We start from the raw sequence: 57,671 nt of genomic DNA, 5'->3' as shown, positions 1-57,671 counted from the left end.
TTGTCTACCTATTCCGAGTGGGCGCCCTTGACTGGGCTCCGGAAGCTCGTCGTAAGCGGCAAGCGAAGCTGAAACAATGAGGCTTTGGCAATGCAATACAATCTCACCAGGATCGACCCCGATGCTCCTAACGAGCAGTATCCGATTGGCCAGCGGGAAACCGTTTCCGATCCGTTAGAAGATCAAGTCCACAAAAACATTTTCATGGGCAAGCTCGAAGACGTGCTTAACGGCACGATCAACTGGGGGCGCAAGAACTCCCTGTGGCCGTATAACTTCGGTCTTTCGTGCTGCTACGTGGAAATGACCACCGCCTTCACGGCGCCCCACGACATCGCGCGCTTTGGCGCCGAGGTTATCCGGGCATCGCCGCGCCAGGCGGATTTCATGGTTATCGCCGGTACCTGCTTCATCAAGATGGCGCCGATCATTCAGCGTCTCTACGAGCAAATGCTCGAGCCTAAATGGGTCATCTCCATGGGTTCGTGCGCCAACTCCGGTGGCATGTACGACATCTACTCCGTCGTTCAAGGGGTGGACAAGTTCCTGCCCGTGGACGTCTACGTGCCTGGCTGCCCGCCCCGCCCTGAAGCTTTCCTGCAAGGCTTGATGCTGTTGCAGGAGTCGATTGGCCAGGAGCGTCGCCCACTTTCCTGGGTCGTTGGCGATCAAGGCGTGTATCGCGCCGAGATGCCTTCCGAGAAGGAAAAGCGCCGCGAACAGCGTATTCAGGTAACCAACCTGCGCAGCCCCGACGAAGTCTGATCCAGATCTGCTTCTTTCCATAGAACGAGAACCTGGCTTCATTCTTTACGTTGACCGAAAGCGATAAATAACCATGACTACAGGCAGTGCTCTGTACATCCCGCCTTACAAGGCAGACGACCAGGATGTGGTCGTCGAACTGAACAACCGTTTTGGCCCGGAGGCGTTCACCGCCCAGCCTACCCGCACCGGCATGCCGGTGCTTTGGGTTGCCCGTGCCAAACTCGTCGAAGTCCTGACCTTCCTGCGTAACCTGCCCAAGCCGTACGTCATGCTCTATGACCTGCACGGCGTGGACGAGCGTCTGCGTACCAAGCGTCAAGGGCTGCCGAACGGCGTCGACTTCTCCGTGTTCTATCACTTGATGTCGATCGAACGTAATAGTGACGTAATGATCAAGGTCGCCTTGTCCGAGAGCGACCTCAGCCTGCCGACCGTCACCAGTATCTGGCCGAACGCCAACTGGTACGAGCGTGAAGTCTGGGACATGTTCGGCATCGACTTCAAAGGCCACCCGCACCTGTCGCGCATCATGATGCCGCCGACCTGGGAAGGTCACCCGCTGCGCAAGGACTTCCCGGCCCGCGCCACCGAGTTCGATCCGTTCACCCTGAACCTGGCCAAGCAACAGCTCGAAGAAGAATCCGCGCGTTTCAAGCCTGAAGACTGGGGCATGAAGCGTTCCGGCCCGAACGAGGACTACATGTTCCTCAACCTCGGCCCGAACCATCCGTCCGCGCACGGTGCGTTCCGCATCATCCTGCAACTGGACGGCGAAGAGATCGTTGACTGCGTACCGGACGTCGGCTACCACCACCGTGGTGCCGAGAAGATGGCCGAGCGTCAGTCGTGGCACAGCTTCATCCCGTACACCGACCGTATCGATTACCTCGGCGGCGTGATGAACAACCTGCCGTACGTGCTCTCGGTCGAGAAGCTGGCCGGCATCAAGGTGCCCGAGAAGGTCGACGTCATCCGCATCATGATGGCCGAGTTCTTCCGGATCACCAGCCACCTGCTGTTCCTGGGTACCTACATCCAGGACGTCGGCGCCATGACCCCGGTGTTCTTCACCTTCACCGACCGCCAGCGCGCGTACACGGTGATCGAGGCGATTACCGGTTTCCGCCTGCACCCGGCCTGGTACCGCATCGGTGGCGTCGCCCACGACCTGCCGCGCGGCTGGGAAAAACTGGTCAAGGACTTCGTCGAGTGGATGCCCAAGCGCCTGGACGAATACCAGAAAGCTGCACTGGACAACAGCATCCTGCGTGGCCGGACCATCGGCGTCGCCGACTACAACACCAAAGAGGCCCTGGAATGGGGTGTCACCGGTGCCGGCCTGCGTTCGACCGGTTGCGATTTCGACCTGCGTAAAGCGCGCCCGTACTCGGGCTACGAGAACTTCGAATTCGAAGTGCCGCTGGCCGCCAATGGCGATGCCTACGACCGCTGCATCGTGCGCGTCGAGGAGATGCGCCAGAGCATCAAGATCATCGACCAGTGCCTGCGCAACATGCCGGAAGGCCCGTACAAGGCGGATCACCCGCTGACCACGCCGCCGCCGAAAGAGCGCACCCTGCAGCACATCGAAACCTTGATCACGCACTTCCTGCAAGTTTCGTGGGGCCCGGTCATGCCGGCCAACGAATCCTTCCAGATGATCGAAGCGACCAAGGGCATCAACAGTTATTACCTGACGAGCGATGGCGGCACCATGAGCTACCGCACCCGGATTCGTACCCCAAGCTTCCCGCACCTGCAGCAGATCCCTTCGGTGATCAAAGGCAGTATGGTCGCGGACTTGATTGCGTACCTGGGTAGTATCGATTTCGTTATGGCCGACGTGGACCGCTAAGCATGAACAGCACGCTTATCCAGACAGACCGTTTCGCCCTGAGCGAAACCGAGCGCTCGGCCATCGAGCACGAGTTGCATCACTACGAAGATCCGCGCGCGGCGTCGATCGAAGCCCTGAAGATCGTCCAGAAGGAACGTGGCTGGGTGCCGGACGGCGCCCTGTACGCCATCGGCGAGATCCTCGGTATCCCGGCCAGCGACGTTGAAGGCGTGGCGACGTTCTATAGCCAGATTTTCCGTCAGCCAGTGGGCCGTCACATCATTCGCGTCTGCGACAGCATGGTCTGCTACATCGGCGGCCACGAGTCCGTGGTCAGCGAAATCCAGAGCAAGCTGGGCATCGGCCTGGGTCAGACCACCGCCGACGGTCGTTTCACCCTGCTGCCGGTCTGCTGCCTCGGCAACTGCGACAAGGCGCCTGCGCTGATGATCGACGACGACACTTTCGGTGATGTGCAGCCTGCCGGCGTTGCCAAATTGCTCGAGGGCTACGTATGACCCTGACTTCCTTCGGTCCAGCCAACCGCATCAAGCGTTCGGCCGAGACTCACCCGCTCACCTGGCGTCTGCGTGACGACGGCGAAGCCGTCTGGCTCGACGAGTACCAGGCGAAGAACGGTTACGCCGCTGCGCGCAAGGCCTTCGCCGACATGGCTCAGGACGACATCGTCCAGACCGTGAAAGACTCCGGCCTCAAGGGTCGCGGCGGTGCAGGCTTCCCCACTGGCGTGAAGTGGGGCCTGATGCCAAAGGACGAATCCATCAACATCCGCTACCTGCTGTGCAACGCGGATGAAATGGAGCCGAACACCTGGAAAGACCGCATGCTGATGGAGCAACTGCCCCATCTGCTGATCGAAGGCATGCTGATCAGTGCCCGCGCACTGAAAACCTACCGTGGCTACATCTTCCTGCGTGGCGAGTACACCACCGCCGCCAAGCACTTGAACCGTGCCGTGGAAGAAGCCAAGGCAGCGGGCCTTTTGGGCAAGAACATCCTGGGCAGCGGTTTCGATTTCGAGCTGTTCGTCCACACCGGTGCCGGGCGTTACATCTGCGGTGAAGAAACCGCACTGATCAACTCCCTCGAAGGCCGCCGCGCCAACCCGCGCTCCAAGCCGCCCTTCCCTGCCGCCGTTGGCGTGTGGGGCAAGCCGACCTGCGTGAACAACGTTGAAACCCTGTGCAACGTGCCGGCGATCATTGCCGACGGCGTGGACTGGTACAAATCGTTGGCTCGCGAAGGTAGCGAAGACATGGGCACCAAGCTCATGGGCTTCTCCGGCAAGGTGAAGAACCCGGGCCTGTGGGAATTGCCGTTCGGCGTCACCGGTCGCGAGCTGTTCGAAGACTACGCCGGTGGCATGCGCGACGGTTACAAGCTCAAGTGCTGGCAGCCTGGCGGCGCCGGTACCGGCTTCCTGTTGCCGGAACACCTGGACGCACAAATGTACGCCGGCGGCATCGCCAAAGTGGGCACCCGTATGGGTACCGGCCTGGCCATGGCGGTGGACGACAGCGTCAACATGGTGTCCCTGCTGCGCAACATGGAGCAGTTCTTCGCCCGCGAATCCTGCGGCTTCTGCACCCCGTGCCGCGATGGCTTGCCATGGAGCGTCAAGCTCTTGATGGCTATCGAGAACGGTGAAGGCCAGCCAGGCGACATCGAGACCCTGCTGGGTCTGGTCGGTTTCCTCGGCCCAGGCAAGACGTTCTGTGCTCACGCACCGGGCGCCGTGGAGCCGTTGGGCAGCGCAATCAAATACTTCCGCCATGAGTTCGAAGCCGGTATCGCGCCTGTCAGCGCCACCGTCCCGCCTCTGGCAAGGCCGATCGTAGTCGGCGCGTAAATGCTTAAAAAGGCGAAGGGTCCGTGCCCTTCGCTTTTCGTGTGATGACGCCGTAAGCGGCTGTGTTGATTCACGCGGATAACAAGATTCCATTAGCCACGCCCGCTGACACCGGGCCAACGAAGAACTTTGAACCATGGCCACTATCCACGTAGACGGCAAAGAGCTCGAAGTCGATGGGGCAGACAACCTGTTACAGGCATGTCTGTCGCTAGGCCTCGATATCCCTTATTTCTGCTGGCACCCTGCCCTTGGCAGCGTTGGCGCTTGCCGCCAGTGCGCGGTCAAGCAGTACACCGACGAAAACGACACCCGTGGTCGCATCGTCATGTCCTGCATGACCCCTGCCACCGACAACACCTGGATCTCCATCGAAGATGAAGAGTCCAAGGCCTTCCGCGCCAGTGTTGTCGAATGGCTGATGACCAACCACCCTCACGACTGCCCGGTCTGTGAAGAAGGCGGTCACTGCCACCTGCAAGACATGACGGTAATGACCGGCCACAACGAGCGCCGTTACCGCTTCACCAAGCGTACCCACCAGAACCAGCAACTGGGCCCGTTCATTTCCCACGAAATGAACCGCTGCATCGCTTGCTACCGCTGCGTACGCTTCTACAAGGACTACGCCGGCGGCACCGACCTTGGTGTGTTCGGCGCCCACGACAACGTGTACTTCGGTCGCGTTGAAGACGGCGTGCTGGAAAGCGAGTTCTCCGGCAACCTCACCGAGGTCTGCCCGACCGGTGTGTTCACCGACAAGACTCACTCCGAGCGCTACAACCGCAAGTGGGACATGCAGTTCTCGCCGAGCATCTGCCATGGCTGCTCCAGTGGTTGCAACATTTCCCCGGGCGAGCGTTACGGCGAACTGCGTCGCATCGAAAACCGTTTCAACGGTTCGGTGAACCAGTACTTCCTGTGCGACCGTGGCCGTTTCGGCTATGGCTACGTCAACCGCGAAGACCGCCCGCGTCAGCCACTGCTGGCCAATGGCACCAAGCTGAGCCTCGACGAAGCGCTGGATAAAGCCGCCGACCTGCTGCGTGGTCGCAACATCGTCGGTATCGGCTCGCCTCGCGCCAGCCTCGAAAGCAACTACGCGTTGCGCGAACTGGTCGGTGCCGAGCACTTCTACTCGGGTATCGAAGCCTCCGAACTGGAGCGTATCCGCCTGGTCCTGCAAGTGCTGAAAGACAGCCCACTGCCAGTGCCGAACATGCGCGACATCGAAGACCACGATGCCGTGTTCGTCCTCGGTGAAGACCTGACCCAGACCGCTGCACGCATGGCCCTGGCCCTGCGCCAATCGGTCAAGGGCAAGGCCGAGGACATGGCCGATGCCATGCGCGTCCAGCCTTGGCTCGACGCCGCCGTGAAGAACATCGGCCAGCACGCGCTGAACCCGCTGTTCATCGCCAGCCTGGCTGAAACCAAGCTCGACGACGTGGCTGAAGAATGCGTTCACGCAGCACCGGATGACCTGGCCCGCATCGGTTTCGCCGTGGCTCACGCCCTCGATGCCAGCTCTCCAGCCGTAGAAGGCCTGGACGCTGAAGCCCTTGAGCTGGCCAAGCGCATTGCCGACGCCCTGCTCGCGGCCAAGCGTCCACTGATCATCGCCGGTACTTCCCTGGGTTCAAAAGCCCTGATCGAAGCCGCCGCGAACATTGCCAAGGCCCTGAAGCTGCGCGAGAAGAACGGTTCCATCAGCCTGATCGTGCCAGAGGCCAACAGCCTCGGCCTGGCCATGCTCGGTGGCGAATCGGTCGACGCAGCCCTGCAAGCCGTGATCGACGGTAAGGCCGACGCCATCGTCGTGCTGGAAAACGATCTGTACACCCGTACCGACAAAGCCAAGGTTGATGCCGCCCTGACCGCCGCGAAAGTGCTGATCGTCGCGGACCACCAGAAGACCGCCACCAGCGATCGCGCACACCTGGTTCTGCCAGCCGCCAGCTTCGCTGAAGGCGACGGTACCCTGGTCAGCCAGGAAGGTCGCGCCCAGCGCTTCTTCCAGGTCTTCGATCCGAAGTACATGGACGCGAGCATCCTGGTTCACGAAGGCTGGCGCTGGCTGCATGCCCTGCGCGCAACCCTGCTGAACCAGCCGATCGACTGGACCCAACTGGACCACGCCACCGCCGCTGTCGCTTCCAGCACACCGATTCTGAACCGCATTGTCGACGCCGCACCGTCCGCCGCGTTCCGCATCAAGGGCATGAAACTGGCCCGTGAACCGCTGCGCTACTCCGGTCGTACCGCTATGCGCGCCGACATCAACGTGCACGAACCGCGTACCCCGCAAGACAAGGACACCGCGTTCGCCTTCTCGATGGAAGGTTACTCGGGCTCTGCCGAACCGCGTCAGCAAGTGCCATTCGCCTGGTCTCCGGGCTGGAACTCGCCGCAAGCCTGGAACAAGTTCCAGGATGAAGTCGGTGGTCACATCCGCGCTGGCGACCCGGGCACCCGCCTGATCGAAACCAGCGGTGACTCGCTGAACTGGTTCGCCAGCGTTCCGCGTGCGTTCAACCCGGCCCAGGGCACCTGGCAGGTTGTGCCGTTCTTCCACCTGTTCGGCAGCGAAGAGAACTCTTCGAAAGCCGCTCCGGTTCAGGAACGCATTCCGGCTGCTTATGTCGCTCTGGCCAAGTCCGAAGCCGACCGCCTGGGTGTCAACGACGGCGCCATGCTGAGCCTGAACGTGGCCGGCCAGACCCTGCGTCTGCCGCTGCGTATCAACGAAGAACTGGGCGCCGGTCTGGTGGCCTTGCCTGCGGGCATCGCCGGCATCCCGCCAGCGATCTTTGGCAAATCCGTTGACGGTCTGCAGGAGGCAGCGCAATGACCTTGTTCACTCCTGAAGTGATCGACATCATCATCGCGGTCCTCAAGGCCGTGGTGATTCTGCTTGCCGTGGTGGTCTGCGGCGCCCTGCTGAGCTGGGTCGAGCGTCGTTTGCTCGCCCTCTGGCAAGACCGTTACGGTCCGAACCGCGTCGGTCCGTTCGGCGCGTTCCAGATCGCCGCCGACATGATCAAGATGTTCTTCAAGGAAGACTGGACGCCGCCGTTCGCCGACAAAGTGATCTTCACTTTGGCGCCGGTCGTGGCCATGAGCGCCTTGCTGATTGCCTTTGCGATCATCCCGATCACCCCGACCTGGGGTGTCGCGGACATCAACATCGGCATCCTGTTCTTCTTCGCCATGGCCGGTCTGTCGGTCTACGCGGTGCTGTTCGCCGGCTGGTCGAGCAACAACAAGTTCGCCCTGCTGGGCAGCTTGCGGGCCTCGGCGCAAACCGTGTCGTACGAAGTGTTCATGGGCCTGTCGCTGATGGGCATCGTGATCCAGGTTGGCTCGTTCAACATGCGCGACATCGTCGAATACCAGGCGCAGAACATGTGGTTCGTCATTCCGCAGATCTTCGGTTTCCTGACCTTCTTCATCGCTGGCGTGGCCGTGACTCACCGTCACCCGTTCGACCAGCCGGAAGCGGAACAGGAACTGGCCGACGGTTACCACATTGAATACGCCGGCATGAAATGGGGCATGTTCTTCGTCGGCGAGTACATCGGTATCGTGCTGATCTCAGCGCTGCTGGTGACCTTGTTCTTCGGTGGCTGGCACGGTCCGTTCGGCATCCTGCCGCAGATCCCGTTCATCTGGTTCGCGTTGAAAACCGCGTTCTTCATCATGTTCTTCATCCTGCTGCGCGCCTCGATTCCGCGCCCACGGTATGACCAAGTGATGGATTTCAGCTGGAAGTTCTGCCTGCCGCTGACCCTCGTCAACATGCTGGTGACCGCTGCGATCGTGTTGCTCAACACGCCCGCCGTCGCGGCTCAGTGAGGATAGAGAATCATGAAGTACATTTTTGACATCGTGCATGGCTTCTTCACCCAGCTTCGCAGCCTGGTGATGATCTTCGGCCACGCCTTCCGCAAGCGCGACACGCTGCAGTACCCGGAAGAGCCGGTCTACCTGCCGCCGCGCTACCGTGGGCGTATCGTCCTGACCCGCGACCCCGACGGTGAAGAGCGCTGCGTAGCGTGCAACCTGTGCGCCGTGGCTTGCCCGGTCGGTTGCATCTCGCTGCAGAAAGCTGAAACCGAAGACGGTCGCTGGTACCCGGACTTCTTCCGCATCAACTTCTCGCGCTGCATTTTCTGCGGCCTCTGCGAGGAAGCCTGCCCGACCACCGCGATCCAGCTGACACCGGATTTCGAAATGGCCGAGTTCAAACGTCAGGACCTGGTTTACGAGAAAGAAGATCTGCTGATCTCCGGCCCCGGCAAAAACCCTGATTACAACTTCTATCGTGTTGCAGGTATGGCGATTGCCGGTAAGCCGAAAGGCTCCGCGCAGAATGAAGCCGAACCGATCAACGTGAAGAGCTTGCTGCCTTAAGGAAGAAAGATGGAATTCGCTTTCTATTTCGCATCGGGTATCGCTGTGGTGTCCACGCTTCGCGTGATCACCAACACCAACCCCGTGCACGCCCTGCTCTACCTGATCATTTCGCTGATTGCCGTGGCGATGACGTTCTTCGCCCTCGGCGCGCCGTTTGCCGGTGTACTGGAAGTGATCGCCTACGCTGGCGCCATCATGGTGCTGTTCGTGTTCGTGGTGATGATGTTGAACCTGGGCCCCGCCTCGGTTCAGCAAGAGCGCGCCTGGCTCAAGCCCGGTATCTGGGGCGGCCCGGTCCTCCTCGCCGCGCTGCTGCTGGTGGAACTGCTGTATGTGCTGTTCTCCCACCATAGCGGCCAGGCCGTCGGCCACACCACCGTAGACGCCAAGGCCGTGGGCATCAGCCTGTTCGGTCCTTACCTGCTGGTGGTCGAACTCGCCTCGATGCTGCTGCTCGCCGCAGCCGTCACGGCGTTCCACTTGGGCCGCAACGAAGCCAAGGAGCAATGACGATGCCTGCTATCCCTATGGAGCATGGTCTGGCGGTTGCCGGCATCCTGTTCTGCCTCGGTCTGGTCGGCCTGATGGTCCGCCGCAACATTCTCTTCGTGCTGATGAGCCTGGAGGTCATGATGAATGCCTCCGCCCTGGCGTTCATCGTTGCCGGTAGCCGCTGGGCGCAGCCGGATGGACAGATCATGTTCATCCTGGTGATCAGCCTGGCAGCTGCCGAGGCCAGTATTGGCCTGGCGATCCTGCTGCAACTGTATCGCCGCTTCCACACGCTCGATATCGACGCTGCCAGTGAGATGCGCGGATGAACCTTCTCTATCTGACTTTCCTGTTCCCTCTGATCGGTTTTGTGCTACTGGCGTTCTCCCGGGGACGCCTCTCGGAAAACCTCTCGGCGCTGATCGGCGTCGGCTCCATTGGCCTGTCGGCGATCGTCGCGGCTTATGTGATCTGGCAATTCAACGTGGCTCCGCCGGAAGGCGGCCACTACACCCAGGTGCTGTGGCAATGGATGGCGGTGGAAGGCTTCACGCCGAACTTCGCCCTGTACCTGGACGGCCTGTCGGTAACCATGCTTGGCGTGGTCGTCGGCGTCGGCTTCCTGATCCACCTGTTCGCCTCCTGGTACATGCGCGGTGAAGCCGGTTACTCGCGCTTCTTCGCCTACACCAACCTGTTTATCGCCAGCATGCTGTTCCTGGTGCTGGGCGATAACCTGTTGTTCCTGTACTTCGGCTGGGAAGGTGTGGGCCTGTGCTCGTACCTGTTGATCGGTTTCTACTACAGCAATCGCAACAACGGTAACGCCGCACTCAAAGCCTTCATCGTGACCCGTATCGGTGACGTGTTCATGGCCATCGGCCTGTTCATTCTGTTCGCCCAACTGGGCACGCTGAACGTTCAGGAACTGCTGGTGCTGGCTCCGCAGAAATTCCAGTCCGGCGACTTCTGGATGGTCATGGCCACCCTGATGTTGCTGGGCGGCGCTGTCGGTAAATCCGCGCAACTGCCACTGCAAACCTGGCTGGCGGACGCGATGGCCGGTCCTACTCCGGTTTCGGCACTGATCCACGCCGCGACCATGGTGACCGCCGGTGTCTACCTGATCGCCCGTACCCACGGCCTGTTCACCCTGGCGCCGGAAATCCTGCATCTAGTAGGAATCGTCGGTGGCGTGACCCTGGTATTGGCAGGTTTTGCAGCCCTGGTTCAGACCGACATCAAGCGTATCCTCGCCTACTCGACCATGAGCCAGATCGGCTACATGTTCCTGGCCCTGGGCGTTGGTGCCTGGGACGGCGCGATCTTCCACCTGATGACCCACGCCTTCTTCAAGGCGCTGCTGTTCCTTGCTTCCGGTTCGGTAATCGTTGCCTGCCACCACGAGCAGAACATCTTCAAGATGGGCGGTCTGTGGAAGAAACTGCCACTGGCCTACGCCAGTTTCATCGTCGGCGGCGCGGCCCTGGCGGCCCTGCCTCTGGTGACCGCAGGCTTCTACTCCAAGGACGAAATCCTCTGGGAAGCGTTCGCCAGCGGCAACCACGGTCTGCTCTATGCGGGTCTGGTCGGCGCGTTCATGACCTCGCTGTACACCTTCCGCCTGATCTTCATCGCGTTCCATGGTGAAGCGAAGACCGAAGCCCACGCCGGTCACGGCATCGCCCACTGGCTGCCACTGTCGGTGCTGATCGTATTGTCCACCGCCATCGGCGCGATGATCGTTCCACCGCTGCACGGCGTGCTGCCGGAAAGCGTCGGTCATGCCGGCGGCGAAGCCAAGCACAGTCTGGAAATCGCCTCGGGCGCCATCGCTCTGGCCGGTATCCTGCTGTCCGCGCTGCTGTTCCTCGGCAAGCGTCGCTTCGTCACCGCCATCGCCAACAGCGGCATCGGCCGTATCCTCTCGGCCTGGTGGTTCGCTGCCTGGGGCTTCGACTGGATCTACGACAAACTGTTCGTCAAGCCATACCTGGCGATCAGCCACATCCTGCGCAAAGACCCGCTGGACCAGACCATCGGTCTGATCCCGCGTATGGCCAAAGGCGGTCACACCGCCCTGAGCCGTACCGAGACTGGTCAACTGCGTTGGTACGCCGCCTCGATGGCTGCTGGTGCCGTGCTGGTAATCGGCGCCGTCGTGCTGGTAGCGGTCTGATATGAACCTTGCGAACTTGCGAAAGGAATTGAGCCCGTCATGATTCTGCCTTGGCTAATCCTGATCCCCTTCATCGGCGGCCTGCTGTGCTGGATGGGTGAGCGCTTCGGCGCCACCCTCCCCCGCTGGATTGCGCTGATCACCATGTCCCTGCTGCTGTCCCTCGGCCTCTGGCTGTGGGCCAACGGTGACTATTCATTTGCGCCGGCACCGGGTGCCGATCCGACCTGGGCGCTTGAGTTCAAGCACGTCTGGATCCAGCGCTTCGGCATCAATGTGCACCTGGCCCTCGACGGCCTGTCGCTGTTGATGATCATGCTGACCGGTCTGCTGGGTGTCCTCTCGGTACTCTGCTCGTGGAAAGAGATCCAGCGTCACGTTGGCTTCTTCCACCTGAACCTGATGTGGATCCTGGGCGGTGTCGTCGGCGTGTTCCTGGCCCTCGACCTGTTCATGTTCTTCTTCTTCTGGGAAATGATGCTGGTGCCGATGTACTTCCTCATCGCGCTCTGGGGTCACAGTTCTTCGGACGGCAAGAAAACCCGGATCTACGCGGCGACCAAGTTCTTCATCTTCACTCAGGCTTCCGGCCTGATCATGCTGGTGGCGATCCTGGGCCTGGTACTGGTCAACTTCAACGACACCGGCGTGATTACCTTCAACTACGCCGACCTGTTGAAGACCAAGATGTCGACGACCACCGAGTACATCCTGATGCTCGGCTTCTTCATCGCCTTCGCGGTCAAGCTGCCGGTCGTACCGTTCCACTCCTGGCTGCCTGACGCTCACGCCCAGGCGCCGACCGCAGGTTCCGTCGACCTCGCCGGTATCTTGCTGAAGACCGCAGCCTACGGCTTGCTGCGTTTCGCCCTGCCGCTGTTCCCGAATGCGTCGGCCGAGTTCGCGCCGTTCGCCATGACCCTGGGTCTGATCGGGATTTTCTACGGTGCATTCCTGGCGTTCGCGCAAACCGACATCAAGCGTCTGATTGCCTTCTCGTCCGTTTCCCACATGGGCTTCGTACTGATCGGCATCTACTCCGGCAGCCAACTGGCGCTGCAGGGCGCGGTGATGCAGATGCTGGCGCACGGTCTGTCGGCGGCGGCACTCTTTATCCTGAGCGGCCAGCTGTACGAACGCACTCACACCCGCGACATGCGTGAAATGGGTGGCCTGTGGTCGAAGATCGCTTACCTGCCGGCCCTCAGCCTGTTCTTCGCAGCCGCGTCCCTGGGCTTGCCGGCTACCGGTAACTTCGTCGGTGAATTCCTGATTCTGATCGGCACCTTCCCGATCGCCCCATGGGTCACCATCATCGCGACGTCCGGCCTGGTGTTCGGTTCGGTCTACTCGCTGATCATGATCCACCGTGCCTACTTCGGCCCGTCCAGGTCGGACGCGGTGATGCATGGCATGGATGGTCGCGAACTGATCATGGTGGTCGGTCTGGCAGCGCTGCTGATTTACATCGGCGTCTACCCGCAACCGTTCCTCGATACCTCTGCCGCTACGATGCATGGCGTGCAGCAATGGCTCGGCACCGCCTTCACTCAACTCGCTTCGGCCCGGTAAGAGCGCTATGGAATTCACGACTCAACACTTTATCGCGCTTGCGCCGTTGTTGATCACCAGCGCCACGATCATCGTGGTGATGCTGGCGATCGCCTGGCGCCGCAACCACTCCCAGACCTTCCTGCTGTCGGTGGCGGGTCTGAACCTGGCTTTGCTGTCGATCCTGCCAGCCTTGAAGGTCGCGCCATTGGCTGTGACCCCGCTGCTGCAAATCGATAGCTTCGCTTGCTTGTATATGGCGCTGATCCTGGTCGCCACCCTCGCTTGTGTCACCCTCGCCCACGCCTACCTCGGCGACGGCGGCACGGGTTACCCGGGCAACCGTGAAGAACTGTACCTGCTGATCCTGATGGCCGCTGCCGGTGGCCTGGTTCTGGTCAGCGCGCAACACCTGGCCGGATTGTTCGTCGGTCTGGAACTGCTGTCGGTGCCGGTCTACGGTCTGGTGGCTTATGCCTTCTTCAACAAGCGTTCGCTGGAAGCCGGTATCAAGTACATGGTGCTGTCGGCCGCCGGCTCCGCGTTCCTGTTGTTCGGTATGGCCCTGCTCTACGCTGACGCCGGTTCCCTGAGCTTCAACGGCATCGGCCAGGCTCTGGCGGCCACCGGCCTGCCAAGCTCGCTGGCGCAACTGGGCCTGGGCATGATGCTGATCGGCCTGGCATTCAAGCTGTCGCTGGTACCGTTCCATCTCTGGACTCCAGACGTTTACGAAGGTGCTCCGGCGCCGGTGGCAGCGTTCCTGGCCACCGCTTCCAAGGTTGCCGTGTTCGCGGTGATGGTGCGCCTGTTCCAGATCTCGCCAGCGGCGAGCAGCGGCGTACTGAGCAACGTACTGACCATCATCGCCATCGCGTCGATCCTGTTCGGTAACCTGCTGGCCCTGACCCAGAGCAACCTCAAGCGTCTGCTGGGTTACTCGTCCATCGCCCACTTCGGCTACCTGCTGATCGCCCTGGTGGCGAGCAAGGGTCTGGCCGTGGAAGCCATCGGCGTGTACCTGGTCACCTACGTGATCACCAGCCTCGGCGCCTTCGGCGTGATCACCCTGATGTCCTCGCCGTACAAAGGTCGTGACGCAGACGCCCTGTACGAATACCGCGGCCTGTTCTGGCGCCGTCCGTACCTGACCGCTGTGCTGACCGTGATGATGCTGTCGCTGGCCGGTATCCCGCTGACCGCGGGCTTCATCGGCAAGTTCTACATCATCGCCACCGGTGTCGAGTCGCATCAGTGGTGGCTGGTCGCTTCCCTGGTACTGGGCAGCGCCATCGGCGTGTTCTACTACCTGCGTGTGATGGTCACCCTGTACCTGATCGAGCCAAACTTGCGTCGCGTCGATGCTCAACTGCACTGGGAACAACGTGCAGGCGGCGTGATGCTGCTGGCCATTGCGGTACTGGCTTTCTTCCTCGGCCTGTATCCACAACCGCTGCTGAACCTGGTTCAACAGTCGGGCCTGGCGGGTTGATCGCTTAAGCGCCATTCGGTAGTAAACAGAAACGGCACCTTCGGGTGCCGTTTTTGTTTTTGAATCACGCGATAGAGGCAGAACAGTCACATAACCAATGAACAGGAACAATGAAAGCCAAACTGGTGATCCCCGAAGACTTTGATGCCCCGTTGCCTGATGACAGGCTTGATGATTTCGAAGCTAGTCAAATTTGAGGCTTCTGATTTTCGCCAAATGACTCAACACGTAGATGTTCGTTCGGCTGATGAAATTTGCTGACTGAGACGGCCTCTTCGCGAGCAAGCCCGCTCCCACAGGGATTTCCTGTGAATACACCATTTGTGAACACCTGCGATTACCTGTGGGAGCGGGCTTGCTCGCGAAGGCGTCCGGACAGGCACAAAAGAAAACGGCACCTCTCGGTGCCGTTCGCGTTTTACAGGTCAGCCTTTACTTACGCGCATCCGCCCACGATTTCAGCAGTTCGTTGTAGCTCACGGTTTCGCCTTTCGGCTTCTCGTTTTCCAGTTTCGGTTTCGGTGCGCCCGGTTGGTCGAACCAGTATTGCGCGTCACGCTCAGGGTTCATTTTCGGTGCGCAGGTGGCTTGTGCCTTCGAACGCTCCAGACGGGACATGATCGCGTCCTGATCCTTGGCCAGACCGTCGAGTGCCTGTTGCGGGGTTTTGTCGCCGCTTGCCGCTTCGGCAATGTGGCTCCACCACAACTGCGCGAGGCGAGGATAATCAGGCACGTTGGTCCCGGTCGGGGTCCATTGCACGCGGGCCGGGCTGCGGTAGAACTCCACCAGGCCACCGAGCTTCGGCGCCAGGTCGGTCATCGCTTGCGAGTTGATGTCCGACTCGCGGATCGGAGTCAGGCCGACGATGGTTTTCTTCAGCGATACGGTTTTCGAGGTCACGAACTGCGCGTAGAGCCAGGCCGCCAGTTTTTGCTTTTCAGGCGTGGACTTCATGAAGGTCCAGGAACCCACGTCCTGATACCCCAGTTTCATCCCCTCCTCCCAGTACGGCCCTCGCGGCGACGGCGCCATCCGCCATTTCGGCGTGCCGTCGGCATTCATCACTGCCAGACCTGGTTTGGTCATGTCGGCGGTGAACGCGGTGTACCAGAAGATCTGCTGGGCGATGCTGCCCTGGGACGGCACCGGGCCAGATTCGGAGAAGGTCATGCCTGCCGCTTCCGGTGGCGCGTACTTCTTCAGCCAGTCGACGTATTTGGTGGTGGCAAACACCGCCGCCGGGCCGTTGGTGTCGCCGCCACGCGTCACGCTGGAGCCCACCGGATGGCAATCCTCGACACGAATGCCCCACTCGTCCACCGGCAAGCCATTGGGGATGCCCTTGTCGCCGCCACCGGCCATGGAGAACCAGGCATCGGTGAAGCGCCAGCCCAGGGACGGGTCTTTCTTGCCGTAGTCCATGTGCCCGTAGACGCGCTTGCCGTCAATTTCCTTGACGTCTTCGCTGAAGAATTTGGCGATGTCTTCATAGGCCGACCAGTTCACCGGCACGCCCAGCTCGTAGCCGTACTTTTCCTTGAACTTGGCTTTCAGGTCCGCGCGTTCGAACCAGTCGGCGCGGAACCAGTACAGGTTGGCGAACTGCTGGTCGGGCAATTGATAGATCTTGCCGTCCGGTGCAGTGGTGAACGAGATGCCGATGAAGTCCTTGATGTCCAGGGTCGGCGAGGTGAAGTCCTTGCCTTCGTTAGCCATCAGGTCGGTGATCGATTCAGTCTTGCCGTAGCGAAAGTGCGTACCGATCAGGTCCGAATCGTTCACCCAGCCGTCATAGATGCTCTTGTCCGATTGCATCACCGTCTGCAGTTTTTCCACCACATCGCCTTCTTGCAGCAGGTCGTGGGTGACTTTGATTCCGGTGATCTCGGTAAAGGCCTTGGCCAGTACCTTGGACTCGTACTCGTGGGTGGCGATGGTTTCCGAGACGACTTTGATGTCCATCCCGCGAAACGGCTCGGCGGCCTTGATGAACCACTTCAGTTCCGCCAACTGCTGATCGGCCGTCAGGGTGGACGGCTTGAACTCGCTGCCAATCCATTTCTTCGCAGCGTCTTCATAGGCATCGGCCCAGGCAGACGCGCTCAAACCGCTGAGTGCCAGCATGGCTGCCAATGAAATGCTATGTCGCAGCTTATTGTTTTTGTCGAACATAGAGACCTCCTTTTAGGGTTTCGGAGCAACATTGCCGAGCGATTCGACTAGCCCCAACGCATCACAGCCAACAGCCACACCAGGGACAACGCGAAGGCCACCCAGATGCTCCAGTCGGTGACGCCGATTACCAGCAAATGCAGGTAGGCGCTGCCGAGAAGACCGATAAACAACCGATCGCCACGGGTGGTGGCAATCGGTAGAACACCTCGCCGAAGCACGCTCGGCGAACGCAATTCCCAGGTGGTCATGCCCACCAGAATCAAGGCAATGACGCCGAAGAACGCCGCCGTGGGGACCGTCCAACTCATCCATTCCATCATCAGCTCCTCATACCCGGCCCAGGGCAAAGCCCTTGGCCACGTGGTTGCGAACAAACCAGATCACCAGCATGCCCGGCAGGATGGTCAACACCCCGGCCGCCGCCAGTACCCCCCAGTCGATACCGGATGCCGAGACGGTGCGGGTCATCACCGCCGCGATCGGTTTGGCGTTCACCGAAGTGAGGGTTCGCGCCAGCAGCAGTTCGACCCAGGAAAACATGAAGCAGAAGAACGCCGTCACGCCGATACCGGAGCCGATCAGCGGGATGAAGATCTTCACGAAGAACTTGGGAAAACTGTAGCCATCAATGTAGGCGGTTTCGTCGATTTCCTTGGGTACGCCGGACATGAAGCCTTCGAGAATCCACACCGCCAACGGCACGTTGAACAGGCAGTGAGCCAGGGCCACGGCGATGTGGGTGTCGAACAACCCGATCGACGAATACAGCTGGAAAAAAGGCAACAGGAACACCGCTGGCGGCGCCATGCGGTTGGTCAGCAGCCAGAAGAACAGGTGCTTGTCGCCGAGGAAGCGATAACGCGAAAACGCATAGGCCGCCGGCAGCGCCACGCTCAGGGAAATCACCGTGTTCAGGCTCACGTAGTACAGCGAGTTGAGGTAACCGGTGTACCAGCTCGGGTCGGTGAAGATCACCTTGTAGTTGTGGAAGGTGAAATCCTGGGGAAACAGCGTCAGGCCGCCGAGGATTTCGCTGTTGCTCTTGAAGGACATGTTCAGCAGCCAGTAGATCGGTACCAGCAGGAACAGGATGTAGAGCAGCAGTGGAACAAGCTTTCTCTTGCTCATGGCGGGCCTCAGCGGTTGGCGTCGGAGTGAGTCATGGCGGTGTAGAACAGCCAGGACACCAACAGGATGATCAGGAAGTACACCAGCGAAAATGCCGCTGCCGGCCCCAGGTCGAATTGCCCTACGGCCATCTGGGTCAGGGTCTGACTGAGGAACGTCGTGGCATTGCCCGGACCGCCGCCCGTGAGCACGAAGGGCTCGGTGTAGATCATGAAACTGTCCATGAAGCGCAGCATCACCGCGATCAGCAGCACACTCTTGAGCTTGGGCAACTGAATATGCCGGAACACCGCCCAGGCCGAAGCACGGTCGATCCGCGCCGCCTGGTAATACACATCAGGAATCGCCCGCAATCCGGAGAAGCACAACAGCGCCACCAGCGACGTCCAGTGCCAGACGTCCATCACCAGCACGGTGACCCAGGCATCCATGGTGTTCGCCGCATAGTTGTAGCTGATGCCCATGGCATTGAGGCTCGAACCGAGCAGACCGATATCGGCGCGGCCGAAGATCTGCCAGATGGTGCCGACCACGTTCCACGGAATCAGCAAAGGAATCGCCAGCACGATCAGCACCACCGAAGACCAGCGGCCCTTGGTCGGCATGGTCAGGGCGATGGCGATGCCCAAGGGAATTTCGATCAGCAACACACAGGCCGAGTAGATGAACTGGCGCAACAACGAGTCATGCAGGCGCGGGTCGAGCAGCACCTGCTTGTACCAGTCGGCACCGACGAAGTAGCGGCTGGACTGGTCGAAGATGTCCTGCACCGAATAGTTGACCACGGTCATCATCGGGATCACCGCACTGAACGCCACCAGCAGGAACACCGGCAGCACCAGCCACCAGGCCTTGTTGTTCTGCACCTTGTTCATGGCTGCGCCCCTTTGTTGGCCATGGCTTCGTTGACGGCTTGCGCTTCCAGCAGGAATTCATCGGCGTAAACCATCAGCCACTGCGCCGGAAAACTGATGTAGGCCGTGCCTTGTGGCACGACTTTGTCTTCGGCCAGGCGCACTTTCAGGGTGGCGCCATCGAGATTGAGGGTCACGATCTTGTAGGTACCCAGGTCTTCGACGTGTACGACTTGTGCCCGCAGTGCGTCATCAAAGGCTTCGTCCCACACATGGACGAACTCCGGGCGAATGCCGACCTTGAGGGTTTTCCACCCGGATTCGGCAATACGCTGCTGCATCGCTTCGGACAGCGGCAGGTGGGTCGAGGCGAAACCAACGCCACCCGGTTGCGGCTGCACGTCGATCAGGTTCATCCCCGGGCTGCCAATGAAGTAGCCGACAAAGGTGTGGCTGGGGCGCTCGAACAACTCCCTGGGCGTGCCGAATTGCACGATCTGCCCGCCGTACATCACCGCAATTTTGTCGGCGAAGGTCGAAGCCTCCAGTTGATCGTGGGTGACGTAGACCATGGTGATGTTGAACTGCTCGTGGATCTGCTTGAGCTTGCGCCGCAGCTTCCACTTCAGGTGCGGATCGATCACCGTCAGCGGCTCATCGAACAGGATCGCCGACACGTCATCGCGCACCAGCCCACGGCCCATGGAAACTTTCTGTTTTTCGTCGGCGGTGAGGTTTCGCGCCTTCTTGTACAGCAGCGGCTGAAGATCGAGGACTTCGGCGATTTCCTGCACCTTGCTATGCACCTTCGCCTCGGTCAGGCCTTGATTGCGCAGCGGGAAGGCCAGGTTGTCGAACACCGTCATGGTGTCGTAGACCACCGGAAACTGGAAAACCTGGGCGATGTTGCGCTTCTCCGGAGTCAGGTCGTTGACCGCTTTGCCGTCAAACAGTACATGGCCCTGGGATGGGCTGAGCAACCCGGAAATGATGTTGAGCAAGGTCGACTTGCCGCAGCCCGATGGCCCGAGCAAGGCGTAGGCACCGCCCTGTTCCCAGATGTGGTCCATCTCGCGGATCGCGTAGTCCTCGGGGCCGGCCGGAGTCCTGGTGTAGCTGTGGGCGAGATTCTGCAAACGGATTTCGGCCATCAGGCAACCCTCGCGATACGCCGGCCCGGCGCCTGGACCAGCCGCCCCTGCGTATCGAACACAAACAGTTTATGGGTCGGGATATAGATACGGATCGGCGCGTCGACGTCGTATTCGTGAACACCCGGCAAGTGCAGCACCAGCAGGAAATGCTCGTTGCGTACGTGAAGAAAGGTTTCCGAGCCGCTGATTTCCGCGACTTCGACGGTCACCGCCAGTTCGAGATCATCATCGTTGCTCGGCACCAGCGAGATATGGCTGGGGCGCACGCCGAAACGGAACTCGCCCTCACCCACCGGGCGCAAATCGATGTTCAGCGGGAAGTGCACGAAGTTGGCGAAACTCACTTCGTTGCCGGCAATGCGCCCCGGCATCAGGTTGATCGGCGGCTCGGAGAACAGCTCGGCCGCCAGCACGGTTTGTGGCTGGTGATAGACCGAGGACGACTGGCCGCTCTGGATCACCCGGCCTTCGTGAAGAATGGTCGTGGTGCCGCCCAGGGCCAGGGCCTCGTTGGGTTCGGTGGTGGCGTAGATCGCGATGGTGTGGCGCGCCTTGAACAGCTCGCGCATTTCCTGGCGCAGCTCTTCGCGCAACTTGTAGTCGAGGTTGACCAACGGCTCGTCGAACAGGATCAGCTCGGCATCCTTGACCAGCGCCCGAGCCATGGCCGTGCGTTGTTGCTGACCGCCGGAAAGCTCCAGCGGATAGCGCTTGAGAAACTTTTCGATGCGCAGCATCTTCGCGGTTTCCAGCACCTTGCTCTGGATCAGCTCGCTGGATACACCGGACTGACGCAGCGGCGAGGCGATGTTGTCGAACACCGTCATGGTCGGGTAATTGATGAACTGCTGATAAACCATCGACACGTTGCGCAGGCGCACCGGGCGCTGGGTGACATCGACGCCATTCATCAGGATGCGGCCATTGTCAGGCTTGTCCAGACCGGCCATCAGGCGCATCAGGCTGGTTTTGCCGGACAAGGTGCGACCCAGCAAAACGTTGAAGGAGCCGGGTTCAAAACTCAGGTTGGCATCGTCGATCCAGGTCTGGCCCTCGACGGTGCGGCTGACGTGTTCCAGGGTGAGTGACATGGCTCGGCCTTTTTTATTTTTGGAGTCAAGCGACCGGAGCTGTAAAGCGACATTTGTGCCAGAAATTGCAAACGATTGATTCAATTTGAAATTCCTGAGAATGACTACGAAGTCACGTTCGTTGCTGAACACAAATGAACAACCGGAAATGAACAACTGAACAGTTCACCCATTGACAGTGAACAATAGTGAACAACACTCTACGGATGCTTTTTGCCTTTCCCGGTACCTGAAATAGATGCAAAACCTGTGGGAGCGGGCTTGCTCGCGAAAGCGCTCTGACAGTCACATTGATGTTGAATGTGTCGCCGCCTTCGCGAGCAAGCCCGCTCCCACATGAAGTTCGTCGTGCTGCAGAACTACCCATAACAACAATAAAGTCTTGTTCAGAGATCGACTGCCATGGCCGCCCCCGTATCGCCGCTGTCCCACGACGCCATCATCCAGGACTCCTGGTCCCGTTGCCGCGCGTTCGGCCTCAGTCATCAGAGCGCGCCGGCATTCGATCAATTGCCGGCCGCGGGCATCGCGCAATTGCTGGAGAGCCAGCATTCGCTGGTGCAAACCACCCATCAGGAAGTGCTGCCCTACTACGAGAACATCCTGAGCAATTCCAATTGCCTGATCATGCTCGCCGACCATCAGGGCCAGGTGCTCACGTCATGGGGCACCCAGCGCTTTATCGAACCCAAACTGGCCCGGGGGTTCAGTGCCGGCGCCAGCTGGATGGAACGTTGCACCGGCACCAACGCCATCGGCACCGCCCTGGCCTGTGAGCAAGCGGTGCACATCGAGCACGACGAACATTTCCTCAAGGCCAACCGCTTCATGACCGGTTCCGCCGCACCGATTTTCGATGCCGAGCGCAAGGTAATCGCGGTGCTGGACGTTTCCAGTGACAGTTACCTCCCGCCATCCCACACCCTGGGCATGGTCAAGATGATGAGCCAGACCGTGGAAAACCGGCTGATCCTCAACCTGTTCCATGGCCAGCATTTCCAGCTGACGTTCAATACCGGACTGAACAACCTCGACAGCCAATGGGCCGGCTTGCTGATATTCGATGAGACCGGCCAGGTGCTGTCGGCCAATCGGCGGGCCGACAACCTGCTGGGCATCAGCCTGTCGCGGGTCAATGTCGAGAACCTGTTCAAGGTCTCGCTGCTGGAGTTGCTCAATCAGCCCGAAGGCCTGCCCTTCGCCCTGCAAACCTCTGGGCGCAACCGCTTCCAGTGCCTGTTGAAACGGCCGAAACAGGCGCCGATTCAGGCGCGGCTGCTTTCTGAAATAAAGAGTACTGAAACAAAGAGTGCTGAATCCAAGAGCGCCGAGCACGCCGTGACGGCACCGGCATCCATCAGCCTCAGCTCCCTGCATTTCGGCGACAGTCGCGTGGAAAAAGCCGTGCGCCAGGCCGAGCGATTGCTGGAAAAAGACATTCCACTGCTGATCCACGGTGAAACCGGGGTCGGCAAGGAAGTGTTCGTCAAAGCCCTGCATCAGGCCAGTTCTCGCAGCAAACAAGCGCTCATTGCCGTCAACTGTGCAGCGATTCCCGCCGAACTGGTGGAGTCCGAGTTATTCGGTTATGAGAAAGGCGCATTCACCGGCGCCAACCAGAAAGGCAGCATCGGGCTGATCCGCAAGGCTGACAAAGGCACGCTGTTTCTCGATGAAATCGGTGATATGCCGCTGCCGACCCAGGCGCGCCTGTTGCGGGTGTTGCAGGAACGTTGCGTTCAGCCTGTGGGCAGCAGCGAGTTGTTCCCTGTGGACCTGCGCATCATTTCAGCGACCAATCGCTCACTACGGGAACAAGTACAACTGGGGCGTTTTCGTGAAGACCTGTATTACCGCATCGGCGGCCTGACCCTGGAGTTGCCGCCCCTGCGCGAACGCAGCGATAAAGATGCACTGTTCAAACGCCTGTGGGAGCAGCACCGCGAACCATCGCAATGGGCCGGCTTGAGCCAGGAAGTGATGGCGTTGTTCGGCCGCCACCCGTGGCCGGGCAACTTGCGCCAGGTCAGCAGCGTGATTCAGGTGGCTCTGGCCATGGCCGAGGAACAACCGGTGCGACCAGAGCATTTGCCGGATGATTTTTTTGTCGATCTGGAGATGGAGCCGGTGGAGACGCCGGAACCATTGGCCGTTGACCTCAACGATGTCGAGGACTTGAACCGGCAGTTGCAGGCCGTCGGGGGGAATATTTCGTATCTGGCCCGGCGGTTGGGGGTTAGTCGCAATACCCTGTACAAGCGGTTGCGCCAGGCTGAATGACAAGTTGGCCGAATGGGCCTCTTCGCGAGCAAGCCCGCTCCCACATTGGATTTGCGTCGTACACAAAACTCAAACACACCAAAGATCAACTGTGGGAGCGGGCTTGCCCGCGAAGGCGTCAGTCCTGTCGCCAAAAAACGAATAGCCAACCCCGAAAAACAAAAACCCGCACAAGGCGGGTTTTGTTTTACAGCGGATCAGGCAATCAGTCAGCCAGTCGCCAGGTCGTGCCGCCCTTGCCGTCTTCCAGCACCACGCCCATGGCGGTGAGCTGGTCGCGGATGCGGTCGGATTCGGCCCAGTCCTTGCCGGCACGTGCCGCCAGGCGCGCTGCAATCAGCGCCTCGACTTCGGCTGCATCCACGCGCCCTTCGGCACCGGCCTGCAGGAAGTCATCGGCCTCGAGCTGCAACACACCCAACACGCTGGCCAGTTCTTTCAAACGGGCTGCCAGACCGGCCGCTGCATCTAGATCGCTCTCGCGCAGGCGGTTGATCTCGCGGACCATCTCGAACAGCACCGCACAGGCTTCCGGCGTACCGAAGTCGTCGTTCATCACCTGGGTGAAACGCTCGACGAAGGTTTCGCCACCCGCCGGCGCCACGCTCGGCAAGCCTTTCAACGCGTGGTAGAAACGCTCCAGTGCGCCTTTGGCGTCCTTGAGGTTGTCTTCCGAATAGTTGATCGCGCTGCGGTAGTGGCTCGACACCAGCAGGTAACGCACGACTTCCGGGTGGTACTTGTCGAGCACGTCGCGGATGGTGAAGAAGTTGTTCAAGGACTTGGACATCTTCTCGCCATTGATGCGGATCATGCCGCAATGCATCCACGCGTTGGCGTAGGTCTTGCCGGTGGCCGCTTCGCTCTGGGCGATTTCGTTTTCGTGGTGCGGAAACTCCAGATCGCTGCCACCGCCATGAATGTCGAACGTTTCGCCGAGGCAGCAAGTGGACATCACCGAGCACTCAATGTGCCAGCCCGGACGCCCGGCGCCCCACGGCGATTCCCAGCTCGGCTCGCCCGGTTTCGCGGCTTTCCACAGCACGAAGTCCAGCGGGTCCTGCTTGGACTCGTCGACTTCGATGCGTGCGCCGATGCGCAGATCTTCGATCTTCTTGCGCGACAGCTTGCCGTAGCCCATGAACTTGCCGACGCGGTAGTACACGTCGCCGTTGCCCGGGGCGTAGGCATAACCCTTGTCGATCAGGGTCTGGATCATCGCGTGCATGCCCGGGATGTGATCGGTGGCACGCGGCTCCATGTCCGGTTTCTTGATGTTCAGGCGCGCTTCATCTTCGTGCATCGCCGCGATCATGCGCTCGGTCAGCGCTTCGAACGACTCGCCGTTCTCGTTGGCCCGATTGATGATCTTGTCGTCGATGTCAGTGATGTTGCGCACATAAGTCAGGTCGTAACCGCTGAAGCGCAACCAGCGCGTCACCAGGTCGAACGCGACCATGCTGCGGCCGTGGCCCAGGTGGCAATAGTCGTACACGGTCATGCCGCACACGTACATGCGCACCTTGTTGCCATCGAGCGGCTTGAAAACTTCTTTGCTCTTGGTGAGCGTGTTGTAAATCGTTAGCACGTTAACTTCCTTGAATCACTGGCCCCACGAATCACGCAGGGTCACGGTACGGTTGAATACCGGCTGACCTGGTTTCGAGTCCTTGAGATCGGCGACGAAGTAACCTTCGCGCTCGAACTGGAAACGGTCTTCCGGCTGTGCATTGCCCAGCGAAGGCTCAGCACGACAACCGGTGAGTACCTGCAGCGAGTCAGGGTTGATGTTGTCCAGGAAACTGGCGCTGTCTTCGGCCTTCTCCGGGTTCGGAGAACGGAACAGGCGATCGTACAGGCGCACTTCGCACTCGACGCTGGCAGCGGCCGGCACCCAGTGAATCACGCCTTTGACCTTGCGGCCTTCCGGGTTCTTGCCCAGGGTGTCCGGATCGTACGAGCAGCGCAGTTCGACGATGTTGCCATCGGCGTCCTTGATCGCTTCGTCGGCACGAATCACGTAGCTGCCGCGCAGACGCACTTCACCGGCCGGTTCCAGGCGCTTGTAGCCCTTCGGCGGCTCTTCCATGAAGTCTTCACGGTCGATATAGATTTCACGGGCGAATGGCAACGCACGCACGCCCATGTCTTCTTTCGGGTGGCACGGCAGTTCGAGGTTCTCGACCTGGCCTTCCGGGTAGTTGGTGATCACGACTTTCAACGGACGCAGTACGCACATGGCACGCGGGGCGCTGTGGTCGAGGTCGTCACGGATGCTGAACTCGAGCATGCCGAAGTCGACCACGCCGTCGGAACGGTTGGTGCCGATCATTTCGCAGAAGTTGCGGATCGATTTCGGCGTGTAGCCACGGCGGCGGAAACCCGACAGCGTGGACATGCGCGGGTCGTCCCAGCCGTTGACGTGCTTTTCATCGACCAGTTGCTTGAGCTTGCGCTTGCTGGTGATGGTGTAGTTCAGGTTCAGGCGGCTGAACTCGTACTGGCGCGGGTTGGCCGGCACCGGCAAGTGCTCGAGGAACCACTCGTACAGCGGACGGTGGCTTTCGAACTCCAGGGTGCAGATCGAGTGGGTGATGCCTTCGATGGCGTCCGACTGACCGTGGGTGAAGTCGTAGTTCGGGTAGATGCACCACTTGTCACCGGTCTGGTGGTGGTGAGCGTGACGGATGCGATACATGATCGGGTCACGCAGGTTCATATTGGGCGAAGCCATGTCGATCTTGGCTCGCAGCACGCGTGCGCCGTCCTTGAACTCGCCTGCTTTCATGCGGGCGAACAGGTCCAGGTTCTCTTCGACGCTGCGGTCGCGGAACGGGCTGTTTTTGCCCGGTTCGGTCAGGCTGCCACGGTATTCCTTGGCTTGCTCCGGAGTCAGGTCATCGACGTAGGCATTGCCGGATTTGATCAACTCCACCGCCCAGTCATGCAACTGGTCGAAATACTGCGAGGCATAGCGCACTTCACCGGACCACTCGAAGCCCAGCCATTTGACGTCGCTTTCGATTGCGTCGATGTATTCCTGGTCTTCCTTGGCCGGGTTGGTGTCGTCGAAACGCAGGTGGGTAACACCGCCGAACTCCTGGGCCAGGCCGAAGTTCACACAGATCGACTTGGCGTGACCGATGTGCAGGTAGCCGTTGGGCTCAGGCGGGAAACGGGTGACGATCTGCGTGTGCTTACCCGAGTCCAGGTCCGCCTGGATGATCGGGCGCAGGAAATTGACCGGCACAGCGGGGCCGGTCTTGGAATTCGAGGTAGGGTCGACAGTGGGCTTGCTCATAGGATCCTTGAACGTACAAGTGCGCGGCCGGGAAGACGGGCCTGACAAAACAAAGCCGCTATCATAGCCGATGCTGTCAAGGGCCTGACAGAGCGCACTCTGTAAACCGTCGTATTTAATAGGCCGTAAATGAAAAAACAGCCTCGAAATTCGCGTCTGGCACGCTAAACTGCGCACCTTGGCCAAAAAGGCTGAACCGGTGGCGGGACATGAGGTTCCAACACCACGAATTCCTTATAAAGAGTAACGATCATGACCCAAGTCAAACTGACTACCAACTTCGGCGACATCGTCCTCGAACTGAACGCCGAAAAAGCCCCGATCACCGTGGCCAACTTCGTCGAATACGTCAAAGCCGGCCACTACACCAACACTGTGTTCCACCGCGTCATCGGTAACTTCATGATCCAGGGCGGCGGTTTCGAGCCAGGCATGAAAGAAAAGAAAGACAAGCGTCCAAGCATCCAGAACGAAGCTGACAACGGTCTTCCCAACGACAAGTACACCATTGCCATGGCCCGCACCATGGAGCCGCATTCGGCTTCCGCACAGTTCTTCATCAACGTGGCGGACAACAGCTTCCTGAACCACAGCGGCAAGAACGTACAAGGCTGGGGCTACGCGGTATTCGGTAAAGTGACCGCTGGCACCGACGTCGTCGACAAGATCAAAGGCGTGGCCACCACTTCCAAGTCCGGCCACCAGGACGTACCGGCAGACGACGTGATCATCGAGAAAGCCGAGATCATTGAGTGATATTGCTGATTTCAGACTTGCATCTGGAAGAGGAGCGCCCGGACATCACCCGGGCGTTTCTGGATTTGCTCGCCGGACGCGCCCGCTCGGCGAGTGCGTTGTACATTCTGGGCGACTTTTTCGAGGTGTGGATTGGCGATGACACCATGACACCGTTCCAGCGCGCCATCTGCCAGGCCCTGCGCGATCTCAGCGACAGCGGCACGGCCATTTTTCTGATGCACGGCAATCGCGATTTCATGCTCGGCAAGGCCTTCTGCAAGCAGGCCGGCTGCACCCTGCTGAAAGACCCGAGTGTCGTGCAATTCAACGGCGAGCCGGTGCTGCTGATGCACGGCGACAGCCTGTGTACCCGCGACGAAGCCTATATGAAGCTGCGTCGTTACCTGCGCAATCCCGTCACGCTGTTCATCCTGCGGCATCTGCCGCTGCGTACGCGGCACAAGCTGGCGCGCAAGCTGCGCAGTGAAAGCCGTGCGCAAACGCGGATGAAGGCCAACGACATCGTCGATGTCACGCCCGAAGAGATTCCGCGGATCATGCAGGAGTACGGCGTGAAGACCCTGATCCACGGCCACACCCATCGCCCCGCGATACACAAGTTGCAGCTTGGCGAGCAAGCGGCCAGGCGCATTGTGCTGGGGGATTGGGATCGCCAAGGGTGGGCATTGCAGGTTGATGAACAAGGGTTTGCACTGGCGCCGTTCGACTTCGCCCCACCGCCGCAATTGGCAGCCCCCGCCAACTGACAGCCAAACACAAAAACCTGTGGGAGCGGGCTTGCTCGCGAAGAGGACGTGTCAGTCGACATCTGTATTGACTGACCCACCGCTTTCGCGAGCAAGCCCGCTCCCACATTGGTGCTGCGGTGCTTAGTGGCCTGCAGACGCCGCCGGCCCGGCCTTCGCCGTAAACGGCGGCTTGGCCAGCCACACAATCAGGATCAGCCCCAGGAACATCCAGCCCAACAAGGTGAAGTAATCCACCGTGGACATGATGTACGCCTGACTGATCACCATCTGATCCAGTTGCGTGTAGGCCTTGGCCCCCGCCCCGCCCAGGTTGCTCAGTGCTTCGCGGGTCGCCGGGTCGAACGGGGTGATGCTTTCGGTCAGGTAGGCATGGTGCTGGTCGGCACGACGAATCCAGATCCAGGTGGTCAGCGACGCCGCGAAACTACCGCCCAGGGTCCGCAGGAACGTCGCCAACCCCGAGCCGTCGGCAATCTGGCTCGGCGGCAGGTCCGAGAGCAGGATGGTCAGGGTCGGCATGAAGAACAACGCCACGCCGATCCCCATGAACAGCTGCACCATGGCGATGTGCTGGAAATCCACTTCATTGGTAAACCCGGCGCGCATGAAGCAACTGAGGCCGATGGCCAGGAACGCCCCGCCCGCCAGTAACCGCATGTCGAATTTCGGTGCGTATTTACCAACAAACGGCGCCAACAGCACCGGCAGGATCCCCAGCGGCGCCACGGCAAAACCGGCCCAGGTCGCGGTGTAGCCCAGTCGCGTTTGTAGCCACTGCGGCAGGATCAGGTTGATCCCGAAGAACCCGGCATAGCCCAGGATCAGCACGATGGTGCCGTAGCGGAAGTTGCGATGGGCAAACAGGCGCAGGTTGACCACCGGGTGTTCGTCGGTCATTTCCCAGATGATGAAAAAGGCCAGGGCTACCACCGAAATCACGCTGCCGATCACGATGAAGCTGGATTCGAACCAGTCGGCATCGTTGCCCTTGTCGAGCACGATCTGCAGCGCCCCGACACCGATGATCAGCGCGATCAGGCCGACGTAATCCATCGGCTGGCGGCTGGTGACCACCGGGCGTTTTTTCATCTGCTGGGTCACCACCCATGCCGCGAACAAGCCGATCGGCACGTTGATGAAGAAAATCCACGGCCAGCTGTAACTGTCAGTGATCCAGCCGCCAAGGATCGGCCCGGCAATCGGCGCGACCACCGTGACCATTGCCAGCAATGCTAGCGCCAGTCCCCGTTTCGCTGGGGGGTAAACCGCAATCAGCAGAGTCTGGGTCATCGGATAAAGCGGCCCCGCCACCACCCCTTGCAGCACCCGAAAGCCCACCAGCTCGGGCATCGAGGTGGATATCCCGCACAGGAACGAGGCCAGCACGAACAGCAGCGTCGCCCAGACAAACAGCTTCACCTCGCCAAAACGCCGACTGAGCCAACCGGTCAGCGGCAAGGCGATGGCATTGCTCACCGCAAACGAGGTGATCACCCAGGTGCCCTGCTCCGAACTCACGCCCAGGTTGCCGGAGATCGTCGGCAGCGCCACGTTGGCGATGGTGGTGTCGAGCACCTGCATGAAGGTCGCCAGCGACAGGCCGATGGTGCTCAGTAACAGGCTTGGCGGTGTGAAAGACGCGTTATTGCTCATCGCGAATCCTTGGAAACCTGATTGGTGCTGCGTCCGTTACGGACGCAGCCAACCCTGTGGGAGCGGGCTTGCCCGCGAAGAGGTCGGTACATTCAACATGGATGTCGCCTGACACTCCGCCTTCGCGAGCAAGCCCGCTCCCACAGGGTCGAGGTAATGGCATTTCAGCGTTGCGCGGTTTTGCTGACCGCGGCGCTGTTGTCGTGGATCAACTGAGTGATCATCGCGTCGGCCTCGGCCAACTGACGGTCGTAGACGTTGGTGCTGAACGAGGCCTTTTGCGGCGGCTGTTGTGCCAGCACCGGGCCGCTCTGGTCGCGCAGGTTCACATCGACCACGGTCGACAGGCCGACCCGCAGCGGATGTTTGGCCAGTTCCTCGGCGTTGACATGGACTCGCACCGGCACGCGCTGCACGATCTTGATCCAGTTGCCGGTGGCGTTCTGTGCTGGCAACAAGGCAAAGGCGCTGCCGGTCCCGGCGCCGAGGCTGTCGATGGTGCCGCTGTATTTCACGCTGCTGCCGTAGAGGTCGGTTTCGATCTCGACCGGTTGACCAATGCGCATGTCACGCAATTGGGTTTCCTTGAAGTTGGCGTCGATCCACAGTTGATCCAGCGGAATCACCGCCATCAGCGCAGTACCCGGCTGCACACGCTGACCAAGCTGCACAGAACGCTTGGCCACGTAACCGGTGACCGGTGCAATCAGCACGCTGCGCGAGTTGTTCAAGTACGCCTGACGCAGTTGTGCGGCGGCGGCCATCACGTCCGGGTGCGATGAAACCACGGTGTCATCGACCAGCGCGCTGGTGGTTTTGAGCTTTTGTTCGGCGTTGGCCAAGGCGTTTTGCGCCGAGGTCAGGTCGTCGCGGGCGTGGGACAGCTCTTCCTGGGAAATCGCCCCGCCAGCGGCGAGATTCTTCCGGCGGCTGAAGTTGTCCTGGGCCTTTTGCACTTCGGCTTTCTGTGCGTTGACCTGGGCTTTCATGCCGTCCACATCGCTGTACAAGCCACGCACCTGACGCACGGTACGCGCCAGATTGGCCTGGGCATTTTGCAGACCGATTTCGGCGTCGTTCGGGTCGAAGTTCACCAGCACCTGGCCTTCATGGACCAGATCGCCATCGTCGGCGCCGATACTGACCACGGTACCCGTGACCAGCGGCGTGATTTCCACCACGTTGCCGTTCACATAGGCGTCGTCGGTGCTTTCGCTCCAGCGCCCGTAAAACTCGTGGTAGGCCCAGACGCCCGCGCCACTCAGCACGACGGCGGCAGCCAGGATCAGCAACATGAACTTGCGCTTGCCCGAATTGGGGTTGCCTGGAGTGTTTTCAGGAGGTTGAGTGGTATCGGCAGTGGCCATGACAAGTACCTTGAATTAGTGGGTCAGCGTGGCTGGCGTGGCGTTGGCCGAGGCAATGGCCTCAGGCTGGAAACCGCCGCCCAGCGCCTGCATCAGTTGGATCGACAGGTCGATCTGCTCGGCATTCAGGTTGGCCAGCTGACGCTGGGCCTGGAGCAATTGCTGCTCGATGCTGAGCACGTCCAGGTAGTTGCCGATGCCGGAACCGTAACGCTGGACCACGGTGTTGTAGGAATCCTGGGCGATGTCGGTGGCGTGCTGCTGGGCAGCAATCTGCCGGCCGACATCACGCAACTGGTTGATGCTGTCACTGACATCCCCCAGCGCCTTCACCAGGCTTTTGTTGTACTGCGCCACGGCGAGGTCGTAATCGGCGTCACGCGAATCGAGGTCGGCGCGCAAGCGGCCACCGTCGAAAATCGGCACAGAGATCGTCGGTGCAATGTTGAAGAAGCGGCTGGCCGAACCAAACATCGCATCGCCCAACAAGGATTCGGCACCGGCAGCGGCGCTGAGGTTCAAGTTGGGATAGAACCGGGTCTTGCCGGCGTCGATACTTTTGCTCGCCGCCTCGACCCGCCAGCGCGCAGCCACCAGGTCCGGGCGACGCCCGAGCAGTTCGGCCGGCAACACCGAAGGTAGCGCTACCGCGCTCGGTTGAAGAATGTTCGGGCGGGCAATTTCATTGCCGCGGTCCGGGCCTTTGCCGAGCAGCACCGCAAGGGCGATCTTTGCGCTGTTCAGGCGCTTTTCAGCGTCGATCAAATTGGCTTGGGAGGTGGCTTCCAGGCTTTCGGTCTGCTGGAACTGGTACTGGCTGTCGATCCCGGCAGTCAGGCGCCGCTGGCTCAGGTCGAGCATTTGCCGGGTGCGCTTGAGGTCTTCGTTGGACAGGTCATAGACGATATGCGCCTGCCCCAGATCGCTGTAGGCACGGGCGACGTCGGCGGCCAGTGTCAGCTGCGCGGCCTGCTGGTCGACTTCGGCAGCACGGGCCTGGCCCAGGGCGGCTTCCCAGGCATCGCGCTGACCGCCCCACAGGTCGAAGTTGTAGTTGAAACTGGTGCTGATGTTGCGAATGGTGGCGTAAGCATCGCCCTGCCCGCGCGGGTCCTGGTCCCGGGCCAGGCGCGAGCGGCTGACACCGGCGCTGGCATCCAGGGTCGGCATCCGCTCGGCGTCGGCGGCGTAGGCCGCAGCGCTGGCCTGATGGGCACGGGCGTCGGCGATTTGCATGTCCGGGCTGTCGCGCAGGGCCTCGCGGATCAGACCGTCGAGTTGCGGGTCGCCAAGGCTTTTCCACCAGTCGCTTTTCGGCCAGGCAGCCGGCGACAACGTCACGCCGCCGAGGGATTGCCCGGCCTTGAGGTTTTTCGCGTCGAGGCTGACACCTTCGGTTTTCAGGCCGCTGTAGCTGGCGCAACCGGCCAGGCTCATGGCCAACAGCACCAGGCTCAGGCCGGTACGCAAGGGTTTACTGCTCATTTGTCACCTACCCGCAGCAGCGTGATCGAGTCACCGGCTGCTACCAAAATCTTCTTCAGAATCATCTCCAGGGTTTTCAGCTCTTCCGGAGTGATGGCACCGGCCAGTTCATTCATGGCTTCGGCGCCGATGTGCGGCAACAGCCCGGCGAGCTTTTGCCCTTCTTCCGTGAGTACAAGCTGCACCTGGCGGCGATCCGCCTCGGAGCGTTGGCGGGCGAGGAAACCTTTCTGTTCCAGACGATCGAGCATGCGAGTCATCGAGCCGCTGTCCAGGGACAGGTGACGGCACAACTCGCCCGGCGAGTCGACGCCGTACTGGGCCATGATGATCAACACCTTGAACTGCGCGGCGGTGATGCCGTGGGGTTCCATGTGGGTATCGATGATCCGGTCCTTGAGCAGCGCAGCGCGCCCGAGCAGCAGGCCGAGATGGCAATTGTGGAAATCGTCTGGAGAGAAATGTTTCATCTGACCACCAATTAACTGCCTAGGCAGGGAATGTATGTCGAGATGTTACTGCCTAGGCAGCGAATGTCAACGCAATAGTTAGCACGCTTGGTAAATAGTTGATAAATGGTGTCGGGGTTTGTGCTGCCCACACGGGCGCTTTCGCTGGCAAGCCAGCTCCTACAGGTGCATGTGATCCCTGTAGGAGCTGGCTTGCCAGCGAAGAATGCGGCTCGGTTTAAAGAGGAAGCGGGGGGGGTTAGAAATCCCGCTTGTAGAAGATGTCCAGCGAACTGGCGACGCCGCCAGCGGCTTCGAGGTAAACCTTTTTGCTCAGCTTGTAGCGCAAGGCAATGGTGTTGGCCGGCTCGAACACGCCAACGCCATAGCGCAGGCTGAGCTTCTCGGACAGGTTGCCGCTGGCCACCACGCTGGTGGTGTTGCCGCTGCCCTGGGTGTCGAGCTGGAAGTCCTGGATCCCCAGGTTCTTGGCCAGACCGCTGGTGACCCCGGAGCTGCCCATCAAGCCCAGACCGAGGGCTGCTTGGGCGAGCATGTTGTTGTCTTCGCCATTGCTGCTCAGCGGACGCCCGAGCACCAGATAGGACAGGGCTTGCTCCTGGCTCATGGCCGGTTCGGAGAAGATCTGCGTGGTCGGCTGCTCGGCGCTGCCGCTCAGGCGGATGCCGGCGATGATGTCATCCGTCTTGCGAATGGCTTCGATGTCCAGGTACGGCTGATCGATGGGACCGGCAAACAGCAAGCGCGCCCGGCGCACCGAAAGCCGCTGGCCGTAGGCGCGATATCGCCCGTCGTTGAGCCACAGCTCGCCGCGGGTGTCCATGTTGTCGCCGACGTGCACATGCCCCTGCACATTCGCGGTCAGGCCAAACCCGGCGAAGCTCAGCTTGTCCTCGCCGACCACCACTTCGATGTCCATCTTCATCGCCAGCGGTGGCTTGCCCTCCTCGGTCTGCTGACCGACGATCACCGTGTCATCGGAGACCTTGACTGTCGACGGAGGCAACTCACGAATGGTGATTTCGCCCTTGGGCACCAGCACTTTACCGGCGATGGCCAACTCGTCGCCCTTCATCGAGATTTTCAGGTCCGGTGCGACTTCCAGCTTGGCGTAAGGCTCAACGGTGACCGGCAACTGCGAACCCTTGAGTGCCAGGTCCACCACCAGCGCCTGTCCCCAGGCGATGTTGCCGTTCAAGCGGCCCTGCCCGGCCTTGCCGCTGTTCCAGCCGCCGTTCAGTTGTACGCTTTCACCGGCGATGAGCGCTTGAAGGTGCAGGTTTTGCAGCTCCATCGGCAGTTCCGGTCCAGAGATCACGCCATCGCTGAGTTGCAGGCTGCCATTGACCTGCGGTGCCAATAGACCGCCAGCGATCGTACCGCTGCCATTCAAGCGACCGCTCAGCTTCTCGACCATCGGCACGAATGGCCGCGCCACCGACAGGTCCAGCCCGCTCAAGCGGAATGAGCCGCTCAACGGTTTGTTCTTCGGCAACGGATTGAGCTGCGCCTGGACCATCAGTTCGCCGAGTTTGCCACCGACGAAGTTGAGCTCGGTGTCGATGCGTTTGGGCGTGAGCTTGCTGGTGAGTTTCAGGGTCTGGTACGGGAAGTCCAGCCACTGGTCTTTTTCCTTGATGCGCAACGTGCCGCCGCCGGCATCGACGCTGATCTGGCCGTTCGGGCCACTGGCCGGCAGGTCCAGTTGCAGGTCGGCATTAAGGCGGCCCTGCCAGGCAAAATCCTTCGGCAACCATTGGGCGAGGCTGTCGATCGGGAATTGCTTGAGGTGATAACGCAGCTTCGGCTCGGGCATCAGGCGCGAATCTTCGCCGCACAGGCTGGCCTGGCCGGATGCCCAGCAATGGGCGCCAAAGTTGATTTTGCCGTCCGCCAGGCGTTCGAGTTTCGCCGGCCCTTGCAGCTTCCAGTCCTGGCCACCGGCCTGGATATCACCGCTGGCCAGGCGTCCGCGCCAGTTGCCTTGGTCCAGCGCACCGTCCAGCCCAAGCGCGAGTTTCAGCTGCGGTCCTTGCAGGTCGAGGTTCAGCTTCTGGTTTTTTATGTCGCCCTGGCCGCTGGCGGTCAGCGCTCCCAGTGAAGTGTCGCCCGCCCGGATGCCGCTGCCCTTGAGGTCGATTTTTGCTCGTTGTGCGCTGTCCAGGGTGGCGTCCAGGTTCAGGCTTTGCAGGCGATTGTCCTGGAAGGCCAGTTGCGAACCTTGCAGGTCAAGCTTGCCTTGCGGCGCCTTGAGCGTGCCGGCGACATCCACGCGGCCATTGAGCTGGCCGCGCAGTTGTGGCCAGAGCTGGGCCAGGCGCGGCAGCTTGAGATCGATCTGCCCAACGAGTTTTTGTTGCAGGCTACCTTTGCCGCTGATGCTGTTGTCGCCGAGGCGAACTTGCAGGGCATTGAGGTTCCATCGCTCGCCGCTGCCATCGGCCTTGGCCTGGATCACTGCCGGTTGACCGCGCAGTTTGCCTTTGAGGTCCAGGTCGGCATTGAGGCTGAGCGTTTCGTTCTTCATCTCGCCCTGGCTGCGCAGCGGGCCGGCCAGCGTACCCGGCAGCTCCGCGACCCAGTACGCCGGGTTGATTGCCGACAAGTCCAGCGCAGTGTCCCAGGCAATGCCGTCGGCGAATTGCAGGTTCAGGTGCCCTTCGGCCTTGCCCTGCCCGGCCTGGAGTTGAATCTGTTGCAGGTAGATTTTCGTCAGGTCGCCAGCGAAAGGGCTGGCCAGGGTGAAGGCGCCGGCCGGACCATCCATGGCCGCATCGAAGTGACCGAGATATTTACCGTCGGTGTAGGAGACTTCGCCGGTGAAGGTGCGAAGCGCTACTTGCGGTTCGTCGATGAGCGGATAGAGCCTGTGCCACGGGAAATCCAGCCAGTCGATTTTCGCCTCGGCGCTCAGGCCTTTGCTCCAGTCCACCAGCCCGGTGAGCTTGAGGCTTTGCTTGTCGTTGGCGATCAGGTCCAGCGCGGCGATCTGCGCGCCCTTGGCATCGACCTTGCCTTGCAGTGCCAAGGCGACGGGCCCTTGCTCGGCGGGCAACGTGGCCTGGCCGAACAGCGCGTAGCCGTTCTTCAAGTCGCCAGCGCCGGTGAGCTCCAGTTGATTGAGTTGCAGGGTGTCCGGCAGATCGGCACTGGGCTTGAAGCCATCAGCGGTGATCCGCACTTTGGCTGGCAGGTTTTCCACCAGCGGTTGCAGTTCGCCGGTCAGTTGCCCGTTGAGGTAACCGCTGCTGTCGGCCTTCAGGTTCAGGGTTTTCAGCAGGTCGCCGTCGATCTTCAACGCCAGCGCCAAGGGTTCAGGCGTCGACAACAGGGTCAGCTTACCTTCGGCGCTGAGCGGCCAGTTGCCGCTCGGTTGCAACAGGCCGGACAGATTCAGGCTCAGGTCATCGCGCTGTAACGATACCGCGTCGATCTTCAAACCGACCGCCGTCCAGTGCGCCGCCAGTTGCAGCCCCTTGAGTTCTTCGCTGCCGTTGAACAGCAGGCGACCGACCTTGATCTGCCCCAGCTCGATGGCCAACGGTAACTTGAGCTCCGGGAGCGTTATCGGACCGCTGTCTGGCTCATCGGTACCCGGCGGGAACGTCAGGCTGACCTGATCGGCCTGCAATTGCTCGATGCACAAGGTCATGCGGGTCAGGCACAACGGCGACCAGGCGAAAATCACCTTGTTCAGTTCAACCCGGCTGGTGTCCTGCTGCCACAACACCCGGTCGGCACTCCACTGCCCGCCCAGCCGGCCCTGGAAGTTTTCCAGGTTCAAACCCGGCACAAACCCCAACGCCCAGCGGCTGCCCGTCGCCGTACCCAGCACCGTGGCCAGCGTCAGGACCACCAGCATCAACAGCGCCAGAATCGCCAACAGCGTTACTTTCAAACCACGCTTCACAGCTCGGGCCCCATGGAAAAGTGCAGTCGAATGCCGCCATCGTCGTCCAGCGCATGGGCCAGGTCGAGGCGGATCGGCCCCACCGGCGATACCCAGCGCAGGCCGATACCAACGCCGGTCTTGAGGTTCGGCAGTTCGAGTGTATTGAAGGAGTTGCCCTGGTCGACAAAGGTCGCGATCCGCCATTTTTCGGCGATGGAATACTGATACTCCGCGCTGGCGGCGACCATGTAGCGGCCACCGATGCGGTCACCGTCGGAGTTTTCCGGGGACAGGCTCTGATAGTCGTAACCGCGCACGCTCTGATCGCCACCGGCGAAGAAGCGCAACGATGGCGGCACCGATTTGAAGCCGTTGGTGGCGCTGCCGCCGACCTGCACGCGCCCGAGGAAACGGTGGTTGTCGAACACCGTGGTCAGGCCTTTGACCAATGCCGTGCCGTAGACCAGATTGCTGTCGGAACCCAAACCTTCCTTGGCCACTTTGGATTCGAATTGCAGCCGATAGCCGTTATGCGGGTCGATGCGGTTGTCGCTTTTGAGGTACGAGTAGTTCACACCGGGCATCAGCAGATTACTGAGTCCCGAGTCGTCGCCGAGCTGATAATCCTCGCGCTGCCACTTGAGCGACACCACCCGCTGCCAGCCGCTGGGCAACTTGCTGTGCCATTCGGGGCCTAGGGTCAGCAACTTGCTGTGGGTGTCGGTGCCGGCGATGTCTTCATTCTGATAGCCGCCGGCAAAACGCAGTTTGTCGGTCAGCGGCGGATCCAGCGGAATGTCGTAGAACAGCCCGACGTTTTGCCGAGGCGCCGAGACTTCGGTCTCCCAGCCGTAACTGTGCCCTTGCGCGTTGACCCAGTGGCGGGTCCAGTTGGCCTTGGCCCGTGGGCCGACGTCGGTGGAGAAACCCAGACCCAGGCCCATGGTCCGGGGCTTGCGGGTGTCGAGTTTGACGTCCACCGGGATCGCATTCTCTTTGGACGCCGCGGGCGCCGCGTCCACCCGCACGCCTTCGAAGTAACCACTGGATTGCAGGTTCTGATTGAGTTCGGCGATCAATTCCGAGTCGTACGGCGTACCGGCCTTGAATGGCACCATGCGTTGCAGCAACTCGTCATCGAACGGCGTATCGCCCTCGAAACTGACCTTGCCCAAGGTATAACGCGGACCACTTTCATAGATCAGCTCGATATCGGCGACGCCGGCACGCGGGTCGACCGACAATTTTGAACGGGTGAAATGGCCGCTGAAAAAGCCATATCGCGAGGCCTGATTCTGGATCAGGCGCTTGGCGTCCTCGTAATGACCATGATTGAGCACGGCGCCGGACTTGAGCGCATCGCTTTTGGGGACTCGAAAGGATTTGAGGGAGGCGGCCGGGCCGTCGACCCGCACCGTGACATTGCGCAAATGCACCGGCTCACCGGGGTCGACCGTCAGCACCAGGCGCGGGTCCTTGCCGCCCTTCACCTCGCTATCGATGTGCGGCTGGTAATAACCCAAGGCCTGGGCGGCCTTGCGCGCCTGTTCTTCGGCGCCACGGCTGAAGCGCAGCAAGGCTTCTTCGTCACGATCGCCGAGGCTGCCGATATAGCCCTCTATATTGGCCTTCAGCTCATCATTGGACGGTTTGATCCGTACATCCAATTCACTTTGTGCCAGCGCTGTGCAGCTGGTCATCAGCATCAGCACACCGCTGGTAATTCTTCCTGGAAACTTCATAGGCGCGGATGCTATCACGAGCTTGAGAGCGTGATAGAGCCTGGCACGCAAGGAAAGTTCGCCATTCAGGCCGTTGCGGTGTGCAACACCTGGGGATTGGGGTGAAAAAACACGTGCTCGCGAATCGGTCCTACGGCGACCTCACCAATTTCCTCGTAGCCCTGACGCTTGTAGAACTCCAGATAACGCGGATTCCCGGTGTCGAGGATCACACCCTGTGAGTTTTCATCCACGGCGCACCAGTTGTGCACGGCCTGCAACAATTGCTCGCCGAAGTGTTTGCCCTGGAACTGCGGATGAACCCCCAGCAACGGCAGGACGTGCACCGAGTCGTTCGGCACGCAGCCCTCCACGGCAGCATGATATTCAAGGTAGCGACGGGTGCAGCGAAACCCCGTACTGAGCACCATGCGCAGGCGCCAGGCCCAACTTTCGGTAACGCCAAGACGACGTTGCGGCGGTGCGATCAGGGCGATGCCGATCAGACGGTCGTTGACCAGCAGGCCGATGGCCGGCAAGTCCTGGAGAAAATGCTGGGTCACCAGTTCACGCACGGTGGCGCGAACCCGCTGTTCGTAACCGGGGCGTTCGGCTTCGAACAAATAGCCGAAGGTCGGCTCGTGTCGATAAGCCTGGTACAACAACGAACGCGCTTCGCGGGCGTAGCCGCTGTCGAGCATGTGAATATCGGCGATGGCGGTCGAGGTTTCGGGCATGACGGTTGATCTCCCCGGCACAGCTCGGGTGGCTGCGCTCTTGTTGTTACGAGCTGATCGGCACTGACACAATTCCTTACAGATCCGAAATGAGTGTAGGCAATGAAATCGCCTTCGCGAGCAAGCCCACTCCCACAAAAGCAAAGGCAGGCTCATAACCTGTGGGAGCGGGCTTGCTCGCGAAGAGGCCATCACTGCCCACACAAGGCTGACTGGCAAAATCGAATCCTCTCACCCCACACTGGCCCGATTCCCACATGTCAGCTAGCATCGCCCTTTTGCCAGGACTGCCGACCATGAAGATCGTCTCCTTCAACATCAACGGGCTGCGCGCTCGTCCCCATCAGCTGGCGGCGCTGATCGAAAAGCACCAGCCCGATGTGATCGGCTTGCAGGAAACCAAGGTCCACGATGAGCAATTCCCGTTGGCCGAGGTTCAGGCCCTGGGTTATCACGTGTATTTCCATGGGCAAAAGGGTCATTACGGCGTCGCCCTGCTGTCGCGCAAGGAGCCGTTGGCCCTGCACAAGGGTTTCGCCACCGACGAAGAAGATGCCCAGCGGCGTTTCATCTGGGGCACCTTCGCCGACGCCAACGGCGTGCCGGTGACCATCATGAACGGCTATTTTCCACAAGGCGAAAGCCGCGACCACCCGACCAAATTCCCGGCCAAGGAACGCTTCTACAGCGATTTGCAGCAACTGCTGGAAAGCCAATTCAAGAACGATCAGCCGCTGGTGGTGATGGGCGATGTGAACATTTCCCCCGAAGACTGCGACATCGGTATCGGCCCGGACAACATGAAGCGCTGGCTGAAGACCGGTAAATGCAGCTTCCTGCCGGAGGAACGCGAGTGGATGGCGCGCCTGAAGAACTGGGGCCTGGTGGACAGTTTCCGCCACCTGAACCCGGACGTCACCGACACCTTCAGCTGGTTCGACTACCGCAGCCGTGGTTTCGAAGACGAACCCAAGCGTGGCCTGCGCATCGACCTGATCCTCGCCTCCAACGGCTTGCTGCCGCGGGTGAAGGCCGCCGGTGTGGACTACGAACTGCGCGGCATGGAAAAACCTTCGGACCATGCGCCGATCTGGCTTGAGTTGAGCTGATCCCGAGACGTACGCAACACCAATGTGGGAGCGGGCTTGCTCGCGAAAGCGGTGTTTCAGTCAATACATGTGTCGACTGATCCGACGCTTTCGCGAGCAAGCCCGCTCCCGCATCAGAAAGTGTCATTTTTCGGAAACCTTACTGACTTAATCTCCCGACACCTCCTTTGGCTATGTAAGGTGCCGGCATGATGCTGCGCGTGCTGTTCCTGTTGATGCTGTGCTTGGGCTTGCCGCAGATGGCTTCGGCCGGTGGATTACCGACACCCGAACACGGCCCGGTGCTGCGCATTCAGGGCTCCAACACCATCGGCGCGGCATTGGGACCGGCGCTGGTCGAGGGCCTGCTGAGCGAACAGGGTCTGCGCAGGATTCACCGCGAAACACTGGATACCGCCAACGAACTGCGCATTGTCGGTGAAACCGTTCAGGGTCGTCGGGTCGTGGTGGAGGTGGCAGCCCATGGTTCCAGCACCGGTTTCACTGCGCTCAAAGCCGCCAGCGCCGATCTTGTCGCCTCGTCGCGCCCGATCAAGGACAGCGAACTGGCCAGCCTGCAATCCCTCGGAGACCTGAAAAGCCCAGGCGCCGAACAGGTCATCGCCATCGATGGCCTGGCGATCATCCTTCACCCGGACAATCCGCTGAACCAACTCGACACCGTGCAACTGGCGCGCATTTTCAGTGGCGAAGTAAAAACCTGGGAAGACATCGGTGGCCGTGGAGGACCGATTCATCTGTATGCGCGGGATGATCAGTCCGGGACCTACGACACCTTCAAGGAACTGGTCCTCAGTGGTCGTGGGAAAACCCTCGGCAGCACGGCGAAACGCTTCGAGTCCAGCGAACAACTGTCCGATGCGGTCAGCGCAGACCCGCAAGGCATCGGTTTCATCGGTTTGCCCTACGTGCGCCAGGCCAAGGCCGTGGCCATTGTCGACGGTCAATCGCAAGCCATGCTGCCGCTCAACAGCCTGATTGCCACGGAAGACTATCCGCTGTCCCGTCGATTGTTCTTCTACCTGCCGCCCAACGGGAAAAATCCCTGGGCCGATGCCCTGGTGGCCTTTGCCCAAAGCGCTAACGGCCAGGCCATTGTGGCTGCCAACGGCTTTATTGCCCAAACCGTCCAGGCCATGGCCGTTGCCCCCAATGCGTTGATGCCCGAGGGTTATCAGGCGCTGAGTCGACATGCTCAACGGCTGTCGGTGAACTTCCGCTTCGAGGAAGGCAGCGCCAGCCTGGACAACAAGGCCCGACAAGACCTGTGGCGGGTGCTCGACTATATAAAGCAGCACGGCAAAACCGAAGGACAGGTCTCGCTGGTGGGGTTTGGCGATGCCAAGAGTGACCCGGCGCGCGCCGACCTGTTGTCGAAATTGCGAGCCATGGCAGTGCGGCGGGAGTTGGTGAAGAGCGGCGTGGTGTTTCGCGAGATTCACGGGTTTGGCGCCGAAATGCCGGTGGCAGCCAATAGCGCCGATGAGGGGCGGATCAAAAATCGGCGGGTTGAGGTTTGGGTGTATTGAAGCTGATGTTGCTGCACTGGATGGAATGACGCCTTCGCGAGCAAGCCCGCTCCCACAGGGATCACACTGAACCTGTGGGAGCGGGCTTGCTCGCGAATGGCAGGCGCCGCGGTCTTACTGCCCGCTGCGCATCATCTCTTTCGGCACATATTTGCCGATTTCGAATTTGCCGATCGCCGCGCGGTGCACTTCGTCCGGGCCGTCGGCCAGGCGCAGGGTGCGCTGCATCGCGTACATGTAGGCCAGCGGGAAATCGTTGGAAACCCCTGCCCCGCCATGGATCTGGATCGCCCGATCGATCACTCGCAACGCAACGTTTGGCGCGACGACCTTGATCTGCGCGATCTCGCTACGGGCCACTTTGTTGCCGACCGTGTCCATCATGTACGCCGCCTTCAGTGTCAGCAGGCGCGCCATGTCGATCTCCATCCGCGAGTCGGCGATCTTGTCGACGTTGCCGCCCAGCCGTGCCAGGGGCTTGCCGAATGCCGTACGGCTCACCGAGCGCTTGCACATCAGTTCCAACGCACGCTCGGCCATGCCGATCGAACGCATGCAGTGGTGAATCCGGCCCGGGCCAAGGCGACCTTGAGCGATTTCGAAGCCGCGTCCTTCGCCCAGCAGGACGTTTTCGTATGGTACCCGGACGTTTTCGAACAGCACTTCGGCGTGACCGTGAGGAGCGTCGTCATAGCCGAACACCGGCAGCGGACGCAGGATTTTTACCCCGGGGGTGTCCACCGGCACCAGAATCATCGAGTGCTGGGCGTGACGTGGCCCGTCCGGATCGCTCAGCCCCATGAAAACCAGGATTTTGCAGCGCGGGTCGCAAGCACCCGAGGTCCACCATTTCTTACCGTTGATCACCCACTCGTCGCCATCGCGTACCGCACGGGCGGCCATGTTGGTGGCGTCGGAGGACGCGACATCCGGTTCGGTCATGGCGAATGCCGAGCGAATCTCGCCGCGCAGCAACGGTTCGAGCCAGCGTTGTTTCTGCTCTTCGTTGGCGTAACGCACCAGCACTTCCATGTTGCCGGTGTCCGGTGCCGAGCAGTTGAACGGCTCGGGCCCCAGCAGTGAGCGGCCCATGATTTCCGCCAGCGGCGCGTATTCGAGGTTGGTCAGGCCGGCACCGAGCTCAGACTCAGGCAGAAACAAATTCCACAGCCCTTCAGCCTTGGCCTTGAGTTTGAGTTCTTCCATGATCGCGGTCGGTTGCCAGCGATCGCCCTCGGCGACCTGGCGCTCGAACACGGGTTCGGCGGGATAAACGTAGGTGTCCATGAACGCAGTCACGCGCTCACGCAGTTCCTGAACCTTGGGCGAATAAGCGAAATCCATGAGCAAGATACCTTCTTGGGGGAGGTTGTTTAGATCATGCAATCGATGCTAGAACAGCCATGAAAATTTACCTAGCCTATTCTCGGCGTGTATAAACATTCATCACCGATATATGATCGACTGATCGTCAAGGTCAGCCCGCCCACACAATAAGAGAGCCGCGTAATGAATCTGAGCAAGGTCGATCTCAACCTTTTCATCGTCTTCGACGCGATCTACACCGAAGCCAACCTGACCCGCGCCGGGCAGATTGTCGGCATCACCCAACCGGCGGTGTCGAACGCTCTGGCCCGGTTGCGCGAGACCTTCAACGATCCGCTGTTCGTACGCACTGCCCAGGGCATGGTGCCGACGCCCATGGCTCAGAACATCATCGGCCCAGTGCGCAACGCGCTGTCGCTGCTGCGCGTGTCGGTGCAGGAAAGCCGCATCTTCAACCCGCAGCAGGCGGTCAAGACCTACCGCATCAGCATGACCGACCTCACCGAAGCGGTGATCCTGCCGCCGCTGTTCCAGCGCCTGCGCCGCCTGGCGCCGACGGTGATCATCGAAAGTTTTCTGTCCAAACGCCGTGAAACCACCAAGGAACTGGCGGCCGGCCGCCTCGACTTTGCGGTCGATGCGCCGCTCAACACCGACCCGCAGGTGCGTCACGTCAAATTGATGGAAGACCGCTACGTGTGCGCCATGCGCAAGGGGCATCCGCTGGCAGGCAAAGAGAAACTCACGCTGGATGATTACCTGAGCCTGACCCACATCCATATTTCCAGCCGCCGCAGCGGCCTCGGTTATGTCGACCTGGCACTGGGCAAGATGGGCATCCAGCGCAAGATCGCCCTGCGTTCCCAGCATTACCTGATGGCCTCGCAGGTGTTGCAGCAGACAGACATGGTCATGACCGTGCCGGAACGCTTCGCCCGCCGCAACGACCTGCACGCCTTTTATCTGCCGGTCAACGATGTGCCGCCGGTGGAAACGCACCTTTACTGGCACGAAAGCACTGATCAGGACCCGGCGAACCGCTGGATGCGCGAGCAGATGATCGAGTTGTGCCAGCAGGTGACGGCGCAGGAGAAAAAGCTCGAGAAAGTGTAAGGGCGTTACACCGCGGTATCGTTCTTCGCGAGCAAGCCCGCTCCCACATTGGATCTTCAGTGGACACAATTCTTGTGCCCTGCACAGATCCCTGTGGGAGCGGACTTGCTCGCGAAGGGGCCAGCAAAAACACTGAAAGTTCGCGCCCCTTGACGTAAACGTCAACCTGCCATTAGCTTAGCGCCATGACCTTTTGCGAGCGCTTCCATGAGCAGCCAGACCTACAGCATTTCCGACCTCGCCCGCGAGCTCGACATCACCACCCGCGCCATTCGCTTTTATGAAGAGCAAGGCCTGCTCAGCCCCGAGCGTCGTGGCCAGGAACGCATTTACTCGCCCCGCGACAAGGTCAGCCTGAAGCTGATCCTGCGGGGCAAACGCATCGGTTTCTCGCTGGCTGAATGCCGCGAGCTGATCGAGCTCTACGACCCGTCCAGCGGTAACACCAAGCAACTGCACAGCATGCTGGCGAAAATCAGCGAGCGCCGTGAGCAACTTGAACAGCAGTTGCTGGACATCGAGCAGATGAAACTGGAACTGGATACTGCCGAAGAGCGCTGCGTGCAGGCGCTGGAGCAGACCCTCAAAAGCCAGGAATCGATTCAATAACCATACGAAGATCCACTGTGGGAGCGGGCTTGCTCGCGAAAGCGGTTTGTCATTCAACACTGATGTCGACTGACCTGGCGCCTTCGCGAGCAAGCCCGCTCCCACAGTAGATCACCGCTCACCCATCAATTCAGGTGAATCCCATGTCCCTCCCCACCCACGTACGCATTGTCGAAGTCGGCCCACGCGACGGTCTGCAGAATGAAGCCCAACCCATCAGTGTTAGCGACAAGGTGCAGCTGGTCGATGCACTGACCGCATCCGGGCTCGGCTATATAGAAGTCGGCAGTTTTGTTTCGCCCAAGTGGGTGCCGCAGATGGCCGGTTCAGCCGAGGTCTTCGCGCAGATACAGCGCAAACCGGGTGTGGTCTATGGTGCGCTGGCACCCAATCTGCGCGGTTTCGAAGATGCCCTCGCCGCCGGGGTCAAGGAAGTGGCCGTGTTCGCGGCGGCGTCCGAAGCGTTTTCCCAGCGCAACATCAATTGCTCGATCAGCGAAAGCCTGGAGCGTTTCGCACCAATCATGGAGGCCGCCAGACAACATGGGGTTACCGTGCGCGGGTACGTGTCGTGTGTGCTGGGATGCCCCTATGAAGGTAACGTCGCTGCGGAGCAGGTCGCCATGGTCGCCCGCGAGCTCTATGCCATGGGCTGCTATGAGATATCGCTGGGGGACACCATCGGTACCGGCACCGCTGGCGCAACTCGGAAAATGTTTGAAGTGGTATCAAAGGATGTGCCCCGGGAAAAACTCGCCGGGCACTTCCACGACACCTACGGCCAGGCTGTGGCCAACATCTACGCCAGCCTGCTGGAAGGCATCTCGGTGTTCGACAGCTCCATTGCCGGTCTCGGCGGCTGCCCCTATGCCAAGGGCGCCAGCGGTAACGTCGCGACCGAAGACGTGGTTTACCTGCTCAACGGCCTGGGCATCGATACCGGAATCGACCTCGACGCACTGATGCTCGCCGGACAGCAGATTTGCACCGTACTGGGTCGCCCTACCGGTTCCCGCGTGGCCAAGGCCCGCTGCACACCGTAAGTGCGCTGTGTGTGTCCAGGTGTTACCGCATGGACACAAACGTGGGCGCAAGCGAGTAACACGGAAACAAAATGTAGGGTTTTGCCTGAGGCGAAAAACCCTACAAAACTCCAAACCGTTGATTTTAAAGGCTTTTAAAAAGTTGGCACGGCTCCTGCTATCTCTATCGCACAACAAGAATAAAAAAATTGCAGCAAACCTAATAAAAACAAGACGTAACGACTCTGACATAACAAAAACAACACGGCAGAGACGCAGCTAACAGATTTTTTTGGAGAAGATGTGCTTTTCAGGGTGCTTTTCGGAGTTACCCGCAACCGGGCAGAGAACAATAAAACTACCTTCAGGTAGCTCCCGAACTGGTTGGATCGCTCAGCGAGAAAGTAGATCAGCGCTCAAAAAAATACGTTTGCTCTTGATCCCGGATGGGGATCACCAAAAACAGCAGTAAAGGGCAACGGTTGCCAAAAACAAAAACAGACCGCCCCTCAATAATAAAAAAAGAGCACGCGCAACGACAAATTAAAGGGGAGCTTCGGCTCCCCTTTGTGCTGTCTGGCGTTCTGGTTTTCCTCGATCAAAACTGTGGGAGCGGGCTTGCTCGCGAAGGCGGTGGATCAGCCAACCTCCATGTTGGATGTGCAACCGCCTTCGCTGGCAAGCCAGCTCCTACAGTTTCGCTTTGAGCTCCGCGATGCTTATCTCGCGCATGCGGAATTTCTGGATCTTGCCGGTCACGGTCATCGGAAACTCCTCGACGAACTTGAAGTAACGCGGCGTCTTGAAGTGCGCGATGCGCTCCTTGCACCAGGACTGCAACTCTTGCTCGGTGGCGCTGTGGCCGGGGTGGAACTTGATCCAGGCGACGATCTCTTCGCCATATCGCGAGCACGGGATACCGATCACCTGCACGTCGGCCACGGCTGGGTGGGTAAAGAAGAACTCCTCCAGCTCCCGCGGGTAAATATTCTCACCGCCACGGATGATCATGTCCTTGTTGCGCCCGGCAATGCACACGTAACCCTCATCATTCATGCTCGCCAGATCACCGGTGTGCATCCAGCCTGCCTGATCGATGGCTTCTGCCGTGCCTTCGGGGTTGTTCCAGTAACCGAGCATCACGCTGTAACCGCGGGTGCACAGCTCACCGATGGTGCCGCGCGGCACCAGGTTGCCCGCTTCGTCGATGATCTTGCTTTCAAGCTGCGGCTGAGTGCGGCCGACGGTGGTCACGCGCAGCTCCAGATCGTCTGCAGGACCGGTTTGCAACGACACCGGACTGGTTTCCGTCATGCCGTAGGCAATCTGCACTTCGCTCATGTGCATTTCGCTGATGACCCGGCGCATCACTTCGATAGGACAGGTTGCGCCTGCCATGATCCCGGTGCGCAGGGTCGACAGGTCGAACCCGGCACGTTGTGGTTGATCGAGCATGGCGATGAACATGGTCGGTACGCCGTACAGCGCCGTGGCTTTTTCTTGCGCCACGGCGCCGAGGGTCAGCAACGGATCGAATGCGTCGTTCGGGTAAATCATCGTGCTGCCATGGGTGATGCAGCCGAGGTTGCCCATGACCATGCCGAAGCAGTGATACAGCGGCACCGGGATCACCAGTCGATCGGCCGCCGTCAGCCCCAGGCTTTCGCCGACCATGTAACCGTTATTGAGAATGTTGTAGTGACTGAGGGTCGCGCCCTTGGGAAAACCGGTAGTACCGGAGGTGTACTGGATATTCACCGGCTGATCGAAATGCAGGCTGTCCTGGCGTTCATGCAATTGCCCGACCGTGACGCTGCCCGCCAGGTCGGCCAGTTGCGACCACGGCAGGAACCCCGATGGCGGCTGCGTATCCAGGCTGATGACGCCACGCAACTCCGGCAGCCGCTCGCTGTGCAACTGGCCGATGGATTGCTCGGCCAGCTCCGGCACCAGGCCTTGCAGCATCGCGTGATAGTTCGAAGTCTTGAAAGCCCCGGCACACACCAGCCATTGGCAACCGGATTGCTTCAACACGTATTCAAGTTCGGAACTGCGGTAGGCCGGATTGATGTTGACCAGGATCACGCCAATCTTCGCGGTGGCAATCTGGCTGATGCACCACTGCGCGCAGTTCGGCGCCCAGATGCCGAGGCGGTCCCCGGCCTGCAGCCCCAGTGCCAGCAGTGCTCTGGCGTGCAGGTCCGCAGCCTCGGCCAATTGCCGCCAGGTGTAACGCAGCTGTTGATGGCGCACCACCAGCGCCTCCCCGTCCGGGTACTGTGCGACCGTGTTGTCGAAAGCCTGGCCGATGGTCATCGCCAGCAAGGCTTTATCCTGGGAACCACGGGTGTAACTGCGTTGCGGGCTTGCACTGGGTTGATCCATGACGACCCCTATTGTCTTTATTTATGGGCTACCAGCGGTCTCTTGTGGGAGCGGGCTTGCTCGCGAAAGCGACGTATCAGACAACATGAATGTCGACTGACAGGACGCCTTCGCGAGCAAGCCCGCTCCCACAGAATGGGTCCGCGTTCTATCTTGAACTGGCTCTACTCTCGCTCAAGTTGACGTTAACGTAAAGGGTGATTGACAGCCATTCGTCACAGGCTTACGTTAACGTAAAGGTGAGAACCGAATCACGGCCCTCCCCACCCGACAAAAAAGCCAAAAGGTGACCCATGAGCTATCCATCCCTGAACTTTGCCCTCGGTGAAACCATCGACATGCTGCGCGATCAGGTTCAGTCCTTCGTCGCCAAAGAGATCGCCCCGCGCGCCGCTCAGATCGACATCGACAACCTGTTCCCCGCCGACCTGTGGCGCAAATTCGGCGACATGGGCCTGCTGGGCATCACCGTACCGGAAGAATACGGCGGCGCCGGCCTGGGTTACCTGGCCCACGTGGTGGCGATGGAAGAAATCAGCCGTGGCTCGGCCTCGGTGGCCCTGTCCTACGGCGCGCACTCCAACCTGTGCGTCAACCAGATCAACCGCAACGGCAACCACGAACAGAAATCCAAATACCTGCCGAAACTGATCAGTGGCGAACACATCGGCGCCCTGGCCATGAGCGAGCCGAATGCCGGTTCCGACGTGGTGTCGATGAAACTGCGCGCCGATAAACGCGGCGATCACTACGTGCTCAACGGCAGCAAAACCTGGATCACCAACGGTCCGGACGCCAACACCTACGTGATCTACGCCAAGACTGACCTGGAAAAAGGCCCGCACGGCATTACCGCCTTCATCGTCGAGCGCGACTGGAAAGGCTTCAGCCGCAGCAACAAATTCGACAAGCTCGGCATGCGCGGTTCGAACACCTGCGAGCTGTTTTTCGATGACGTCGAAGTGCCGGAAGAAAACATCCTCGGCGTGCTCAACGGTGGTGTGAAAGTGCTGATGAGCGGCCTCGACTACGAGCGCGTCGTGCTCTCCGGCGGCCCGACCGGGATCATGCAGGCGTGCATGGACCTGATCGTGCCGTACATCCATGACCGCAAGCAGTTCGGCCAGAGCATCGGCGAATTCCAGCTGATCCAGGGCAAAGTCGCCGACATGTACACCCAACTCAACGCCGGCCGTGCCTACCTTTATGCAGTCGCCCAAGCCTGCGAGCGCGGCGAAACCACGCGCAAGGACGCCGCCGGAGTGATCCTCTACACCGCCGAACGCGCCACTCAAATGGCCCTCGACGCGATCCAGATTCTCGGTGGCAACGGCTACATCAATGAATTCCCCGCCGGTCGTCTGCTGCGTGACGCCAAGCTGTACGAAATCGGCGCGGGCACCAGTGAGATCCGTCGCATGCTGATCGGTCGCGAACTGTTCAACGAAACCCGCTAAACGGAGCTGTCCATGGCTACCCTGCATACCCAGCTCAACCCCCGTTCAGCGGAGTTCGCGGCCAACAGCGCGGCGATGCTCAAACAAGTCGACGCCCTGCACACCCTGCTCGCCCAAGTGGCGCAGGGTGGCGGGCCGAAGGCTCAGGAACGCCACACCTCGCGAGGTAAATTGCTGCCTCGCGAGCGCATCAACTGTTTGCTGGATCCGGGCTCACCGTTTCTGGAAATCAGCCAACTGGCGGCTTACGCGGTGTATGGCGAGGATGTTCCGGCGGCTGGCGTGATTGCCGGAATCGGCCGTGTGGAAGGCGTCGAATGCATGATCGTCGCCAACGATGCCACCGTAAAAGGCGGATCGTACTACCCCCTGACCGTAAAAAAACACCTGCGTGCCCAGACCATCGCCCAGCAGAATCGCCTGCCGTGCATCTATCTGGTGGATTCGGGCGGTGCCAACCTGCCGCGTCAGGATGAAGTGTTTCCGGACCGCGAGCACTTCGGGCGGATCTTCTTCAACCAGGCCAACATGAGCGCCCTGGGCATCCCGCAAATCGCCGTGGTCATGGGCTCCTGCACGGCCGGTGGCGCTTATGTGCCGGCCATGGCCGACGAAGCGATCATGGTGCGCAATCAGGCAACCATTTTCCTCGCCGGTCCGCCGCTGGTGAAAGCCGCGACCGGTGAAGTCGTCAGCGCCGAAGACCTCGGCGGGGCCGATGTGCACTGCAAGATTTCCGGGGTGGCCGACCACTACGCCGAAAGTGACGAACACGCCCTGGCCCTGGCCCGCCGCAGCATCGCCAACCTCAACTGGCGCAAGCAAGGTGAGGTTCAGCAACGCACTCCGATCGCCTCGCTCTACAGCAGTGACGAGTTGTACGGCGTGGTCCCGGCCGACGCCAAGCAGCCGTTCGATGTCCGCGAAGTCATCGCGCGACTGGTGGACGGTTCGGTGTTCGATGAGTTCAAGGCGCTGTTCGGCACCACACTGGTGTGCGGTTTTGCCCACCTGCACGGTTACCCGATCGCGATCCTTGCCAACAACGGCATCCTGTTCGCCGAGGCTGCGCAGAAAGGCGCGCACTTTATCGAACTGGCTTGCCAGCGCGGCATCCCCCTGCTGTTCTTGCAGAACATCACCGGCTTCATGGTCGGCCAGAAGTACGAAGCCGGCGGCATCGCCAAGCACGGCGCGAAACTGGTGACGGCCGTGGCCTGCGCCAAGGTGCCGAAGTTCACCGTGATCATTGGCGGCAGTTTCGGCGCCGGTAACTACGGCATGTGCGGCCGCGCCTACGATCCGCGCTTTTTGTGGATGTGGCCGAATGCGCGCATTGGCGTGATGGGCGCCGAACAGGCTGCCGGCGTGCTGGTGCAGGTCAAGCGCGAACAGGCCGAACGCAGCGGTCAGGGTTTCAGCGCCGAGCAGGAAGCCGAGATCAAGCAACCGATCCTCGACCAGTACGAAGAACAGGGTCACCCCTACTATTCCAGCGCGCGTCTGTGGGACGACGGTGTCATCGACCCGGCCCAGACCCGCGACGTACTGGCCCTGGCCCTGTCCGCGTCGTTGAACGCGCCAATCGAACCGAGCCGCTTCGGCGTGTTCCGGATGTGATTTTTTGTTGTAGGAGCGAGCTTGCTCGCGATGGACGTTAACGATAACGCGTGTTTTCTGAAAAAACGCGCCGCCCTGTAGCCCATCGCGAGCAAGCTCGCTCCTACACAAGAGCCGTGGAGACGGACGAATATGAGCGACTTCAACACCCTCGAACTGCTGACCGATCCAAGGGGTTTTGCGACTCTCTGGCTCAGCCGTGAAGAAAAGAACAACGCTTTCAATGCCGAAATGATCCGCGAACTGATCCTCGCCCTCGACAAAGTCGCGAGCGATGCCAGCCTGCGATTTCTGATCGTGCGTGGGCGCGGCAAGCATTTCAGCGCCGGCGCCGACCTGGCCTGGATGCAGCAATCGGCCGAGCTTGATTACGCCACCAACCTCGATGACGCCCGGGAACTGGCGGAGTTGATGTATAACCTGGCCAAACTGAAAGTCCCGACGCTGGCAGTGGTGCAAGGCGCAGCCTTTGGTGGCGCACTGGGCCTGATCAGTTGCTGCGACATGGCCATCGGCACCGATGACGCGCAGTTCTGTCTGTCGGAAGTGCGCATCGGCCTGGCGCCGGCGGTAATCAGCCCGTTCGTGGTGCAAGCCATTGGCGAGCGCGCTGCACGTCGCTATGCCTTGACCGCTGAGCGCTTCGGCGGGCAACGGGCACGGGAAATCGGATTGTTGTCGGAGAGTTATGCGAGTGCCGAACTGGAACAGAAAGTCGAACAGTGGATCGACAATCTGCTGCTCAACAGCCCCGCCGCGATGCGCGTCAGCAAGGACTTGCTGCGTGAAGTCGGCGACGGCTCGTTGACCCCGGCACTGCGCCGCTACACCGAAAACGCCATCGCCCGCATCCGCGTCAGTCCTGAAGGCCAGGAAGGCTTGCGCGCCTTCCTGCAAAAACGTCCGCCGAACTGGCAAGCCGAAACCACCAAGGAGCCCCGTTGATGAGCGCACCTGTCCTCACTACCCTGCTGGTGGCCAACCGTGGCGAAATCGCTTGCCGGGTGATGCGCACCGCCAAGGCCCTGGGCCTGACCACCGTGGCCGTGCACAGCGCCACCGACCGTGACGCCCGACACAGCCGCGAAGCCGACATTCGTGTCGACCTCGGTGGCAGCAAAGCCGCCGACAGCTATCTGCAGATCGACAAACTGATTGCCGCTGCCAAAGCCAGCGGCGCCCAGGCGATTCACCCCGGCTACGGCTTTCTGTCGGAGAACGCCGGATTCGCCCGCGCCATCGAAAACGCCGGTCTGATTTTCCTCGGCCCACCCGCCTCGGCCATCGATGCCATGGGCAGCAAGTCCGCCGCCAAAGCCTTGATGGAAACCGCTGGCGTGCCGCTAGTGCCCGGTTATCACGGCGAAGCCCAGGACCTCGAAACCTTCCGCACCGCCTGCGAACGTATCGGCTACCCGGTGCTGCTCAAGGCCACCGCAGGTGGCGGCGGCAAAGGCATGAAAGTGGTCGAGGACGTCAGCCAACTGGCCGAAGCCCTGGCCTCGGCCCAGCGTGAAGCGCAATCGTCGTTCGGCGACTCGCGGATGCTGGTGGAGAAATACCTGCTCAAGCCACGCCACGTGGAAATCCAGGTGTTCGCCGACCAACACGGCAACTGCCTGTACCTCAACGAACGTGACTGCTCGATTCAGCGTCGTCACCAAAAAGTCGTCGAAGAAGCACCAGCGCCCGGCCTGAGCCCGGAGCTGCGGCGCGCCATGGGTGAAGCCGCCGTGCGTTCGGCGCAGGCCATCGGTTATGTCGGTGCCGGCACCGTGGAGTTTCTGCTGGATGCGCGGGGCGAGTTCTTCTTCATGGAGATGAACACCCGCCTGCAAGTCGAACACCCGGTCACCGAAGCCATTACCGGCCTCGATCTGGTGGCCTGGCAGATTCGCGTGGCCCGCGGCGAAGCACTGCCGATGACTCAGGATCAGGTGCCGCTGGTGGGACACGCGATTGAAGTGCGACTGTATGCCGAAGATCCGGGCAATGATTTCCTGCCGGCGACCGGTCGTCTCGAACTCTATCGCGAATCCGCCCAGGGGCCGGGGCGTCGAGTCGACAGCGGTGTTGAAGAAGGCGACGAGATCTCACCGTTCTACGACCCGATGCTCGGCAAATTGATTGCCTGGGGCGAGGACCGTGAACAGGCGCGTTTGCGCCTGCTGAGCATGCTCGACGAATTCGCCATCGGCGGGTTGAAGACCAACATCAATTTCCTGCGGCGCATCATCGGTCACCCGGCATTTGCCGCTGCCGAACTGGATACCGGCTTCATTCCGCGTTATCAGGAACAGTTGCTGCCAGCCCCCTCGGAACTCAGCGATGATTTCTGGCAAGCAGCCGCCCAGGCGTTTGCCCAGAGCCAGCCCCCTGCAACCCGCGCCGATGACCCGAGTTCGCCGTGGGCGGCGCCTAGTGGGCTGCGTGCTGGCTTGCCGAGGGAAATCACCCTTCACCTGAGTTGTGAAGGCCAGGACCGGGCGCTGACGCTGGGCGACATCAATGCCCACAGCGCTCGGTTCAAGGGCGAGCAACTGCTGACCGAGCACGCTGGCGTGCGCCGTCAACACCGTGCAATACGCCGTGGCGACCATGTGTATTTGCAGTGGGATGGCGAGTTGCATCGCATCGAGTCTTACGATCCGATCAGCGCCGTCGAGGCCAGCCACAGCCATCATGGCGGGCTGACCGCCCCTATGAACGGCAGCATCGTCCGCGTGTTGGTGGAGGCCGGACAATCGGTCGAAGCCGGGGCGCAATTGGTGGTACTGGAAGCGATGAAGATGGAACACAGCATCCGTGCGCCCCACGCCGGGGTGATCAAGGCGCTGTATTGCCAGGAAGGCGAGATGGTCAGCGAAGGCAGTGCACTGGTCGAACTGGAAGAAGCGTGAAATGAAGATCGGTCCTACGCGCTGCGAGGACCGATCTGATCAGAACCTGGCTGTTGCCTGAACCACCACGCCGATGATTCGGCACTCTTCGGTGTACAAGGCTTTCGGATACGTCGGATTGAGCGGGACCAGATAACGCTGCCCGCCCTCTTCGATGAACTTGCGGAACGTGGCTTCGGCGCTGTCCGGCCACTGGGCAATGACCAGCTTGCCAGGCACGGCTTCAACGGCCGGATCCACCAGGATCAACATGCCTTCCGGGATGCTGATGCCATTGGGTGCGGTCATCGCATCGCCTGCCACTCGCAACCAGAACGCCGGCCCCCGGGCGTGATAGTCGGACAATTCGAAATGCCCTTTCCCATACACCGCGACCTCGCCATCGCGCACTTCGGCAGGTTCACGCCAGTCACTGACCGGGTAGCGGAAGTACGGGTTGTACTTCTGTGCCAGGGGGATTTCGTCGTCCGTTGACGCCTGCGGTTCCCGGATCACCAGCGCCACTTCGAGAAACTCAAGACCCAGTGCCCGCAGGACACGGTTCATGTCTTCGATGCCGGGCTCACGACGTTTGTTGAGCCAGTGGCCAATGCCACCCTGGGACATCCCGAGGCGCTCGGCGAGTATCTCTTGAGTGATTTTGAGTTCACTCATCTTGGCCTTGACCAATTCAATCCATTTATCCATGTGCGGCACGATACGTGGGCGACTCCGGCCATCAAAACACAAATTGTAGTATTTAAATTATCGTCACAAATACACTTCGTACTAGGATCGATTCACGGATCTGAATCTAACACGGAGCTAGTCATCGCCATGAACATACCCCCCAACGACCTGCCGGACATGCAAATCGACACCACCCTCACCTCACCCCTGGACTCAGCGGCGGCACAACGCGCGCTGGATTATTACTTGAAACCAGCTGTTTCAGAGGAAGTGGTCGAGCCGCGTTTTTTTGATGTGAACCGCAACATCAAGGGCGAAGAGGCGCTGGTCCATGCTTCGGACCTGTTGCGCTGTGCTGCCGCCACCGCGTACGAGTCAGCCAATCACCTGCAAGGCGCAAGTCGCGACCTGGCGTTTTCGACGGTGCACATGATCGACATGGCCAGGGCGATGGTTGATCGATCGCTGGAAGGCTATGAAAACGGTTTGAGATGAGAACGCAAACGAGAGGACAGGAAAGAATTTTCCTATCGCGCAGGTAAAATCGTTTGACTTGCAAACGAGAATGATTACTATTGCATCAGCTGGTCGCGAGATCAGTCGATGGACCAGATGACCTTAGGTCGGTCTCCTGGACTATCTCCTCATCAGGCTAATCACGGTTTTTGACCCGGCTTTTTGCCGGGTCTTTTTTTGCCAGTTTTTCTGGCTTTGGCTTCAGGCTAATGAAGTCTTCAGGTGTCGCAAATTCGATGGCGCGGATGATATCAAAAGAATGCCAGTTGGCAAGAGAAGCCCGACATCATTGGTTCTGACCGACGACAAATAGCACTTGAGAATCAATCGCACACTCTCTAAGCTGCGACAGCGTCAAGGAGGACGCCCCCACCTCTGCACCCCGCAATTTCCCTCGGTTTCACCCCACTCTTGCGTGTAAAGTAGCCGCCATAAAAATCATATTCAGGACCCGATTATGAGCGTGGCTAAATCCTCTTTCGACATCAGTGCCAACTTCGACAGCGGCAACATCCAAGTCATCGACATCAGCGATCCGCTCAAACCTCTTCTGGCCATTCGCCCGGACACCCGCAGCGCCCATTTCCAGTGGTTCCACTTCAAGGCCAGCGGCTTGCACATTGGCCAGGAGCACTGGTTTCGCCTGAACAATGCCAGCCAATCCTCCTATAACAAGGCCTGGACCGGATATCAGGCAGTGGCGTCCTACGATCACGTCAACTGGTTCCGCGTACCCACCATTTTCGAAGGCGACTGCCTGCGTTTCAGCCTCGAAGCCGAGCAGACCCACGCCTGGTTCGCCTACTTCGAACCCTACAGCCGAGGCCGTCACGATTGGCTGATCGAACAGGCGCTGACCAAGGCCGGCACCGAACTGCTGACCACCGGCAAGAGCGTCGAAGGCCGCGACATCCAGTTGTTGCGCAAAGGCACCGGGGTCGAAGGCCGACGCAAGGTGTGGATGATTGCCCAGCAACATCCGGGCGAGCACATGGCCGAGTGGTTCATGGAAGGCGTGATCGAGCGCCTGGAAAAACACGACGACCCTGTGCTGAACAAACTGCTGGCCAGCGCCGACCTGTACCTGGTGCCAAACATGAACCCGGACGGCGCTTTCCACGGCCACCTGCGCACCAACGCCATGGGCCAGGACCTCAATCGTGCCTGGCAGAGCGCCAGCCAGGAAATCAGCCCGGAAGTGCTGTTCGTTCAGCAGCAGATGGAAAAGTACGGCGTCGACCTGTTCCTCGACATCCACGGTGATGAGGAAATTCCTCACGTGTTCACCGCCGGTTGCGAAGGTAATCCAGGCTATACACCACGGATCGAAAAGCTCGAAGAACACTTCCGCAGCCACCTGAAGCACACCACCAAAGACTTCCAGACCAAGTACGGCTACACCCGCGACGAACCGGGCCAGGCCAACATGACGCTGGCCTGCAACAGTGTTGGTCAGAAGTACGACTGCCTGTCGTTGACCCTGGAAATGCCCTTCAAGGACCACGACGACCATCCGAACGCGGAAACCGGTTGGTCGGGCAAGCGTTCGAAGCAACTGGGCAAGGATGTAATGACCACCATTGCGGATATGGTCGATACCCTGCGCTGATCCCCTCGTAAGCTGCATTTCGGTGCACAGGGCAGTGGATTGCTGACACTGCCCAGGCACTCAACTGTGGCGAGGGAGCTTGCTCCCGTTGGGCTGCAGAGCAGCCCCATACCCATTCAACGCGGTGCGTCAGACCTATCGCGTTTGACCGGTTTACGACTGCTGCGCAGTCGGACGGGAGCAAGCTCTCTCGCCACGGTTCCGAACAGACTTCAACCGCGATCCTTGCCCCGCAACATGCTGAACCGGTTGGTCGGGCAAGCGTTCGAAGCAACTGGGCAAGGATGTGCTGACCACCATTGCCGATATGGTCGATACCCTGCGCTGATCCCCTCGTAAGCTGCATTTCGGTGCACAGGGCAGTGGATTGCTGACACTGCCCA

Annotated in this window: 45 protein-coding genes (1 of these 45 only partly in view); 27 read left to right on the top strand and 18 right to left on the bottom strand. The window is 60.4% G+C overall.

The features are described from left to right. From AC07XF_RS03485 to nuoN, 13 genes are all read left to right on the top strand, one after another. Positions 1 to 80: the final stretch of an NADH-quinone oxidoreductase subunit A gene (locus AC07XF_RS03485; RefSeq protein WP_003223812.1), read on the top strand. The gene continues 334 nt to the left of window position 1, outside the view; the window shows 80 of its 414 coding nt (coding positions 335–414); its start codon lies off the left edge, out of view; the stop codon is at positions 78 to 80. Between the two features lie 10 nt (positions 81 to 90). After that, positions 91 to 765, top strand: coding sequence for a NuoB/complex I 20 kDa subunit family protein (locus AC07XF_RS03480; protein WP_007970441.1), 675 nt, complete (start codon positions 91 to 93; stop codon positions 763 to 765). Between the two features lie 73 nt (positions 766 to 838). Beyond that, positions 839 to 2,623 (top strand): NADH-quinone oxidoreductase subunit C/D, encoded by a 1,785-nt coding sequence (nuoC, locus tag AC07XF_RS03475; protein WP_223453962.1) that lies wholly within the window; start codon positions 839 to 841, stop codon positions 2,621 to 2,623. Positions 2,624 to 2,625: 2 nt separating this feature from the next. Continuing rightward, positions 2,626 to 3,123, top strand: a complete 498-nt coding sequence (gene nuoE / locus AC07XF_RS03470; RefSeq protein WP_007970445.1) for an NADH-quinone oxidoreductase subunit NuoE — start codon at positions 2,626 to 2,628, stop codon at positions 3,121 to 3,123. After that, entirely contained in the window at positions 3,120 to 4,475 is a 1,356-nt protein-coding gene (nuoF, locus tag AC07XF_RS03465) for an NADH-quinone oxidoreductase subunit NuoF (RefSeq protein ID WP_495025411.1), read from the top strand. Before nuoE ends, nuoF begins: the two co-directional genes overlap by 4 nt. 136 nt (positions 4,476 to 4,611) lie before the next feature. Further along, the gene (gene nuoG / locus AC07XF_RS03460) at positions 4,612 to 7,326 is read left to right on the top strand and encodes an NADH-quinone oxidoreductase subunit NuoG (RefSeq protein WP_495025410.1); all 2,715 of its coding nucleotides are present in this window, start codon (positions 4,612 to 4,614) and stop codon (positions 7,324 to 7,326) included. Further along, entirely contained in the window at positions 7,323 to 8,330 is a 1,008-nt protein-coding gene (gene nuoH / locus AC07XF_RS03455; RefSeq protein ID WP_007993849.1) for an NADH-quinone oxidoreductase subunit NuoH, read from the top strand. The genes nuoG and nuoH overlap by 4 nt, the downstream gene beginning before the upstream one ends. A gap of 12 nt (positions 8,331 to 8,342) precedes the next feature. Continuing rightward, a complete protein-coding gene (gene nuoI / locus AC07XF_RS03450) occupies positions 8,343 to 8,888 on the top strand; it encodes an NADH-quinone oxidoreductase subunit NuoI (protein WP_008032736.1) in 546 nt (181 codons plus the stop codon). A 9-nt stretch (positions 8,889 to 8,897) separates the two neighbouring features. Then, positions 8,898 to 9,401 carry an NADH-quinone oxidoreductase subunit J gene (gene nuoJ, locus AC07XF_RS03445; protein ID WP_442099839.1) on the top strand — a complete coding sequence of 168 codons (504 nt, stop codon included), beginning with the start codon at positions 8,898 to 8,900 and terminating at the stop codon, positions 9,399 to 9,401. 2 nt (positions 9,402 to 9,403) lie between these two features. Then, a complete protein-coding gene (nuoK, locus tag AC07XF_RS03440; RefSeq protein ID WP_007946416.1) occupies positions 9,404 to 9,712 on the top strand; it encodes an NADH-quinone oxidoreductase subunit NuoK in 309 nt (102 codons plus the stop codon). After that, positions 9,709 to 11,562 (top strand): NADH-quinone oxidoreductase subunit L, encoded by a 1,854-nt coding sequence (gene nuoL, locus AC07XF_RS03435; RefSeq protein WP_495025409.1) that lies wholly within the window; start codon positions 9,709 to 9,711, stop codon positions 11,560 to 11,562. Before nuoK ends, nuoL begins: the two co-directional genes overlap by 4 nt. 39 nt (positions 11,563 to 11,601) lie before the next feature. Further along, positions 11,602 to 13,134 carry an NADH-quinone oxidoreductase subunit M gene (nuoM, locus tag AC07XF_RS03430; protein ID WP_495025408.1) on the top strand — a complete coding sequence of 511 codons (1,533 nt, stop codon included), beginning with the start codon at positions 11,602 to 11,604 and terminating at the stop codon, positions 13,132 to 13,134. 7 nt (positions 13,135 to 13,141) lie between these two features. Beyond that, entirely contained in the window at positions 13,142 to 14,605 is a 1,464-nt protein-coding gene (gene nuoN, locus AC07XF_RS03425) for an NADH-quinone oxidoreductase subunit NuoN (RefSeq protein ID WP_495025407.1), read from the top strand. Positions 14,606 to 15,037: 432 nt separating this feature from the next. Here nuoN and AC07XF_RS03420 read toward each other — a convergent pair whose 3' ends face one another. From AC07XF_RS03420 to AC07XF_RS03395, 6 genes are read right to left on the bottom strand one after another with little or no spacing between them, the layout of a single operon-like run. After that, a complete protein-coding gene (locus AC07XF_RS03420) occupies positions 15,038 to 16,780 on the bottom strand; it encodes an ABC transporter substrate-binding protein (RefSeq protein ID WP_008001172.1) in 1,743 nt (580 codons plus the stop codon). Between the two features lie 47 nt (positions 16,781 to 16,827). Beyond that, positions 16,828 to 17,100, bottom strand: a complete 273-nt coding sequence (locus AC07XF_RS03415) for a DUF2160 domain-containing protein (RefSeq protein ID WP_495025406.1) — start codon at positions 17,098 to 17,100, stop codon at positions 16,828 to 16,830. Positions 17,101 to 17,110: 10 nt separating this feature from the next. Continuing rightward, entirely contained in the window at positions 17,111 to 17,911 is an 801-nt protein-coding gene (locus tag AC07XF_RS03410) for a carbohydrate ABC transporter permease (protein ID WP_046037828.1), read from the bottom strand. An 8-nt stretch (positions 17,912 to 17,919) separates the two neighbouring features. Beyond that, the gene (locus AC07XF_RS03405; RefSeq protein WP_007981247.1) at positions 17,920 to 18,786 is read right to left on the bottom strand and encodes a carbohydrate ABC transporter permease; all 867 of its coding nucleotides are present in this window, start codon (positions 18,784 to 18,786) and stop codon (positions 17,920 to 17,922) included. Continuing rightward, on the bottom strand, positions 18,783 to 19,916 hold the full coding sequence (locus tag AC07XF_RS03400; protein WP_495025405.1) for an ABC transporter ATP-binding protein: 1,134 nt from the start codon (positions 19,914 to 19,916) through the stop codon (positions 18,783 to 18,785). Before AC07XF_RS03400 ends, AC07XF_RS03405 begins: the two co-directional genes overlap by 4 nt. After that, entirely contained in the window at positions 19,916 to 21,010 is a 1,095-nt protein-coding gene (locus AC07XF_RS03395) for an ABC transporter ATP-binding protein (protein ID WP_495025404.1), read from the bottom strand. Before AC07XF_RS03395 ends, AC07XF_RS03400 begins: the two co-directional genes overlap by 1 nt. Positions 21,011 to 21,412: 402 nt before the next feature. On the opposite strand from AC07XF_RS03395, the gene AC07XF_RS03390 reads away from it, so the two are divergent. Then, a complete protein-coding gene (locus AC07XF_RS03390; protein ID WP_495025403.1) occupies positions 21,413 to 23,290 on the top strand; it encodes a sigma-54-dependent Fis family transcriptional regulator in 1,878 nt (625 codons plus the stop codon). A gap of 205 nt (positions 23,291 to 23,495) precedes the next feature. On the opposite strand, the gene cysS is transcribed toward AC07XF_RS03390, so the two are convergent. Beyond that, positions 23,496 to 24,878 carry a cysteine--tRNA ligase gene (cysS, locus tag AC07XF_RS03385; RefSeq protein ID WP_495025402.1) on the bottom strand — a complete coding sequence of 461 codons (1,383 nt, stop codon included), beginning with the start codon at positions 24,876 to 24,878 and terminating at the stop codon, positions 23,496 to 23,498. Between the two features lie 15 nt (positions 24,879 to 24,893). Continuing rightward, entirely contained in the window at positions 24,894 to 26,591 is a 1,698-nt protein-coding gene (locus tag AC07XF_RS03380) for a glutamine--tRNA ligase/YqeY domain fusion protein (RefSeq protein WP_495025401.1), read from the bottom strand. 252 nt (positions 26,592 to 26,843) lie between these two features. Here AC07XF_RS03380 and AC07XF_RS03375 point away from each other — a divergent pair, with 252 nt between their 5' ends. Beyond that, positions 26,844 to 27,347 (top strand): peptidylprolyl isomerase, encoded by a 504-nt coding sequence (locus tag AC07XF_RS03375; RefSeq protein ID WP_495025400.1) that lies wholly within the window; start codon positions 26,844 to 26,846, stop codon positions 27,345 to 27,347. Then, positions 27,344 to 28,096: a UDP-2,3-diacylglucosamine diphosphatase gene (gene lpxH / locus AC07XF_RS03370; protein WP_495025399.1), complete on the top strand. Its 753-nt coding sequence runs from the start codon at positions 27,344 to 27,346 to the stop codon at positions 28,094 to 28,096. The genes AC07XF_RS03375 and lpxH overlap by 4 nt, the downstream gene beginning before the upstream one ends. A gap of 123 nt (positions 28,097 to 28,219) precedes the next feature. On the opposite strand, the gene AC07XF_RS03365 is transcribed toward lpxH, so the two are convergent. The 7 genes from AC07XF_RS03365 to AC07XF_RS03335 form a co-directional block, all read right to left on the bottom strand. Next, positions 28,220 to 29,752 carry a DHA2 family efflux MFS transporter permease subunit gene (locus AC07XF_RS03365; RefSeq protein WP_495025398.1) on the bottom strand — a complete coding sequence of 511 codons (1,533 nt, stop codon included), beginning with the start codon at positions 29,750 to 29,752 and terminating at the stop codon, positions 28,220 to 28,222. A 164-nt stretch (positions 29,753 to 29,916) separates the two neighbouring features. Next, positions 29,917 to 31,119 (bottom strand): HlyD family secretion protein, encoded by a 1,203-nt coding sequence (locus tag AC07XF_RS03360; protein ID WP_495025397.1) that lies wholly within the window; start codon positions 31,117 to 31,119, stop codon positions 29,917 to 29,919. 15 nt (positions 31,120 to 31,134) lie between these two features. Next, positions 31,135 to 32,604 (bottom strand): efflux transporter outer membrane subunit, encoded by a 1,470-nt coding sequence (locus AC07XF_RS03355; protein WP_495025396.1) that lies wholly within the window; start codon positions 32,602 to 32,604, stop codon positions 31,135 to 31,137. Next, positions 32,601 to 33,074, bottom strand: coding sequence for a MarR family winged helix-turn-helix transcriptional regulator (locus tag AC07XF_RS03350; protein ID WP_495025395.1), 474 nt, complete (start codon positions 33,072 to 33,074; stop codon positions 32,601 to 32,603). Before AC07XF_RS03350 ends, AC07XF_RS03355 begins: the two co-directional genes overlap by 4 nt. Before the next feature lie 238 nt (positions 33,075 to 33,312). Continuing rightward, positions 33,313 to 36,984, bottom strand: coding sequence for a translocation/assembly module TamB domain-containing protein (locus AC07XF_RS03345; RefSeq protein WP_495025394.1), 3,672 nt, complete (start codon positions 36,982 to 36,984; stop codon positions 33,313 to 33,315). Next, complete coding sequence (locus AC07XF_RS03340) at positions 36,981 to 38,708, bottom strand: autotransporter assembly complex protein TamA (RefSeq protein WP_495025393.1); 1,728 nt, start codon at positions 38,706 to 38,708, stop codon at positions 36,981 to 36,983. The genes AC07XF_RS03345 and AC07XF_RS03340 overlap by 4 nt, the downstream gene beginning before the upstream one ends. 65 nt (positions 38,709 to 38,773) lie before the next feature. Then, positions 38,774 to 39,424: a GNAT family N-acetyltransferase gene (locus tag AC07XF_RS03335; protein WP_495025392.1), complete on the bottom strand. Its 651-nt coding sequence runs from the start codon at positions 39,422 to 39,424 to the stop codon at positions 38,774 to 38,776. Between the two features lie 296 nt (positions 39,425 to 39,720). Between AC07XF_RS03335 and xthA the strand changes: the two genes are divergently transcribed. Both xthA and AC07XF_RS03325 read left to right on the top strand, forming a co-directional pair. Beyond that, entirely contained in the window at positions 39,721 to 40,533 is an 813-nt protein-coding gene (gene xthA / locus AC07XF_RS03330) for an exodeoxyribonuclease III (protein ID WP_495025391.1), read from the top strand. Positions 40,534 to 40,721: 188 nt separating this feature from the next. Then, a complete protein-coding gene (locus AC07XF_RS03325) occupies positions 40,722 to 42,062 on the top strand; it encodes a substrate-binding domain-containing protein (protein WP_495025390.1) in 1,341 nt (446 codons plus the stop codon). Between the two features lie 114 nt (positions 42,063 to 42,176). On the opposite strand, the gene AC07XF_RS03320 is transcribed toward AC07XF_RS03325, so the two are convergent. Further along, the gene (locus tag AC07XF_RS03320) at positions 42,177 to 43,406 is read right to left on the bottom strand and encodes an acyl-CoA dehydrogenase (RefSeq protein ID WP_495025389.1); all 1,230 of its coding nucleotides are present in this window, start codon (positions 43,404 to 43,406) and stop codon (positions 42,177 to 42,179) included. A gap of 165 nt (positions 43,407 to 43,571) precedes the next feature. On the opposite strand from AC07XF_RS03320, the gene AC07XF_RS03315 reads away from it, so the two are divergent. The 3 genes from AC07XF_RS03315 (at position 43,572) to AC07XF_RS03305 (ending at position 46,153) form a co-directional block, all read left to right on the top strand. Continuing rightward, positions 43,572 to 44,501, top strand: coding sequence for a LysR family transcriptional regulator (locus tag AC07XF_RS03315; protein WP_007970503.1), 930 nt, complete (start codon positions 43,572 to 43,574; stop codon positions 44,499 to 44,501). 207 nt (positions 44,502 to 44,708) lie between these two features. Then, on the top strand, positions 44,709 to 45,110 hold the full coding sequence (locus AC07XF_RS03310; protein WP_007980992.1) for a MerR family transcriptional regulator: 402 nt from the start codon (positions 44,709 to 44,711) through the stop codon (positions 45,108 to 45,110). A 143-nt stretch (positions 45,111 to 45,253) separates the two neighbouring features. Then, positions 45,254 to 46,153: a hydroxymethylglutaryl-CoA lyase gene (locus AC07XF_RS03305; protein ID WP_495025388.1), complete on the top strand. Its 900-nt coding sequence runs from the start codon at positions 45,254 to 45,256 to the stop codon at positions 46,151 to 46,153. 669 nt (positions 46,154 to 46,822) lie between these two features. On the opposite strand, the gene AC07XF_RS03300 is transcribed toward AC07XF_RS03305, so the two are convergent. Next, positions 46,823 to 48,517: an AMP-binding protein gene (locus AC07XF_RS03300; RefSeq protein WP_495025387.1), complete on the bottom strand. Its 1,695-nt coding sequence runs from the start codon at positions 48,515 to 48,517 to the stop codon at positions 46,823 to 46,825. A 293-nt stretch (positions 48,518 to 48,810) separates the two neighbouring features. Here AC07XF_RS03300 and AC07XF_RS03295 point away from each other — a divergent pair, with 293 nt between their 5' ends. From AC07XF_RS03295 to AC07XF_RS03280, 4 genes are all read left to right on the top strand, one after another. Next, positions 48,811 to 49,974: an isovaleryl-CoA dehydrogenase gene (locus tag AC07XF_RS03295; protein ID WP_495025386.1), complete on the top strand. Its 1,164-nt coding sequence runs from the start codon at positions 48,811 to 48,813 to the stop codon at positions 49,972 to 49,974. A gap of 12 nt (positions 49,975 to 49,986) precedes the next feature. Next, positions 49,987 to 51,594 (top strand): carboxyl transferase domain-containing protein, encoded by a 1,608-nt coding sequence (locus tag AC07XF_RS03290; protein ID WP_495025385.1) that lies wholly within the window; start codon positions 49,987 to 49,989, stop codon positions 51,592 to 51,594. A gap of 132 nt (positions 51,595 to 51,726) precedes the next feature. Beyond that, entirely contained in the window at positions 51,727 to 52,539 is an 813-nt protein-coding gene (locus AC07XF_RS03285) for a gamma-carboxygeranoyl-CoA hydratase (protein ID WP_495025384.1), read from the top strand. Further along, positions 52,539 to 54,494, top strand: a complete 1,956-nt coding sequence (locus AC07XF_RS03280) for an acetyl/propionyl/methylcrotonyl-CoA carboxylase subunit alpha (protein WP_495025383.1) — start codon at positions 52,539 to 52,541, stop codon at positions 54,492 to 54,494. The genes AC07XF_RS03285 and AC07XF_RS03280 overlap by 1 nt, the downstream gene beginning before the upstream one ends. A 39-nt stretch (positions 54,495 to 54,533) precedes the next feature. Here the strand turns inward: AC07XF_RS03280 and AC07XF_RS03275 are convergent, their stop codons facing one another. After that, positions 54,534 to 55,181: a LexA family protein gene (locus tag AC07XF_RS03275; protein ID WP_495025382.1), complete on the bottom strand. Its 648-nt coding sequence runs from the start codon at positions 55,179 to 55,181 to the stop codon at positions 54,534 to 54,536. Positions 55,182 to 55,310: 129 nt separating this feature from the next. Here AC07XF_RS03275 and AC07XF_RS03270 point away from each other — a divergent pair, with 129 nt between their 5' ends. Continuing rightward, positions 55,311 to 55,658, top strand: coding sequence for a DUF6124 family protein (locus AC07XF_RS03270; protein WP_204932869.1), 348 nt, complete (start codon positions 55,311 to 55,313; stop codon positions 55,656 to 55,658). A 478-nt stretch (positions 55,659 to 56,136) separates the two neighbouring features. After that, positions 56,137 to 57,288 carry a M14 family metallopeptidase gene (locus AC07XF_RS03265; RefSeq protein ID WP_495025381.1) on the top strand — a complete coding sequence of 384 codons (1,152 nt, stop codon included), beginning with the start codon at positions 56,137 to 56,139 and terminating at the stop codon, positions 57,286 to 57,288. The last annotated feature ends 383 nt before the right edge of the window (positions 57,289 to 57,671 follow it).

It is taken from the genome of Pseudomonas sp. GW821-FHT01C01 (assembly GCF_059422645.1).
The sequence above is the reverse complement of the archived record's forward strand: the minus strand, read 5'-3'. Positions and strand labels throughout refer to the sequence as shown.

Bases quoted from the DNA above. Each gene is read 5' to 3' on its own strand.
- AC07XF_RS03480 (WP_007970441.1), top strand. From the start codon at position 91: ATGCAATACAATCTCACCAGGATCGACCCCGATGCTCCTAACGAGCAG.
- nuoC (WP_223453962.1), top strand. From the start codon at position 839: ATGACTACAGGCAGTGCTCTGTACATCCCGCCTTACAAGGCAGACGAC.
- nuoE (WP_007970445.1), top strand. From the start codon at position 2,626: ATGAACAGCACGCTTATCCAGACAGACCGTTTCGCCCTGAGCGAAACC.
- nuoF (WP_495025411.1), top strand. From the start codon at position 3,120: ATGACCCTGACTTCCTTCGGTCCAGCCAACCGCATCAAGCGTTCGGCC.
- nuoG (WP_495025410.1), top strand. From the start codon at position 4,612: ATGGCCACTATCCACGTAGACGGCAAAGAGCTCGAAGTCGATGGGGCA.
- nuoH (WP_007993849.1), top strand. From the start codon at position 7,323: ATGACCTTGTTCACTCCTGAAGTGATCGACATCATCATCGCGGTCCTC.
- nuoI (WP_008032736.1), top strand. From the start codon at position 8,343: ATGAAGTACATTTTTGACATCGTGCATGGCTTCTTCACCCAGCTTCGC.
- nuoJ (WP_442099839.1), top strand. From the start codon at position 8,898: ATGGAATTCGCTTTCTATTTCGCATCGGGTATCGCTGTGGTGTCCACG.
- nuoK (WP_007946416.1), top strand. From the start codon at position 9,404: ATGCCTGCTATCCCTATGGAGCATGGTCTGGCGGTTGCCGGCATCCTG.
- nuoL (WP_495025409.1), top strand. From the start codon at position 9,709: ATGAACCTTCTCTATCTGACTTTCCTGTTCCCTCTGATCGGTTTTGTG.
- nuoM (WP_495025408.1), top strand. From the start codon at position 11,602: ATGATTCTGCCTTGGCTAATCCTGATCCCCTTCATCGGCGGCCTGCTG.
- nuoN (WP_495025407.1), top strand. From the start codon at position 13,142: ATGGAATTCACGACTCAACACTTTATCGCGCTTGCGCCGTTGTTGATC.
- AC07XF_RS03420 (WP_008001172.1), bottom strand. From the start codon at position 16,780: ATGTTCGACAAAAACAATAAGCTGCGACATAGCATTTCATTGGCAGCC.
- AC07XF_RS03415 (WP_495025406.1), bottom strand. From the start codon at position 17,100: ATGGAATGGATGAGTTGGACGGTCCCCACGGCGGCGTTCTTCGGCGTC.
- AC07XF_RS03410 (WP_046037828.1), bottom strand. From the start codon at position 17,911: ATGAGCAAGAGAAAGCTTGTTCCACTGCTGCTCTACATCCTGTTCCTG.
- AC07XF_RS03405 (WP_007981247.1), bottom strand. From the start codon at position 18,786: ATGAACAAGGTGCAGAACAACAAGGCCTGGTGGCTGGTGCTGCCGGTG.
- AC07XF_RS03400 (WP_495025405.1), bottom strand. From the start codon at position 19,916: ATGGCCGAAATCCGTTTGCAGAATCTCGCCCACAGCTACACCAGGACT.
- AC07XF_RS03395 (WP_495025404.1), bottom strand. From the start codon at position 21,010: ATGTCACTCACCCTGGAACACGTCAGCCGCACCGTCGAGGGCCAGACC.
- AC07XF_RS03390 (WP_495025403.1), top strand. From the start codon at position 21,413: ATGGCCGCCCCCGTATCGCCGCTGTCCCACGACGCCATCATCCAGGAC.
- AC07XF_RS03380 (WP_495025401.1), bottom strand. From the start codon at position 26,591: ATGAGCAAGCCCACTGTCGACCCTACCTCGAATTCCAAGACCGGCCCC.
- AC07XF_RS03375 (WP_495025400.1), top strand. From the start codon at position 26,844: ATGACCCAAGTCAAACTGACTACCAACTTCGGCGACATCGTCCTCGAA.
- AC07XF_RS03365 (WP_495025398.1), bottom strand. From the start codon at position 29,752: ATGAGCAATAACGCGTCTTTCACACCGCCAAGCCTGTTACTGAGCACC.
- AC07XF_RS03360 (WP_495025397.1), bottom strand. From the start codon at position 31,119: ATGGCCACTGCCGATACCACTCAACCTCCTGAAAACACTCCAGGCAAC.
- AC07XF_RS03355 (WP_495025396.1), bottom strand. From the start codon at position 32,604: ATGAGCAGTAAACCCTTGCGTACCGGCCTGAGCCTGGTGCTGTTGGCC.
- AC07XF_RS03350 (WP_495025395.1), bottom strand. From the start codon at position 33,074: ATGAAACATTTCTCTCCAGACGATTTCCACAATTGCCATCTCGGCCTG.
- AC07XF_RS03340 (WP_495025393.1), bottom strand. From the start codon at position 38,708: ATGAAGTTTCCAGGAAGAATTACCAGCGGTGTGCTGATGCTGATGACC.
- AC07XF_RS03335 (WP_495025392.1), bottom strand. From the start codon at position 39,424: ATGCCCGAAACCTCGACCGCCATCGCCGATATTCACATGCTCGACAGC.
- xthA (WP_495025391.1), top strand. From the start codon at position 39,721: ATGAAGATCGTCTCCTTCAACATCAACGGGCTGCGCGCTCGTCCCCAT.
- AC07XF_RS03325 (WP_495025390.1), top strand. From the start codon at position 40,722: ATGATGCTGCGCGTGCTGTTCCTGTTGATGCTGTGCTTGGGCTTGCCG.
- AC07XF_RS03320 (WP_495025389.1), bottom strand. From the start codon at position 43,406: ATGGATTTCGCTTATTCGCCCAAGGTTCAGGAACTGCGTGAGCGCGTG.
- AC07XF_RS03315 (WP_007970503.1), top strand. From the start codon at position 43,572: ATGAATCTGAGCAAGGTCGATCTCAACCTTTTCATCGTCTTCGACGCG.
- AC07XF_RS03310 (WP_007980992.1), top strand. From the start codon at position 44,709: ATGAGCAGCCAGACCTACAGCATTTCCGACCTCGCCCGCGAGCTCGAC.
- AC07XF_RS03305 (WP_495025388.1), top strand. From the start codon at position 45,254: ATGTCCCTCCCCACCCACGTACGCATTGTCGAAGTCGGCCCACGCGAC.
- AC07XF_RS03300 (WP_495025387.1), bottom strand. From the start codon at position 48,517: ATGGATCAACCCAGTGCAAGCCCGCAACGCAGTTACACCCGTGGTTCC.
- AC07XF_RS03295 (WP_495025386.1), top strand. From the start codon at position 48,811: ATGAGCTATCCATCCCTGAACTTTGCCCTCGGTGAAACCATCGACATG.
- AC07XF_RS03290 (WP_495025385.1), top strand. From the start codon at position 49,987: ATGGCTACCCTGCATACCCAGCTCAACCCCCGTTCAGCGGAGTTCGCG.
- AC07XF_RS03285 (WP_495025384.1), top strand. From the start codon at position 51,727: ATGAGCGACTTCAACACCCTCGAACTGCTGACCGATCCAAGGGGTTTT.
- AC07XF_RS03280 (WP_495025383.1), top strand. From the start codon at position 52,539: ATGAGCGCACCTGTCCTCACTACCCTGCTGGTGGCCAACCGTGGCGAA.
- AC07XF_RS03275 (WP_495025382.1), bottom strand. From the start codon at position 55,181: ATGGATAAATGGATTGAATTGGTCAAGGCCAAGATGAGTGAACTCAAA.
- AC07XF_RS03270 (WP_204932869.1), top strand. From the start codon at position 55,311: ATGAACATACCCCCCAACGACCTGCCGGACATGCAAATCGACACCACC.
- AC07XF_RS03265 (WP_495025381.1), top strand. From the start codon at position 56,137: ATGAGCGTGGCTAAATCCTCTTTCGACATCAGTGCCAACTTCGACAGC.